Genomic DNA, 56,986 nt, shown 5'->3' with positions numbered 1-56,986 from the left:
TTCACGATCTTCTTGGCAACACGTGGGACTGGTGCTGGGATCTCTACGATCCGGCGGTCTACGGCGAGTACCGGGTGCTCAAGGGCGGCGGCTGGGCGGACGAGCACTGGAGCGTCCGGGTGTCGGTGCGTCGGCGGAGCCACCCGACGTTCCGGGTGGACGACGTCGGCTTTCGCGTCGCGCGGTCCAGTTAGGACTGCGCGGAGTCCCACCAGGACAGAATGCGGGTGCCGTACAACGTGAGCCACTTCGAAGGTTCACCGGCCGGGACGTCGACCTCGAACCACATGTCGCCGGGCAATCGGCCGTCCTGCAGCCAAGTTCCGTCTGGCTGCCGGGCGGCGCGAACCCGTTCCACGGTGTCGGCGAGGCGCGGGTCGGGCCGAATGTCGTCCACGACGGCGGCTTCGCGGAAGTATTCGAGGGCGTTGATCGCGCTGTAGTGCCACCGCGTCGGGTACGCGAAGTGGTCGACCCAGGGTGCCACCTGTTCGCCGGTCGAAAGCCGATAGAGCAGACGACGCTTCAGCAGGTACTCCTCGCCGGCGCGGCGGGCGGCGTGGGTCTCGTCGGTACCGCCGGTCGCGATGTCGTAGGCGAGCAAGCCCTTCACCGCGTTCAGCGTCGAGTGGAAGGACGAGCGCTTCGAGTCCTCGACCCATTCGCAGTTCCAGCCGCCGTCGGCCATCTGGTGCTCGGTGAACCAGCGGGCGAGCCCGGAGACGTCGACGCCGAGCCAGCCGCCGTTCGCGATCGTCCAGGCGTTGATGCAGACGTCGACCTCGCCGCCCCAGTACGGTAAATTGTCGTATTCCCACCGGGAGTTCTCCGCGAGCAATTCAGCGGTGCGATTGGCGCGCAAGACCGCCGGGTCCATTCCCCATTCCCGCAGCATGTTGAGCGACCAGGTGGTGGCTGTCCACGGCTGCCCGGTATCGGGACCGGGGGTGAATCGCGCCGGGAAGTAAGCGCCGCCCGCCCACTGACCGTCCGGGTCCTGCCGGGCGAGGAGCTGCGCGCCGAAGCCCTCGGTCGCGATCTTGTGCCGGGTGGCCGTCCAGACCTCGGGCGGCGCGTCCGCCAAGTCCCGTTCGACCTGCCAGCGCAGCGCCGGGTCGGAGTCGAGCAGCCATTTCAGCACGTCAGAAACTGTAGCCCGCCGGTCAAGCCCAGGTCACGGAAAAGTCCTGGTAGCCCCGCGCGGTCGCGGCCCGGGCCGCCTCGTCCTCGGCCGCCGCGTGGTCCGGGCGGCGGAGCGGATCGAATTCGGCGAGCGTGAAAGTCAGCCGTTTGCCGGACGCCTTCATGCGCCAAGTGCCCAGAATCTCGCCGTCGACCAAAAGCGCACCCGGGCTGCCGAGAATTTTCCACACCTCTTTCGCCCGTGCTTTGTCCGGCACGAGGACGGCTTTGTCGCGGCCCTGAGTGTACGGATCGAGCGGCGGCAACAGGCGTACTCCGGCAGGCGACGGCGGGTTCTCCAGCGCGGCCAGCCGGTCATTCGGGATGAAGGCCCGTCGACTGTCCACTTTGACCTCGGTGACCGCGGCAGGCCACGTTTCGTTGATGCACGTCTTCGCGGTGCCGACGAAACCGGCCGCGTCGCCCGGCGTCGCGGGTCCGTTGAAGCGCAAATACTGCTCAAGCACCCGCGAAACCGCCGCCGGAACCGGGCGGGTGGACATCCGTCCGCGACCCTCCAGCGGCGCCAGCGTCGCCGGACTCTGCCCGGCTTCGAGCCTCGTTCCGCCGTGGAGGGCAGCGACACGCATGAGCTGTTCGTGCACGTGAGTGGCGTTGCAGCCACGGCACCACCGGCTGAACGAGGGCGGCAACAACTGCGTGATTTCCCCGCTCACCGCCCCCTTGGTCATCGGCTTGGTGACGACCTTGCGGATCGCCCGCGCGGTGGTGAACACAATGTCCACTGGGGACTCCGCTGCCGCTTGGATGTCCTTCTTCTGCCACAACATCCGCGCCAGCGCGTCCGGATCGCCGATCGGCACCAAAGCGGCTGCCAGCTCCGGCAGATCCGCGCGCCGGTGGAAATGCGGCGCGCCCCGGTGCGACCACACCAGGGCGAGCCGCTGATCGTCCACAAGAGACTCCGGCGTGACCGGATCCGGCATCCGGGCCGCCAGCGAGAGCAAAGCGGTGTCGCGCATGCTGTCCTGCAGACCCAGGTCCAGCAGCGGCAGGTCGTACGGATCGGCGACGGAGCGGTGCAGCCCCTGCTCGGCGATCCGGTACGCCAGCGCCTGTGCGCGCGACACCTCCAGCATCCCGGCCTCCTTCAGAGCGTGTAATCGAAGGTGTACGACACCGTCGGCTCGCCCAGTACGCCGTGCACTGTCCCGGAGCCGCCGATGCCGGCCAGTTCGCCGGTGCCGGAGCCCGGCACGACCTCGAATTTCGAGCTGATGCTCTTCGGGTCGAAGCTCCACTCCTGGCGGACGACGAACGTGCCGCGGCGGCCGTCGACAGTGCCCTCGAACCGGTCGTAGCCCGGCGACGTGGTCGCGCCGCCGTCGTAGCCCTCGCCCGGGTAGTACAGCAGGTAGTCGCCCGTGGCCGCACCCTGGATCACGCCCGAGTAGTCCATCGCGGCGTGCACGTACGCGACGCGCGGGCCGCCCTCCTCGCCGCTCGCCACGTGCTCTTCCCACTTCGTCATGCCAAACGTGTTCATGCCGCATACTCAATCACCTATACCTGCCATCTTGTGTCAGGTATTTCAGTCATACTTGCCACATGCGTGCCGGCCGTTTGCTCACCGTGCTTCTCCTGCTGCAGAACCGCGGCCGGATGACCGCCGAGGAACTGGCCGCTGAGCTGGAGGTTTCGGTCCGGACCGTGTACCGGGACATCGAGGCGCTGTCAGCCTCGGGCGTGCCGGTCTACGCCGACCGCGGCCGCAGCGGCGGCTACCAGCTCGTCGACGGCTACCGGACCCGGCTGACCGGGCTCAACGAGGACGAAGCCCAGTCGCTGGCGCTGGCTGGGCTCCCGGTGGCGGCCGCAGAGCTGGGGCTCGGGACGGTGCTGGCGGCGGCGCAGCTGAAGCTGTACGCCGCGTTGCCGCACGAGCTGCGCAGCCGCGCCGGCCGCGTCGCCGAGCGCTTCTACCTCGACGTTCCCGGCTGGCATCGCGGCATCGAAAGCCTGCCGACCCTGTCCGCGGTCGCCGACGCGGTCTGGGCCGGGCGACGGGTCCGCGTCCGGTACGAACGATGGGGCCAGCGCGAGGTCGAACGGGTGCTGGAGCCGCTCGGGCTGATCCTCAAAGCAGGCAACTGGTACCTCGCCGCCCGGTGCGAGGGGACCGATCGCACCTACCGGATTTCGCGCATCCACGAGCTGACCGACCTCGGTGAGGAGTTCGAGCGACCGGCGGAATTCGACCTCGCTCGTTACTGGCAGGAGTGGTCGGAGCAGTTCGAACGCCGGATGTACCCCCGAAAGGCGACAGTCCGCCTCTCGCCGAGGGCCCAAGCTCTCGTACCGTTCTACGCGGGCAGCGTCGGTGCCCGGGCGCTGCGCGAGGCAACCGCCGCCGGAGCGGAACCGGACAGCGACGGATGGTTGACAATCGACCTGCCGGTCGAACCGGGAGAAGCCGCGATCGGCGAACTGCTGCGGTTCGGGCCGCATCTGGAGGTGCTCGCGCCGGAGGGTCTGCGGACGGAACTGGCGGCGGCGATCCGGGAGATGGGGCAGGCGTATGAGTGAGTGCGGCGGGGTTCGGCTGGCTGCCCGCCTTTGCCGGAGACAGGACGAGCGGATGAGCGAGCTGATCGGGTTTTCGCAAGAGACGGGGCAAGCGAATGGGTGAGCTGGACGGCGTGCGGATCGGCGTCACGGCCGAGCGGCGCGCGGACGACCTGATCGGCGCGTTGCTCCGGCACGGCGCGGAAGTGCGGCACGCGCCGACGATCACGATCGTCCCGTTGGCCGACGATCCGGAACTGCGTCGCGGCACCGAAGCCGTGCTCGCCGCGCCGGTCGACCTCACCGCGGTCACCACCGGGGCCGGGTTCCGCGGCTGGCTCGACGCGGCCGAGGGCTGGGGACTTCGCGAGGCGCTGCTGGACGCACTGGCCGGGTCGCGCATCTTCGCGCGCGGGCCGAAGGCGGTCGGCGCGGTGCGGGGCGTCGGCCTGCGCGAGGAGTACTCCGCGCCCGGCGAGACCAACGACGAGCTGTTCGGCGCGCTCACCGAAGCCGGTGTCGAGGGCACGCGCGTCGCGCTGCAACTGCACGGGGCACCGCTGCCGGAGTTCACCGATCCGCTCGCTGCGGCCGGCGCGTCGGTGCTCGCCGTGCAGCCTTACCGCTGGCACACCCCGCCGGATGCGGAGCCGGTGTTCTCGTTGATCCGCGAAGTGCTGTCCGGAGAACTGGCCGCGTTGGTGTTCACCAGCGCCCCGGCCGCGACGAATTTCCTGACCCTCGCCGACGAATCCGGCCACGGCGCCGAGCTGCGCGAGACCCTGCGCAGTGGCACGGTCGTCTGCGCGTGCGTCGGTCCGGTGACCGCGGCACCGTTGGAGGCAGCCGGGATCAGCACGTTACAGCCGGAGCGTCAGCGGCTTGGCGCGTTGGTGAAGCTGGTGGTCGCGAAGCTCGGTTAGGACGCTTCGGCCTGCTGTCGTCCCGCAGCTTCTTCGCTGAGACCTTGTCGCCAGTAGCCGGTGAAGCAGATGGCTGTCTTGTCGAAGCCGCGCTCGCGGACAAGGTGTCGCCGAACGAGCTTCACGACGCCTGCTTCGCCGGAGACCCACGCGTACGGCGTGCCGTTAGGCAGCTCAGCCGCGCGTACGGCGTCTACGAGCGCTTCGCCGTGCGTACGCGCACCGCGGACCACCCAGTGCACCTCGACGACACCGTTGGTCTCGAAGGTCTGTCGCTCCGCGCGGTCCGGAATCTCGACGTACACCGACGCGCGCGCCGACTGCGGCAACCGCTCGAGGATCCCGCCGATCGCCGGCAGCGCGGTTTCGTCGCCGACCAGCAGCTGCCACGTCGTCCCGTCCGGCACGTCGTACAGCCCGTGCGGCCCGAGGAACGCCACCCGGGCGCCGACCTCCGCTTGCCCGGCCCACGTCGACGCCGGGCCGCCGCTCTCCTCGTGCAGCACGAAGTCGACGTCCACCTCGCCGGTCTCCGGACGCGCCGCGCGCACCGTGTACGTCCGCATCGGCGGCCGGACGTCGTCGGGCATCGCGAGGTACCGGCGATACCAGGACAGGACGTCGTCCTCGCCCACCTCGGCCGGCGGCAGGTGCGGCTCCTCGTCGCCGGGGAGGGGGAAGAACACCTTCACGTACGCGTCCGGCGCCGCCGGACCCGCCGCCGCGAGCCCCGGGCAGTCGAAGGTGACCCGCGCCATGTGCGGAGTGACCCGTCGGACCGCGGTGACCCTGCCGGGGTGGTAAGTCAGGACGCTCATGAGGTGAGGCTAACCTAAAACGGGCGAGGCGGGCTATGGCCGGGGAGGATGGCGGACGCCACGGTTTGCCGGATTGGGTGGCGTCGGTCGGGGTGCGGTCGTGGTCAGCGGGGCCAGGGTGCGGTGAGGCCACGGCGCTTTCCGGATTGGGAGGCGGCGTCGCTCAAGGGCACCGGGTGGTCGGCACGCCGAGGTGCGGGTCGTGCGCGACGGCCCGGTCAGGTGCGGCCCGGACCAAGCGGCGGGTTTCGGCAGAGGTCCGTGAAGGACTCCTTGGGGGAATCAGAGTCCCTCGGGGAGTCCTTCACGGTCGTCAGTATCGCGGACGCCGCAGCGTCAGCAGGAAGCTAAAGCCGTCACTAGAACAAGCCGACCGGCTCGTCCTCCCCGGGCTCGTCCCCGTCCGGGCGCCAGCGGTACTTCCGCAGGTCCACCTTGCCGCCGTCCGCGAGGACGCCCTCGGCGCGCAGTCGCTCCAGCTGTTCGTGCAGCAGATGCGGCGCGGGGGTCCCGTTCGCGCGGAGGATGCGGTGCCAGGGCAGGTCGTGGCCGTCCTCGGCGAGGGCGCGGCCGACCATGCGCGGAGAGGGAGCACCGGAGAGCGCTGCGACGTCGCCGTACGTCGCGACTGTCCCCGCGGGTACGTCGGCGATGACTGCGCGTATCCGCTCGTGCAGTTCGTCGTTCATGACCCGGGGAATGATAGTCCCGCCGAGGGGTGTGCCGGTGCGCCACCCGGGTGAGCGGGCATGGTTCCATCGCTGATGTGCACGTGCGGAGAGCAGGGACTGGGCAGGCGCGGCTGGTGCGCCCGCCGGTCCCCGCCGCACCCACGTTCACCTGGGACGAGGACGCTCGACGGCTGCTGTCGGCGCCCGCGGGATTCCGCCGCGTGCTCGGCGGGCCGGGCACCGGGAAGACGGCGCTGCTCGCCACCGCTGCCGCGCGCCGGATCGCCGAGGGGGCGGATCCGGAGAGCGTGCTGCTGCTCACGACGTCCCGCCGGGCAGCCGACGCGCTGCGCGCCGACCTCACGCGGCGGCTCACGTCGGACCCGGATCAGGAGTCTCCGCTGCCGCGCACGGTGAGTGAACCGCTCGTGCGCACAGTGCATTCGTACGCGTTTTCCTTGCTGCGCTTGGAAGCTCGCGCCGAGGAACTGCCGCCGCCGCGGTTGCTGGCAGGGGCGGAGCAGGACGTCGTCGTGCGCGAACTGCTGGAGGGCGACCTGGAGGAGGGCGCGACCGGCTGGCCGGAGCAACTGCGTCCGGCGCTGACCGTGCCCGGGTTCGCCGAGGAGTTGCGGGACCTGCTGATGCGGGCGGCCGAACGCGGGCTCGGGCCGGAGGATCTGACGGAACTCGGGCATCGCCAGGACCGCGAGGAGTGGGTCGCGGCGGGGCACTTCTGGGCGCAGTACGAGGAGGTCACCCAGCTGCAGGGGGCGGGCGGCAACGCGCTCGGCCTGCCTGCCGCGCCCGCGCTGGACGCCGCGGAGCTGGTGACGTCGGCGTTGCTCGCGCTGGAGGACGACGAGGAATTGCGCGAACGCGAGCGCGGCCGCGTCCGGCATTTGTTCGTGGACGACGCGCACCACCTGGATCCGTTGCAGGTGCAGCTGATCTGCACGATCGGGCACACCGCGGAGGAGTTCGTGGTGGCCGGTGATCCGGACCAGTCGGTGTTTTCCTTCCGCGGCGCGGACCCGAAATTGTTCGCCGATTCCGACAATGACGGCGACCGAACGGTCATGTTGACCACCTCGCACCGGCTCGCTCCGACGGTCCGGGCGGCGGTCGCGAAGCTCGGTGCTACGTTGCCGGGTGCCTCGCCGCATCGGAAGTTGGTTACCCCGCAAGGGAAACGCGGCGGCAAGGTGCGGGTGCGGCTGATGCCGACTCCGGCGGCGGAGGCCAGCTGGATCGCCGACCAGCTTCGGCGGGCACATCTCGTTGACGGAGTCCCGTGGTCGGAAATGGCGGTGCTGGTCCGGTCTCCAGCGCGGACTTTCCTTGTGCTGCAACGTGCCTTGCGTGCGGCTGGGGTGCCGATCGGTTCGGCCACTGAGGAATTGCCGCTGGCGAAGCACTCCGCGGTGCGGCCGTTGCTGGCGGTGTTGCGGATCGCGGCGGAGCCGGAATTGCTGGACGTCGACATCGCGGAAATGTTGCTGTCCTCGTCGCTCGGCGGGGCGGATCCGTTGGCGTTGCGACGGTTGCGGCGCGGTCTTCGTCGGTTGGAGTTGGCTGGCGGCGGGCAGCGGTCGAGTGATGAATTGCTCGTGGAAGCGTTGCGGGGCGGAGACATTCTCGTCGGTCTCGCTGACAACGAGGCGTTGCCGGTTCGCCGGGTCGGCAAGCTGCTGAGCGTCACGCACCAGGCGGTGAGCCGCGGCGAAAGCGTCGAGCAGGTGCTGTGGGAGCTGTGGCAGGCGAGCGGGCTGCAGGAACGGTTGCTGCGTCTGGTGGATCGCGGCGGCTCGCTCGGCGCGCAGGCTGATCGCGACTTGGACGCCGTGGTGGCGTTGTTCGATGCGGCGGGCCGGTATGCCGATCGGTTGCCCAAGGCGAGCGTCGCGGCGTTCGCGGATTACCTGTCGTCGCAGAACATCGCGGGGGACACGCTCGCACCGGCGGCCATTCCGGGTGAAGGGGTTTCCCTGCTGACAGCGCACGCTTCGGCGGGTCGCGAGTGGACAGTGGTCGCGGTAGCCGGGGTGCAGGAGGGCGCGTGGCCGGATATGCGGCTGCGCGGCTCGTTGCTGGGTGTCGAGCGGCTGGTCGACCTCCTGTCCGGAGTGGACGAACACGACAAGGTGTCCGCTATCGCGCCGATCCTTGCCGAGGAGCGGCGGCTGTTCTACCTCGCGGCGAGCCGCGCGCGCCGGACGCTGCTGGTGACCGCGGTCGCCGGGGAAGACGAGCAGCCGTCCCGGTTCCTCGACGACCTCGAGGAGAACGGCGCCGACGACGGCATGCTCGACTCCCGGATGAAACCGCCGGGCCGGTCGCTCGTGCTGGCCGAATTGGTGGGCGAGCTGCGCGAGGTCGTGTGCGACGACAAGACGGATCCGGAACGCCGGAAGCGGGCGGCGAAACAGCTCGCCCGGCTGGCCGCGGCCGGGGTTCCGGGGGCGCATCCGGACACTTGGTACGGATTGATGGAAGCGTCCACTGAGGACCCGGTGCACGGGCCTGGCGACCTGATGCGGATCTCGCCGTCCACTGTGGAGATCCTGGTGAAGTGTCCGCTTCGCTGGCTGATCGAGCGGCACGGCGGCAGCGATCCGGCGCAACTGGCGGCGGTGACCGGAACTCTGGTGCACGGTTTGGCGCAGGCGATCGCGGGCGGCAGCACGGAGGAGCAGATCCAGGCCGCGCTGGACGAAGCGTGGGTGCGCGTGGACGCCGGCGCGCCGTGGTTCTCCCGGCGTGAACGGTCCCGGGTGGAGCAAATGCTGCGCAACTTCGTGTCGTGGCTGGAAAAATCGCGGCAGGAGCTGATCGAGGCCGGGGTCGAGCAGGACATCGAGGTCGAGTTGCCGATGGGCGACGAAGAGGTGCGCGTGCTGCTGCGCGGGCGCGTCGACCGGGTCGAGATGGACAAGGACGGCCGTCCGGTGATCGTGGACATCAAGACCGGCAAGGTCCCGGTGTCCGGCGCGGACGCGGAGAAGCACCCGCAGCTCGCGGCGTACCAGCTGGCGGTGCTGCTGGGCGCGGTCGAGGGCAAGACGACGCCCGGCGGCGCGAAACTCGTGTATGTCGCGAAGGGGAACAACAAAACCGGGGCCACCCAACGGGATCAGGCGCCGATGGACGAGGACAACGGGCGCGAGTGGCTGGAACTGGTGCGCTCGGCCGCGGCCGCCGCGGTCGGTCCGGACTACCAGGCGCACGAGAACGCCGACTGCGACCGGTGCCCGGCGCGCGGTTGCTGCCCGTTGCGCCCGGAAGGCCGGCAGGTGACCGGACCGTGAGCCCGGTGGTGATCGCCAATCCCGTCGGGCCCGCGGAAATCGCCGACGCACTGGGGTTGCACCGGCCGACGCCCGAGCAGGCGACCGTGATCGCGTCGCCGGTCGAGCCGTCGCTGGTCGTCGCGGGCGCGGGCGCGGGGAAGACCGAAACCATGGCCGCGCGCGTGGTGTGGTTGGTGGCTAACGGAATCGTGAGCCCGGAACGCGTGCTCGGGCTGACCTTCACCCGGAAAGCCGCGCGTCAGCTCGGGGAGCGAGTGCGGGCGCGGTTGCGGCGGCTCGCTGGTTCGGGGCTGCTGGAGCGGATCGATCCGTCGGGCGCATTGCGGGCCACTGTGGTCGCCGGTGAGCCGACGGTGCTGACCTATCACGCGTACGCCGGGCGTTTGCTTTCGGAGCACGGGTTGCGGCTTCCGGTGCAGCCTGGTGTCCGGTTGTTGTCGGAGACTTCGTCGTGGCAGCTGGCGCATCGAGTGGTGTCCACTTGGGACAATGACCTGGACACCGACCGCGTGCCGCCCACGGTCACCGCACAGCTGCTCGCTTTGGCCGGGGAACTTGGCGAGCATCTGATCTCGACGGAGAAGCTCGGCCAGTACACCGAGTGGCTGTGCGAGGTCATCGAGAATGCTCCACGGGCTAAAGGCCAGCGCGCGTCGCTGCCGGTGAAGCTGCAGGAAGTGCTGGCAGCGCAACGGTTCCGGCTGGCGCTGCTGCCGTTGGTCGAGGACTATCATCGCCGCAAACGGGCGGAAGGTGCGCTCGATTTCGCGGATCAGATGTCTCTAGCGGCGCAGCTCGCCGACGGATATCCGGCGGTGGTGGCGGGGGAGCGCGAGCGGTACGGCGCGGTGCTGCTGGACGAATACCAGGACACCGGGCACGCGCAACGAGTGTTGCTGCGGTCGTTGTTCGGCGGCGTTGAGCATTCGCCGATGCCGGTGACCGCGGTCGGCGACCCGGCGCAGGCGATTTACGGCTGGCGCGGCGCGAGCGCGGCGAACCTGCCCCGGTTCACCACGGACTTCCCGCGCCGTGGCGAGGAACGGCTCGAAACCGCGCACGAATTCGGGCTGCTCACCAGTTTCCGCAATCCGCCGGAAATCCTGGAACTGGCCAACGCGATCTCGGAACCGTTGCGGCAGCGCGGACTTGGCGTTGAACGGCTACGCGCGCGGGACGGCGCCGGTCCGGCGGACATCGCGGTCGCGCTGTTGCCGGATGTGCGCGCGGAACGCGAGTGGGTCGCTGACGCGATGGCTCAGCGTTGGCATGCGGAGAAAGAAGAATCCGGCAAGCCCCCGACCGCCGCAGTGCTGGTGCGCCGCCGGGCGGACATGGCGCCGATCGCGGCGGAAATGCGGATGCGCGGGCTGCCGGTGGAGGTCGTCGGCCTCGGCGGGTTGCTGGACGAACCTGAGGTCGCCGACCTCGTGTCCACCCTGCGGGTGCTCGCCGATCCGCTGGCCGGCAGCGCGGCCGCTCGATTGCTGACCGGTGCGCGCTGGCGGATCGCGGCGGCGGACGTCGCGGCGTTGTGGCGGCGGGCCAACGAACTCACCTCACCCGAGCCTCGGGCGAAGGAGGGTGAAGAACCGGAACTGGTCGCCGAACGCGCGGAACAGGCCGGGCTGATCGACGCCGTCGACGAACCCGGTGCGCCTGAGCGGTATTCCGCGGAGGGGTACCGGCGAATTCGCCGTCTGGGCGCGGAATTGACGGCGTTGCGCCGTCGGTTGGATCAGTCGCTGCCGGAATTGGTGGCGGACGTCGAACGCACGATGCTGCTCGACGTTGAATCGCTCGCCCGACCTGGGTCAGCGGGTCGCGCGCATTTGGACGCGTTCGCCGAAGTCGTTACTGACTACGCCGAGACAGCGCCGACAGCGACTCTTTTGTCCTTTGTGGACTACCTGAACACCGCTGCACACGCGGAAGACGGCCTCACACCTGGCGAGGTGCAGGTGGTGCCGGATCGCGTCCAGGTGCTCACTGTGCACTCAGCCAAGGGGCTGGAGTGGGAAGTGGTGGCGGTCCCGCATCTGGTCGCTGAGGTGTTCCCGGGCAAGCGTCGTTCGTCGTCGTGGTTGCGTACTTCTACCGCGCTGCCCGCGCATTTGCGCGGTGACGCGGCGGATCTGCCGAAGCTGCAGATCGCGGAAGGCTATGACCGCAAAGAAGTGCAGGAAGCGCTGGAACTGCACGAGGAAGGATTCGTCGCCCGCGAGGCCGACGAGGAACGACGGTTGTGTTACGTCGCGCTGACCCGTTCCGAGCGGGCGCTGCTCGTTTCCGGGCATTGGTGGAACGAAAGCAGTACGCGAGCCAAAGGGCCGTCGATCTTCCTCTCCGAAATCGCCGAGGTGATGAACGAGGCCGATCCGCCGCTGGGCGTGGTGGACGTCTGGGCCGAGGAACCGGAGGAGGGCGAGGAGAACCCGCTGGTCGCGGACTCTCGCACGGCGCAGTGGCCGGTGGACCCGCTGGGCGAGCGGCGGTCCGGCGTCGCCACCGGGGTGGATCTGCTGCTGGCGGAAATGGCCGTCCTGGAAGAGGAACCGGAGCGCGAACCGGAAGCCGAGCCGCTTCCGGCCGCTGACGACGACGAAATCCCGTTGCCGCCGGAACCCGAGGACGAAGAAGAATTCCTGCCGGACGACGAGTACTTCGAAGACGACGAGGACGTCATCGATCCGGAAGACCCGGACGGCTGGGCTGCCGACACCGACGTCCTCCTCGCCGAACGCGCGCGCTCGCAGTCCACTGTGGATCGCGTTGCGCTGCCCGCGCAGCTGAGCGTGAGCCAGTTGGTGGACCTGGCGTCCGATGCGGACGCTCTGGCGCAACGCCTGCGCCGTCCGCTTCCGTTGCCGCCCAATACTTTCGCTCGTCGCGGCACCGCGTTCCACAGCTGGCTGGAGCAACGGTTCTCCGGCGACCGGCTGCTGGAGATCGACGACCTCCCGGGCGCGGCCGACGTCGGCGAAGCACCGGATACCGATTTCGAATCCCTGCAAGAAGCTTTCGAGAACAGCGAATGGGCCGACCGGGTCCCGGTCGCCGTGGAGGTGCCGTTCTCCGCGGACGTCGAAGGCATTACCTTGCGCGGCCGGATGGACGCGGTGTACGCGGACCCGGACGGCGGCTGGACCGTCGTGGACTGGAAAACCGGTTCCGTCCCGTCCGAAGAACGGCTGCCGGCCTTGGCTATTCAGCTCGGTGCGTACCGATTGGCATGGGCCGCGCTGAAGAAAGTGCCGGTGGAACGGGTGCGTGCGGCCTTCCACTATGTCCGGCATGGACACACGCTGCGCCCGGCCGACCTGCTGGACGCGGAAGGCCTGCGCGCCTTGCTGCGCAACGTTCCGCAGGAATAGAAGCTAGGCCCGATCCCGGACGGTCAACGCCCAGTTCACCAACGGCCATTGCAGCGGCAACCGAAGCCACGCCACCGCGCGGTCGCGGGCCGGACGGCCGCGCCGCTGATAATCCAACGCCATTTTCACATTCCCCGGAAACACCCCGACGAACAGCAGCGCCGCCGCCAATCCGCCGAGCCGGCGCGTGCGCGGCATCGCGATCCCGGCGGCGACGGTCAGCTCGGCGACGCCCGACGCGTACGTCCAGGTGCGCCGGTCACCGGGCAATTCCTTCGGGACCAGCGCGTCGAACTGCTTCGGCCGGGCGAAGTGCAGAACGCCCGCCCCGGCGAGGACGGCGGCGAGAAGAAGCGCTGGACGTTGCGACGCGCGAGGCTCGGACATGCGGCAAGCCTGCCACAGCATGATCGCCGCGACGGGTGTGCGGGTGCTCCGATTGGGTTATCCTCCCGGCTGTGAGTGACGCCGAACGCGCGCGGGGAGCCGGTGCATGAAGGCCTTGAAACGGCTGCCCCTCAACGTCCGGTTGAACGACCGGCCCGACCACGAGCTCGTCGGCGTGATCCGGATGCCGGAGCTGACCGTCAGCCCGATGCGGTCGATCGTCAAGCGGATCATCGGGGCGATGCTGGCGCTGCTGGCGACGGTGCTGATCGTCTATCTCGACCGGGACGGCTACCGCGACGCGAACGGCGACGGCCTTTCCCTTCTCGACTCGCTTTATTACGCGACAGTTTCCCTCTCGACCACCGGCTACGGCGACATCGCTCCGGCCACCGCGTCCGCGCGGCTGGTGAACGTCATCGTGATCACGCCGCTGCGGGTGCTCTTCCTCATCGTACTCGTCGGGACCACCCTGGAAGTGCTCACCGAGCGCTCCCGGCAGGCGTTCAAAATCCAGAAGTGGAGGACGAAGGTGCGTGACCACACCGTCGTCGTCGGTTTCGGCACGAAGGGCCGCTCGGCGGTCAACGCGCTGCTCGGCGACGAGGAGGTGCAGGCCAACCGCGTCGTGGTCGTCGACACCGACCAGCAGGCGCTGGACGCGGCGAGCGCGCTCGGCCTCGTCACCGTGCACGGCTCGGCGACCAGGGCGGACGTCCTGCGCGTCGCGGGCGTGCAGCACGCACGGGCCGTAGTGGTCGCTCCGAACCGCGACGACACCGCCGTGCTGGTCACCCTCACCGCGCGCGAGCTGGCCCCGAAGGCGCACATCGTGGCGTCGGTGCGCGAGGCGGAGAACGTGCACCTGCTGAAGCAGTCCGGGGCCAACCAGGTCGTGGTGTCGAGCGAGACCGCCGGGCGGCTGCTCGGGATGGCGACATCCACTCCGCTTGTAGTGGACATGGTCGAGGACCTGCTGACCCCGGAATCCGGGCTGGCGATCGCCGAGCGAGGCATCGAACCAAGCGAGGAAGGCGGCTCGCCCCGGCACCTGGCGGACACGGTGCTCGGCGTGGTGCGCGACGGGGTGCTTTACCGGGTGGACGCTCCGCAGGCGGACGCGCTGGAGCCGGGGGACCGGCTGCTGTACGTCAAGAAGGTCACGCAGGTGGATCACATCGAGCGGTGAGGTGCGGTGGGCTCGCTGGGGTTCGGTTGGGTTCGGGGCGGGGGATGCGCCGGGTGCCGCGTTGAGTGGGCGGGGTGTGCCGAACGCCGCATCGAGGCCTTCTCGGTTGCGTGTGGCGAGATGCACCGACCGCGGCAGGGACGCTCGCCGGGACAGAGACGCAGCCCACCACCCCGAGTCAGGACAGACGCGAGGGCTGACCAGCGCCGGGTAGCGGGCAGCATCCACCGGCAGCGGCGGACGCGACCTCGCCCGGGGTCCCCCGTGCGCGGGCACCTCACTGGGTTTTGCCCCCGGCATCTGGAAGCATGGCGTCGTGCAGGTTTCCGACCCCCCGCATAAGAGCGCGGTCAAGCGGTGGCTTCAGGTGGGCATCCCGGTCGCGGTCGGGGTGCTCGTCGTGGTCCTGGTGTGGCTCGCCGGTCCGGGGATGCTCGGCATCCGCGCGAAGTCTCCTGGTGCGCCGGTGGACGCCCAGGTCACCAAGGCCGTCGACTGTTCCGTTCCTGGGGCGGCCGAATCGGTCTCGTTCCAGCTCGGCGGCAAACCGCGGCAGGGCACCCTCGACAGTTGCGGGCACGGGAAGGACGAGCATCTCCAGGTGCTGGTCCCGGACGACGCCCCGGCGGACGGGATCGTCTCCGTCACCATGCCGGACACCTCGGCGGGCGCGCAGGACCTCCGCGCGCCGATCGCGCTGGCGCTGCTGGTGTTCGCCTGCTTCTGCGGCGGGATGTACGCGTACCTGGTGATCCGCGGTCCGGGCAAGCTCGCGCTGCTCAGCTGACGCGGCCCGAAGCACGGCCGCAGCGGGAAACCACTACATCCGTAGTGCCTGGACGCGAACCACTACGGGCGCAGTGGCTGCCAGGTCAGCTGACGTCCGACGAGGAAGCGGCGAAGGTGTTGCAGTCCGCGATCCGGTTGTCCTTCGCCCCGGCGCGCCACCACTGCGCGTAGTGCGCGTTGGTGCCGTGGTCGTGGCTGCGGGAAGTGTTGTCCCCGCGGGTTTCCTGGTCGTTCCAGGCCTTGTTGTACATGTCGCGGGTGATCGTGCCGCCGCGGTCGACGTGCGCGCCCAGGAACATTCCGGAGAAGCACTGCGCTTGGAGTTCTTTGCGGCGCGACATCTCGAGGCCTTCGGGGCTGTTCTGCCCGGCCGCGTAGATCTTCTGCCACGCGGCGTCCATGATGCCCGCGACTTCCTGCACGTGGTGGCCGTACTCGTGCGCGAACAGCGCCAGGTAGACGCCGGGATTGTTGCCGTACTGGTCGGTCTGCAGTCCCTTGAACGGAACGTACAGATTGTTCTCGCAGTAGTACGCCGCGGTGGCGATGCCGACCTGGATGGTGCCGCATTCGGTGTCGAAGCTCGGGCCGGTCGGGAAGTGCAGCGCGGGCGGCGTGAACGGCAGGTTGTAGGACTCGAGGAACGGGCCCCACGCCGCGTCGAGGCATTTGCTCGCGGCGGTGAAGAAGGCTTCGGCGCCGTCCTGCGTGCTCGTCCACGGCGGGAGGTTGCAGACACGGTTCTGCAGGCCGGCGTTGGGATCCTGCAGGATCGGGTGGTCGGCCAGCTTGAGGATCTTGTGCGGGCCGGCGCTGGTCGAGGTGCTCGGGCTTTCCGACGGACTGCTCGGCGTGCTCGAAGGGGCGGACGAGCCGCTGGTCGGCGGCAATTCGTAAGCGGACGACGGCGACGGCGGCGCGGCCTGGTAGCCGGCGTTGCTCGGCCCCGACCCGCGGTTCAGCGAAACGATCGCCACGACGCCCAGCGCCAGCACCGCGACCGCGCCGAGGCATAGCCCGACGATCAGCCCGGTCGGCTTGCGCGGCGGCACCGGATAGGACGGCGGCGGCTGCTGCCACGGCGGCCCTTGCGGCGGCGGGCCCTGAAACGGCGGTTGCTGCCCCTGGTACGGACCCTGCCCGGGCTGGGCCTGGTAGCCGCCTTGCGCCTGGCCCGGGTACTGGCCCGGCGGCACCGGTCCTTGACCCGGCACCGGCGGGGGTTGAACGGTCCCGCGTGGCGGCACCTGGCCGTAGGGCGGTTGCGTCATCAGGGCAGTCCCGGTGGGTCTCGGCGCGGGCCGGGCGTCCCCCGGCTTGCCGTTCAGCATATCGGGGGACGCCCGGCCCGCCGCAGCACTTCGCCGGACTGGCTTCCCGTCCGGACGTCCCCCCAGGTCTGGCCGGGTGCGGACGGCTCTGGAAGAGTGACGGCAGCAACCGCAAGGGCCGTGCAGACGAGGGGCTCCGATGACAAATTCACCCGGTTCGCCCGGGCCGGGGGACGACACGCCTACGCCGAGCCGGGGCTTCGCCGCTCCCGATCCGGACGCGTCCGCCGCCACCCCGCCGGAGACCGGCGAAACGGACACCTCGTCCGCGCCGTCCGGCACGAGCGCCGGAATTTCGTCGTCCGCCAGCGAAAACGCCGCTTCGACCGGGACGAATCCGGCTGCCGGGACGAACCAGACCGGCGCGGATCCTTCGGCTGGCAGCGAAAATCCCGCTGGTGCGACGCCACCGTCGAGTGGCTCGAGCGGTTCGGTCGGTGGGACTTCGCCTTCGGCCGGTGAGGATCCTGCGCCATCGCAGCCGGGCTGGGTGAGCCCGGGTGGCGCGACGCCGCAGTCGAGCGGCTCGAGCCCTGCTGGCGCGACATCCCAGCCGAGCGGCGAAAGCGTGACTCCGCAGCCGGGCAGCGAAAGCCCCGCGGGCACGACGTCGCAGTCGAGCAGCGAAAGCTCCGGCGCCACCCCGCAGCCGGGCAGCGAGACCTCGGCCGGAGCGGCTTCGTCCCCCGGCGCGACCCCGTCGCAGCCCGGTGCGTTCCCGCCGCCCGGTGGGACTCCGCCTCCGGCAGGCGGCGCACAGTGGCAATCCCCGGGCCAGCAACCGCTTCCGCAGTACCCGGGCGGCGGCTACGGCCGTCCCGGCGCGGGCTGGGGCCCGAACGGGCTGGGCAAACCGGGCGTGATCGCGTTGCGTCCGTTGAACGTCGGCGACATCCTCGACGGCGCGATCACCGCGATCCGCCGGTATCCGCTGCTGATCCTCGGGGTGTCCGCGGTCGTCGCGGTGATCTCGGCGGGGCTGAACCTCGTCGCGTCGCTGTGGCTGGTTCCCGATTTCAACCGGGTCGCCCAGCTCGGCCCGGCCGCGACTCAGCAACAGCAGCTCGACGCGGCCTACAGCTTGCTCGGCTCGGCGCTCACCTCGCTGCTGCCCGTGCTCGTGATCTCCATGCTGACGCAGACTTTCCTCACCGGCTTCCTCACCGTGGTGATGGGCAAGGCGGTGCTCGGCCGTCCGGTCGACTTCGGGTCGGCGATGCGCGAAGCCGCGCCGCGTCTGCTGCCGCTGCTGGCGGTCACTGTCCTGTACACGTTGGCCACGATGGTCGCGGCGGTGTTCTGCCTGATCCCGGCCGTGCTGCCGTATGTGTTCTGGTCGCTCGCCGGTCCGGCGCTGGTGCTGGAACGCGGCACCATCGGGCAGGCGTTCACGCGGTCGCGGCAGCTCGTGGCCGGGATGTTCTGGCGGGTGTTCGGGGTGCTGCTGCTGGCGGCCGTGATCAGCTGGCTGATCTCGGCGATCATCGGCATTCCGTTCAGCCTCGGCTCGGGCGCGTTCAGCGGCATCTTCGACCCGCAGGCGACCCTGCCGACGGTGACGACCGGCGGCCTGGTGCTGCAGTCGGTCGGCAAGGTGATCGCGGAGACGATCGTCATGCCGTTCACCGCGCTGGTCACCGTGGTGCTCTACATCGACCAGCGGATGCGCCGCGAGGGCATGGACATCGAACTGGCCAGGGCGGCGGGCATCCAGCCGCCGCAGCCGCCGCGGCAGGCGTGGTGATCGGCTTCCTCGCCGACGTCCCGGTCGACATCGACCGGGACCCCGCCCGGCTGCGGGCGATCCAGGAACTCACCGATCCCGGTTACGCGGCCGCGCGGCCGGGGGTGCTCGAACGGTTCTGGCAATGGCTCGGACAGCGGATTTCCGAGCTGTTCGACGCGTTGTCCGGAGTGCCCGGCGGCCCGCTCGGCCTGCTGCTGGTGGTGGCGCTGCTGATCGTGCTGATCGTGGTCGTGCGGCTGCGGGTCGGCAAGGTCGGCCGGGCGGCGAAAACGTCCGGCGAGGTGTTCAGCGGACGGCGGCAAACGGCGGACGAGTACCGGAAAGCCGCCGAGGAAGCCGCTGCTCGCGGCGATTTCTCCGACGCGGTGCGGGATCGGTTCCGCGCGCTGGTGCGGGGAATGGAAGAACGCGCGCTGCTGGACGTCCGCTCCGGCCGGACCGCCGACGAAGCCGTCGCCGAAGCCGGGAGGTTCCTGCCGGACCTGGCTGTTGACCTCATCGCCGCCGCACGGCAGTTCGACGACGTGCACTACGGCGGACGGCCGGGCACCGAATCCGGCTACCGCACATTGTCCGAATTGGACGATCGCGTCCGGCGTGCCCGACCGGTGCTGGCGGACGCATGAGCACGGCCGTTTCGCCGGATCTGCGCCGAATTTGGCGCGGTGCCCGGGTTCCGCTCGCGCTGCTCCTGCTGATCGTGATCATCGCACTGGCCATTGTGCTCAGTCGCGGCAAACAGACCAGCGGCGAGTTCGACCCCGGTTCCTACGAACCGCGCGGAAGTCACGCGCTCGCGCATTTGCTGGAGCAGCAAGGCGTTCAGATCCGCGCCGCGCATTCGCTTGCCGAAGCGCGCGAGGCCGCCGACGGCGGAACCCTGCTGATCACCAACCCGCAGTTGGTGCCCGCGAACGGGTTGGCCGATCTGCGCCGCCGGGTCGCGCACCTCGTGCTCGTCGCGCCCGGCTCGACCGCGCTGGACATGGCCGCGCCGACTGTTTCCTCGGCGGGGGCGGGAGACATCCGTACGCTGCAACCGGATTGCACGGTCGGCGCGGCGGTGAGCGCGGGTTCGGTCACGCTCGGCGGACGCCATTACCGCACGGACGACAAGACCGCGCGTGCCTGCTATCGCGACGGCGGCGAACCGACTTTCGTGCAACTGGCCGACCGGACTGGCACCGTGACCGTGCTCGGCTCGGCGGAAGCGTTCACCAACGACCAGATCGCCAAGGAAGGCAACGCGGCGTTCGGCATGCGGCTGCTGGGCGATCACCGGCAGCTGATCTGGTACGTCCCGTCCACAGAGGACCCCGCGCTGGACAGCGAAAAGAAGCCCTTCGTCGACCTGATCCCGCCGGGCTGGCGATACGGCGCGCTGACCGTAGGGATCGCGATCGTCCTGTTCGCACTGTGGCGCGCGCGACGGCTCGGGCCGGTGGTGCGGGAACCGCTGCCGGTGGTCGTGCGGTCGGCGGAAACGGCGGAGGGCCGGGCCCGGCTGTACCGGCGGGGCGGCGCGACCGGGCACGCGGCGGAAACCTTGCGCGAGGCGGCCCGGACGCGGCTGCGGAAGAGACTGGGATTGCCGCGCGACGCCGGTCCGCCCGCGGTGGTGGAGACGGTGAGCGCGCGGACCGGCCGGGCGCCGAACGAGGTCGGGGCGGTGCTGTACGGCCCGTCGCCGTCCGACGAGGCGGCGCTGGTGCGGCTGGCGGACGAATTGGACGCGGTGGAACGAGAGGTGGAGCGTTCTTGAGTACCGAACAAATGCAGGACGCGCGGGCGGCCCTGATCGCGTTGCGCACCGAGGTCGGGAAGGCCGTGGTCGGCAACGACGCGGCCGTCACCGGGCTCATCCTCGCGTTGCTCTGCCGGGGGCATGTGCTGCTGGAAGGCGTGCCGGGCGTCGCGAAAACGTTGCTGGTACGGGCGTTGGCGGCGTCGCTGGACCTGAAGACGACGCGGGTGCAGTTCACACCGGACCTGATGCCGGGCGACGTCACCGGGTCCATTGTGTACGACGCGCACAGCGGCGAGTTTTCCTTCCGCGAGGGCCCGGTTTTCACGAATCTGCTGCTGGCCGACGAAATCAACCGGACGCCGCCGAAGACGCAGTCGTCGCTGCTGGAGGCGATGGAGGAACGGCAGGTGTCGATCGACGGCACCTCGCGTCCGCTGCCGGATCCGTTCGTCGTGGTCGCGACGCAGAACCCGGTGGAGTACGAGGGCACCTACCCGTTGCCCGAGGCGCAGTTGGACCGGTTCCTGCTGAAGCTGACCATGCCGGCTCCGTCGCGCGAGGACGAGATCGGCATTCTTTGGCGGCACGCACAGGGTTTCGACCCGCGCGACCTCGCTGCCGCGGGCGTCCGTCCGGTCGCTGGCGCGGCGGATCTCGCTGCCGCTCGGGAAGCGGTCGCGAAGGTGACCGTCGGCCCGGAAGTGATCGGCTACGTCGTCGACCTCTGCCGCGCGACGCGGGAACTTCCGGCCGTGCGCATCGGCGTTTCTCCGCGTGGCGCAACGGCTTTGCTCGCCGTGACGCGTGCGTGGGCGTGGCTGTCCGGCCGGGATTACGCGACGCCGGACGACGTCAAGGCACTCGCCCGTCCCGCGCTCCGGCACCGGCTCGACGTGCGGCCCGAAGCCGAACTCGAGGGCGTGACCGCGGACGGCGTTCTCGACCGGGTGCTGGCCTCCGTGCCGGTGCCGCGCTAAATGGCCGTCACCGGGCGGCTCGGGCTGCTGGCGCTCCTGGGGGCGCTGGCGGTCGGGCTGCTGTTCCCGTCCGGCACCGGCGTCGCGGTCGTGGTCGCGGTGCTGCTGGTGCTGGTCGTCGTGGACCTCGTTCTGGCCGGGAGTGTGCGAGCGCTGCGGTTTTCGCGCAGCGGCACCACTTCCGTCCGGCTGGGGGAGCCCGCCGAGGTCACGCTGACCGTCACGAATCCCGGCGGACGCACTGTTCGCGGCTCGCTGCGGGATGCCTGGCCGCCGAGCGCCGGTGCCGACGACCGGCACCCGCTCGCGGTTCCTTCCGGCGAACGGCGTGCTCTCGTCACCCCGCTGCTGCCGACCCGCCGCGGCGACCGTATTGCGGCCCGGGTGACCGTGCGCGCGGTGGGCCCGCTGGGGTTGGCCGCGCGGCAGGGTTCGCACGAGGTGCCGTGGACGGTTCGCGTGCTGCCGCCGTTCCACAGTCGCAAGCATCTGCCTTCGCGGCTGGCTCGGCTGCAGCAGCTGGACGGCCGCAACGCGGTGCTGATTCGGGGCCAGGGAACGGAATTTGATTCCTTGCGCGAGTACGTCATCGGCGATGATGTCCGGTCGATCGACTGGCGCGCGACGGCCCGCGCGTCGGACGTGATGGTGCGGACGTGGCGTCCGGAACGCGACCGGCAGGTCGTTCTGGTGCTGGACACTGGCCGCGTTTCGGCGGGCCGAGTCGGCGACGCGCCCCGCTTGGACGCGGCGATGGACGCGGCGCTTTTGCTGGCCGCGCTGGCTTCCCGCGCGGGGGACCGGGTCGATCTGGTGGCTTACGACCGGCGGGTGCAGGCTTCGGTGCCGAACGCTTCGACGCCGTCTTTGGTGAACGCTTTGGCGACGATCGAACCGTCACTGGTCGAGACGGACGCGCGGGGCATGGTGGCGGAAGTGCTGCGCCGGACCCGTCGGCGGGCTTTGGTGGTGCTGCTGACCGGGTTGGAACCGGCACCGTTGCAGGAGGGGCTGTTCCCGGTACTGGGGTCGTTGACCGCACGGCACGAGGTGCTGGTGGCTTCGGTGGCGGACCCGCGGGTCGCGGAGATGGCGGCTTCGCGGGGTTCCGCGGAGGCGGTTTACGACGCGGCCGCGGCCGAACGGGCGTTGGCGGACCGGGAGTCCTCGGTGGCCTGGCTGACCCGGCACGGGGTCGGGGTGGTGGACGCGGTGCCGGAGGAACTTCCGCCTGCGCTCGCCGACCGCTACCTGGCCCTGAAAGCCGCAGGCCGGTTGTAGGTCCGTGAAGGGCTCCTTGAGGGAATCTAGGTCCCTCAAGGAGCCCTTCACGGACTTCTACCCAGCCTCGGGAAGCGCGTCTCCGGCAGCCCGCCGGTCCACGTCCCCGGTTTCGCCGCCCAGCGCGGCTCGGCGTCCCAGCGTGAACACGTACGTCAGGAACAGCAGCTCCACCACCGCCCCGATGCCGATGCGCAGCCACGTCGGCCAGCCAGACGGCGTCACGAACGCCTCGATCACGCCCGACACCAGCAGCACGCACGCCAGTCCCAGCGCCATCACCACCACCGAACGGCCCTGCTCGGCCAGCGCCGCGCTACGCGACCGGCGGCCCGGATCCACCACCGTCCAGCCGAGTTTCAGTCCGGTCCCGGCCGCGATGAACACCGCCGTCAGTTCCAGCAGACCGTGCGGCAGGAGCAGGCCCAGCAGGACATCGCCGCGGCCCGCTGAGGACATCAGGCCGATCGCGACCCCGGCGTTGAGCGAGTTCATCCACAGCGCGGCGATCACCGGCAGGCCGAGCGCGACGCCCAGAAACAGGCACGTCGCCGCGACCCACGCGTTGTTCGTCCACACTTTCGCCGCGAACGACGCCGCTGGGCCGTTCGAGTAGTACGTCTCGTATTGGCCGCCGGGCGCGGTCATCGCCTTCACCTCGTCCGGCGAGACCAGCGACGCGCGCACCTGCGGGTCGCCCGCGATCCACACGCCCAGCACCGCCATCACCGCGACCGACAGCAGCGCCGCCGGGATCCACCAGCGGCGGCTCAGGTACACCGCGGCCGGGAAGCGGTGGGTGAAGAAGAGCCCGACCTCGCGCCACGCCGGGCTGTGCGAACCGGCGACCGCCGAACGGCCGCGTGCGACCAGGGCCGACAGCCTCGCCAGCAGGGCCGGGTCGGGTGCGGTCGAGCGGATCATCGACAGATGCGTCGCCGCCCGCTGATAGAGCGTGACCAGCTCGTCTGCCTCCTGACCAGTCAGCCTGCGCCGTCCGGCCAGTTCGCCGAGCCTGCTCCACTCCGCGCTGTGCGCCGCGACGAACACGTCGACGTCCACCGGCCACCTCCTCTCCCGCCAGGATAGAGGCAGGCGCTCTACGCTGGCCTCGTGCAGGAAGAGTCCGATCTCGTCACCGGTGAGGCCGTCGTCCTCGACCTGCGGGTGGCGAAGCTCGCCAGCCGCGCGGTCGCGATGCTGCTCGACGTCCTCGTCCAGGCCGCGTTGCTGCTGCTCGTGCTCGTCGCGCTGATGCTGACCGCGGGGTCGTTCGACTCGGCGCTCACCGTCGCGCTGATGCTGACCGTGTTCGTGCTGGTGGTGATCGGCTATCCGGTGCTGTTCGAAACGCTCAGCCGCGGCCGTTCGCTCGGCAAACTCGCGCTCGGCCTGCGCGTGGTGCGCCTCGACGGCGGCCCGATCAGCTTCCGGCACGCGCTGACCCGCGCGCTCGCCGGCTTCTTCGTCGACTTCTGGGCGCTCGGCTTCCTCGGCGCGGTGGCCGTCATCGTCTCGCTGACGTCGTCGAACGGCCGGCGCGTCGGCGACTATCTCGCGGGCACCCTGGTGATCCGCGAACGCGTGCCGCAGTCCGCGCAGGCGATTCTCGTGGTGCCGCCCGGTCTGGAGGCGTGGGCCGCGCACTTCGATCTCAGCGGCCTCACCGACGACCTCGCCATGGCCGCCCGCCAGTACCTCGGCCGCTACCACGAACTGCGCCCGGAAGCGGCCGCGTCGCTCGGTTTCGGCCTGGCGCAGCAGGTTTCCGCGGCGATCGGGGTGCCGATGCCGTACGGGATGCCGCCGTGGGTGTTCCTCACCGCGGTGCTGGCCGAACGCCGCAACCGCGACCACGCCCGGCTCGCGCCGATGCACTACGGCCCGCCCGCCTCCGCTCCGCCGCCGGTCCAGCCTCCGGCGCCGCCGAAGTCCGACAACCCCTTCACCCCGCCGAGCTGAGGACATGCTCGCCGACGACGTCACCGTCACCACCGCGCAGGACGGTCAGCTCACGGTCATCGAGCGCATCGTCACCGACGCCCCAGCCGTCCACCGCATCGCGGAACGCGTCCCGGTCACCGACGACGAGGACCGGCTTTACTCGATCACCGATCTGCAGGTCTCCGGTGCCGCTGCCGCCGACGGAACGACGGTCACGGTCACCGGGCCGGCGACCGTGAAGTACATAGTGGACGGTGCGGTCGCGGCTGGGCAGGTCCGGTTTCAGCTCACCGGGGGCTGGGATCGGACGGTTGATCGGGTCACGGCCGCCTTCAACGGGCCGGAAGTGTCCACTGCGGACTGTTACGCCGGTCAGCCGGGATCGTCTCGGCAATGCACGTTCTCCGAACTCCGAAGCGGGGGAGCGCATGCCGAACAGAACGGTCTGCGCCAAGGGGAACGGATCGATCTGGCAGTCCAAACCGGACCGTTGCCGGACAACGCCCGCTTTGTCCCGACTGGACCGCTGGCTGTTTTCGCGCCTGGATTTCCGACCGTCCTCAGTGGTCTCGCGTTAGTGCTCTACCTGCTCATCGGTGCCAGCGTGCTGCGTCGCCGCACCAGGCCGCGCGGCGAACTCGACCTCACCGGCACGGTCCTCGACCTCGTCGCTCGCGGTCATCTGCACATCGCCGACGGACAGGTCAGCCATGGCGAAGCCGATCCGCTCACGCCGTTCGAGCAGGCAGTCAAGACCGCCTTCCCGCCGGGTCCGCTCGCTGCCGCGCGGCCGGATCAGGATGAGCTGCGCGCCCTTCTCGGCGCCGAAGCACATCGCCAAGGCTGGCTTTCCGCGAGGCAGCCGCTCGTCCGCTGGGCCGGGCTCATCCTTGCCGCTGCGGGCATCGTGACGACCGTCGTCCTCGCCCTCACTGTCGGCGAGGCGCTGATCGGCGTCGCGCTCCTGATCGCTGGAATCGCCACCTTCGCCGCCGCTCCGCTGGTTCAACCCCGCCGTGGCCGCGCGTTGGGGACTCCGGCCGGGCGGGTCGAATCTCCGTTGGCGGCAGAGATCGGCGCGATCCAAGCCATGGCCGAACGACGCTCGGCGGTGTCCGCGCAATGAAACTCGCCGCGCTGCTGTTGATCCCGTTCCTCTCCGCGACACCCGCTGCGGCGCAAGATCAGCCGTCGCTGCCCGGTCTGCCGCAGAGTGTCGAAGTGGCCCTGAAGGTCCAGCGCGACGGCAGCCTCTCCGTCACCGAGGCAGTGTCGGTGCCGCGCGACACCTCGATGACCCGCACCATCCCGTTGCGCGCCAACGACCGCGTGCTCGGCATCCACGACATCAGCATCGAAGGCGCGGGCAACGCCGAATCCGGCAACGACCAAGTGACCTTCTATCTGCGTGGCGGAACGTCCGTGCTTCGGTACACAGTGGACGGTGCGGTCGGCACGAGCCTCGGCGTCGAGCACGTGACCTGGGACGTCGCCGGCGGCTGGGACACCCGTCTCGAACTGGTCCGCGCGACCTTCGCCGCGCCCGCCATCCCGGACGCGCTCAGCTGCCTCGCCGGTCCGCCCGGTTCGACGACCCGCTGCGGTGCCGCGCAGATCGACCACTCCGGCCTGACCCGCGTCTCGGTGCCGAAACTAGAGCCCGGCTCCCGCATACAGCTGACCGCCGAACTCCCCGGCGGCACCGTCGCCGCAACCGAGAAGCTCATCCCCAGCGGCCCCTTCGTCGCGACCGCGCCAGTGTGGTGGTCGTGGCTGGCCTTCGCCGTCCTGTCGATCGCCGGTGCCGTCGCGGTGTACGTACGCCGCCGACGCGACCAACAGCCCGGCCACGCCACCCCCGTACAGCTCCTCGACAACGGCCGCTTCTCTTCGCCCGACGGCGTGCTCCCCGGGCACGTAGGGCTGCTTCTCACCGGACGCGTCAGCTCCGTCGACCTAGCCGCGACAGTGCTGGACCTATGCGTCCGTAACTACCTATGGATCAGCGAAGAAGGCCCGCGCAACTGGGTCCTCGTACGCCGCAACCCACCCGACGAACACCTCACGGCCTTCGAGCGCGCGGTGTACACAGCCGCCGTGCCCGGCGAAGCCGCGACGCTCGCCGAAGTCCGCGAAGCGGGCGTACGCGAACTAGCCGCCGACACTGTCCGTCGCGGCTGGCGCTCCCCGAAGCGACTGTCGAAGATCGGCCCGCGGCTATGTGGGTACGGCGTTTTCCTCACCGTCCTGCTGGCCTTCACCGTCGGTTACGCACAACTCGGGTTGGTGCTTCTCGCCACCGGCATCGTGGTGACGGCAGCCGCGCGTCTCCTGCCGGAGCGGACGAAGGCCGGACTGGACCTCCGAGACCGCCTTCTCGGCCTTAACGCACAGCTGCGCACGATGGAAGCGCCGGACGACGAACTGCTCGGCTCTCGCGCGCTCCCGTACGCGTACGCGCTGGGGGAAGCAGACGCTTGGCTAGTTAACGCTTGTTCGCTGTCGGCGTACTGGTACGGCAGCTCCGGCGAGGACGCCGTGCCGTTGGCGCGGACCAGCGGATTCGTGACCGCACTGACCGTCGCGTTCGAGGGCGTGAGGGACCTCCGACCGGACGAGCCGAAGACGCCCGCGCCTGCGTAGGGTGGAGGCATGGCCGATCCCGAGCTCTTCCGTTTCACGATCGACAACGGTCTGCGCGTGGTGCTCGCTCCTGACCCGACCGCGCCGGTGGTCGGGGTCAGCGTGCACTACGACGTGGGCTTCCGTTCCGAGCCGGAGGGGTTGACCGGCTTCGCGCACCTCTTCGAGCACCTGATGTTCCAGGGCAGCGAAAGCCTGGAGAAACTGGCGCACTTCCGGCACGTGCAGTCCAGCGGCGGCACCTTCAACGGTTCCACGCACCCGGACTACACCGACTACTACGAGGTGTTGCCCGCCGCGGCGCTGGAACGCGCGCTGTTCCTCGAGGCCGACCGGATGCGCGCGCCGAAGCTGACCGCGGAGAACCTGGCGAACCAGATCGAGGTCGTCAAGGAGGAAATCCGGCTGAACGTGCGCAACCGGCCGTACGGCGGATTCCCGTGGATCCTGCTGCCGCCGGTGCTGTACTCCACCTTCGCCAACGCGCACGACGGCTACGGCGCCTTCGAAGACCTCGAGGGCGCGACGCTGGACGACTGCGCCGCCTTCTTCGACACCTTCTACTCGCCGGCCAACGCGGTGCTGACCGTCGCGGGCGACTTCGACGTGGAAGAGGCGAAGGCGCTGGTCCAGAAGCACTTCGGCGACGTCCCGCACCGGCCGGCCCCGGTCCGTCCGTCGTTCTCCGAGCCGCTGCCCACCACGCAGCTGAACGGCGAGCACACCGACCCGCACGCGCCGCTGCCCGCGCTGGCCGTCGGCTACCGGATGCCGGACCCGATCAACGACCTCGACGGCTACCTCGCGTACCTGGTGCTGGCGGGCGTGCTCACCGACGGTGACGGTTCGCGGCTGCAGCAGCGGCTGGTGCACGTCGAACCGCTGGTGGTCGACGTCGGCGCGGGCGCCGGGCTCTTCGGCCCGTTCGAGGCGCGCGATCCGGACACGTTCACCATCACCGCGATCCACCCGCCGGACGTGCCGCGCGAGCGCGTGCTGGCCGCGCTGGACGAGGAGCTGGAGAAGCTCGCGTCCACGCCGCCGGACGACCAGGAGCTGAAGAAGGTCACCGCGCGCTGGGCGGCGAGCCTGCACGCGGAGCACGACCGGCTCGTGTCGCGCACCCTGGCGCTCGGCGCGTTCGAACTGCTCTACGGCGACGCGTCGCTGGTCTACCAGCTCGCGGACCGCCTGTCCGCGGTCTCCGGCGAAGCTGTGTCGGCGGCGGCGAAGGCGCTGCGCCCGGACGCGCGCGCCGTGCTCGTCGTGAAGCCCGCAAGCACCGAAGGGACGGAACAGTGACCTCGGCTGAACAGGTCAAAGCCGCACACCGCAGCGCCGAGGAGATCGGCCGCACCGCCGCCGGACCGCGGCCGCTGCCCGCGCTGGGGCACCAGCGCGCCGCCGCCGATCTGTCCCATGTGGACACCACGCTGTCCAACGGGCTGCGCGTGCTCGCGGTGCGCAAGGCGAGCGTCCCGATGGTCGAACTGCGGCTGTGGATCCCGTTCGCGGGCGAGGACCGGATGCACGCGGCCACTGCCGAGGTGCTCGCGGAAACCGTGCTCACCGGCACCGCGCGGCGCGACCGGGTGGAAATCGACGCCGAGGTCGCGCTGATCGGCGGCGACCTCAACGCGGGCGTGGACCCGGAGCGGCTGTACTTCGGCGGCACCGCGCTGTCCGACGGTCTGCCGACGCTGCTGGACGTGCTCGGCGACGTGCTCACCGGAGCCACGTACGGCGACGCGGAGGTCGCGCGCGAGCGAGAGCGGCTGATCGAGCGCATCGCGGTGTCGCGGACGCAGCCGCGCACCATCGCGCGCGAAGCACTGCAGAAGCACCGGTACGGCGACCACCCGGCGACCCGCGAGGTCCCGCAGGCCGAGGACGTCGCCGAGGTGACTCCCGAGCAGGTGCGCGCGCTGCACAACGCTTCGGTGCTGCCGCGCGGTGCGGTGCTCGTGCTGGTCGGAGACCTTGACCCGCAAGAGATTCCGGCCGAACTGGAGCGCGCGCTCGGCGGCTGGAAGTCGGACCGTTCGGCCGTGGTGCTGCCACCGCTGCCCGCGCTGACCGGCGGCAACGTCCTGCTGGTTCCGCGTGCCGGCGCGGTGCAGTCGCAGATCCGGCTGTCCGCGCAGACGGTGCCGCGCGTCGACCCGCGGTATCCGGCGCTGCAGCTGGCGAACCTGGCGTTCGGCGGGTACTTCTCCTCGCGGCTGGTGGAAAACATCCGCGAGGACAAGGGATACACCTACGGCGCGCACTCGGGCTTCGAGTTCACCGGCGACACCGCAGTGGTCAATGTGGACGCGGACACCGCCAACGAGGTCACCGCGGCGGCGTACCTGGAAACCCGCTACGAGCTGTTCCGGCTCGGCACCGTGCCGCCGACGGCCGAAGAGGTCGAATCGGTGCGGCAGTACGCGATGGGCTCGCTCGTCACCGGCACGTCGTCGCAGGGCGGGCTCGCCGGGCAGCTGATGGCGCTGGCCTCGAACGGCCTCGGCATCGAATGGCTGCAGAGCCACCCGGAGCGGCTCGCGGCGGTCACCGCGGAGCAGGTCGCCGAAGCCGCGGCGGAGTTCTTCGCGCCGGGCCGCTTCACCGGAGTCGTGGTCGGCGACGCGGACCTGCTCGCGCCGAAGCTGGCCGCGCTCGGAGTTTCCACCAGCGAGAAGGACTGATGAGCGTTCCGTTCGAACTAGGGGCACTGCCGACCCTGTCGCGTTCCACAGTGGACCGGCAGGAAACCTTGCGCACCAACCCGGAGCGGCTCGCCGCGAAATGGTCGGAAGCCCGCGTGGTGCTGCTCGACGACACCGGCCGCACGCCGGTCCTCGAGGGCGGCTCATCGCTGGCCACCCGCAAGGCGATGGACTTCGGCACCGAACCGCCCGCCGACGCGGTGTTCCTCGGCGAGTGGGAGGACGTCGACTACTGGTCGCTGCCCGGCTCCATCGAGGGCGACGTCGACAGCGTCCGGCTGGCGGGCAGCTGGGGTGTGATCGAAGAGGTCCCGCGCGCCAACGGCGAGCTGTGGGTCGAACTGCGCGGCTACGGCGAGCAGCTGGACGACACGTCGGCCGGGCTGTTCACCACCGCGCAGGCGCTGCGGCACTGGCGGCGGCAGTCGCGCTTTTGCACCCGGGACGGCTCGCCGACGCAGCTGATCCAGTTCGGCTGGGCCAGCCGCTGCGAAGCCAAGGGACACGAGGAATACCCGCGCACCGACCCGGCAGTGATCTGCCTGGTGCACGACCTCGACGGCGTCAACGGTTCGCACGTGCTGCTCGCGCGCCAGCCGATCTGGCCGCCGGACCGGTATTCGGTGCTCGCCGGATTCGTGGAGGCGGGGGAGTCCCTGGAGGGCTGCGTCGTCCGCGAAATCCGCGAGGAGGCCGGGATCGAGGTCGGGGACGTGCGGTATCTCGGCAGCCAGCCGTGGCCGTTCCCGCGCTCGATCATGCTGGGCTTCACCGCGCGCGCGGACCGCAACGCGCCGCTCGTTCCCGCTGAGGGCGAGATCGAGGAAGCGCTGTGGGTGTCCCGTGCGGACGTCCGGGCCGCGTTCCGCAACGCCGGAACCGGGGTGCCGACGCCGATCGCCGGTGGCGCGTCGAATCTGCTGCTGCCGGGGAACTCGTCGATCGCCCGCGTGATGCTGAAAGCGTGGGCGGACGCCGAGGAGTAACTCTCACCCGCGATGCGAGTCTCTGGGCCTCGTGAGCGGCGACGCCGGTTCTAACCGGTCTAGCCACTCACGAGGCCCAGTTGCGTTGCGGCCTTCCCGCCCCGGACCACGCCCTGCCCGCGGTCCGCCTCGGCCAACCCTGCGCGTTCGCCTGGTCACCCTGCGCCTAGCGCGGACATCCCGCGGTATCAAGCCGTTACCGCGCTGTTTCCCGAGCCCATTGACGGCGTGTGGCCGCGCTCACTACAGTCCCGGAAAACCGTATGTAAAGTTTCCTAATAAAGGAGCAGCCAGGTGCGAGCCGGCAGTCCGCGAACGTTGCGCGAGATGAACGACCGCGCGGCGATCGAGGCGTTGCTGCGGAACGGGCCGCTCACGCGGGCCGAGCTGGAGGCCGCCATCGGGTTGTCCAAACCCGCTACCGCGCAGCTGCTCACCCGCCTTGAGCAGGACAATCTCGTCGGCAAAGCCGGGGAGCGCGCCGGCGGCGGACGCGGGCCCCGCGCCCAGCTGTGGGCGGTCAACGGCGCCCTCGCGCACGTCGCGGCCGTCGACCTCACCCCGCGGGTCGCGGACTTCGTGGTCGCCGACGTCGCCGGGGCCGTGCTCGCCGAGTACCGCGTGCAGCTTCCGGTGGCCGAGGACGCCGACGTCGTCGGCTCGTTCGGGCAGGCGCTGCGCCGGGTCACCAAGGCCGCGGGCATGCAGCTCGACGATCTGGCCAATGTGGTCATCGGGGCGCAGGGCGCGTTCGACCCGCGCACCGGATTGCTGTCCTCGGCGCCGCACATCCCGGGCTGGCTCGGGTTCAACGTGCCGAAGCGGCTGAGCGACGAACTCGGCGTGACGGTCAAGATCGAGAACGACGTAAACCTTGTCGCCGTTGAGGAAATGACCGTCGGCAATGCGCAGGACGTCGACGATTTCGTCCTGGTCTGGCTGTCCGAGGGCGTCGGCGGCGCGGTCGTCATCGGACGGCGGCTGCTGCGCGGCGCGACCGGTGGCGGCGGGGAGATCGACTGGATGCGCGTGCCCGATCCGGCCACTGTGGACACTGGCGACAGCTGGCCGTCGGCCGGAGCCCGGTACGGCAACCTGGTCGACTCGTCCGCGATCGTCCGGCTCGCCAAGGCGCACGGCATCTCCGCGGACAGCGGATGGGACGCCGTCACCCAGGCGCGACGCGTTGCCCACCAAGGGTTTCTGGACGATCTCGCGCGGCGCGTCGCCAGCGGGGTCGCCAGCCTCGTCGCGGTCGCCGACCCGCAGCTCATCCTGCTGTGCGGCGAGACCAGCCGCGCCGGCGGCGACGAGTTCGCCGGGATCGTCGCGGAAAAACTGCACGAACTTGTCCTGCCGCGCACGCCGGTCGGCGTCGCTTCGGTGCAGGGCAACGCGGTGCGCGCCGGTGCGTTGCAGTCCGCGCTCGCCACCGCCCGTGAGGACGTCTTCGGCGTCGTCACCCCCACGCTCCTCGGGCCGCGTCGGTCCGCCGGAGAGCAAGCCCCGTCCCCGACCGAGTAGACCCACCCGATGGACAGGAGGGTTCATGTCCGCTCCCACCCGCATCCGGGGTCTCGCGCGCAAGCGCGGATCCCTGGTGCTCAGCGCTCTCGCGGCGAGCACGCTGCTGGCGACCGCCGCGTGCGGCGCCGCCGCGCCCGCAGGCGGCGGCGACGCCGCGGCCCCGCCGAACAAGGACGACAAGCTCACCATCACCGTCTACAGCAAGTTCACCGACCGCGAGTACGGCGTGGTCACGAAGGCGCTGGACAAGCTCAAGGCGAAGTTCCCCAACATCACCATCAAGCACGAGGGGAACCAGGACGACGACAAGCTCACCCAGTCGATCCGCGGCGGCAACCCGCCGGACGTGGCGATCTCGTTCTACACCGACAACCTCGGCGCGTGGTGCTCGACCGGCAGCTTCCAGGACCTGAAGCCCTACATCGAGCGCGACAAGATCGACCTCGAGCAGATCCCGCAGGCGGTCCGCGACTACACGTCGTACCAGGGCAAGCGGTGCGCGATGCCGATGCTCGCCGACGTGTACGGATTCTTCTACAACAAGACGCAGTTCGCGGCCAAGGGCATCGCAGGCCCGCCGAAGAACACCACTGAACTGTTCGAGGACGTCAAGAAGCTCACCGAGTTCAACCCGGACGGTTCGATCAAGACCGCGGGCTTCCTGCCGTCGATGCCGTTCTACGCCAACCAGGCGCAGTACTGGGCGCCGAACTTCGGGGCCAAGTTCATGGGCCCGGACGGCAAATCGTCGCTCGCTTCCAGCCCCGGCTGGAAGGAGATGTTCCAGTTCCAGAAGAAGCTCATCGACTTCTACGGCGGGCACGAGAAGGTCGAGAAGTTCAAGGCCGGTCTCGGTGACGAATACTCGAAGGACAACGGTTTCCAGACCGGCAAGCTTTCGATGATCTACGACGGCGAATTCCGCACCGCGTTCATCAAGGACCAGGTGCCCTCGCTCGACTACGGCACCGCGCCCGCTCCGGTGCTCGACAGCCTGGCCGGCCAGTACGGCGGCGGGTTCGGCACCGGCACGATCATCGCGATCCCGAAGGGCGCGAAGAACCCCGGCGCGGCGTGGGAGCTGATCAAGCAGGCCTCGCTCGACACCGACACCCTCGTCGAGATGGCCAACGGCCTGAACAACGTGCCCAGCACGAAGGATTCGCTGAACTCGCCGAACCTGAAGATGCCGCCGCAGTTCAAGACCTTCACCGACATCTACAACAGCGGCAAGCTGGTCGCCAACCCGACGACGCCGATCGGCGACGCGTTCCTCAAGGCGGTCAACGACTTCGCCGAGAAGTGGCAGGCCGGGTCGGTGCCTGATCTGGACGCGGGCCTCAAGAAGGTCGACGCGCAGATCAACGACGAACTGGCGCAGAAGGGCGCCGGCGGATGACCACGCTGACCGCAGCGGAAACCGGAACCCCCTCCGCGCCGAACCAGGCGCGGCGGGGGTCTCCCCGGGCCAAGCGCAGGCGCACGGTGTTCTGGTTCATGGCGCCGGCGACCATCGGGTTCCTCATCTTCTTCGCCTACCCGCTCGGCGCGACGCTGTTCTACTCGTTCACCCGCTACGACCTGATCAACCCTCCGCAGTGGATCGGGTTCGACAACTACGTGCGCATGTTCACCAGCGAGCCGCTGGTGAAAACCGCCGCGTACAACACGTTGTGGCTGGTGATCATCCTGACCGTCTGCCGGGTGCTGTTCTCGCTCGGCGTCGCGTCGGTGATTTCGCGGCTGAAGTCGGGCGTCGGCATCGTCCGCACGCTCTGCTACCTGCCCGCGCTCGCCCCGCCCGCGGCCGCGACGCTCGCGTTCGTCTTCGTGTTCAACCCGGAATTCGGTCCGGTGAACCGGTTCCTGCGGTTCGTGGGCATCGACGGCGGATTGTGGTTCAACAGCCCGGAAATGTCGAAGCCCGCGCTGACCCTGCTCGCGCTGTGGGGTTCGGGCGAGCTGATGATCATCATCCTGGCCGCGTTGCTGGACGTCCCGCAGGAGCAGTACGAGGCCGCGGAACTCGACGGGGCCGGCCCGGTGCGCCGGTTCTGGCACGTGACGCTGCCGTCGATCTCTCCGGTGCTGCTGTTCGGCGTGGTCAACTCGATGATCTACGCACTGCAGTTCTTCACCCAAGCAATCGTCGCCGCGTCTGCTTCCGCGGGCACCGCGGACGTCGCGGGGAACTCGAAACTGATCGGTGCGCCGGAAAACTCGACGCTGACGTATCCGATCTGGCTGTACGTACAGGGTTTCCGGTACTTCAACATGGGTTACGCAGCCGCGATGGCCGTGCTGCTGTTCCTGGTCTCGGCCGGGTTCACGTGGATTTTGGTGCGGCAGATGCGTAAGACGCAACATCAGGAGGACGGAGCATGACGACGCTTTCGGCACCGCCGCGTCCGGCTCCTCCGGTGCATCCGCGGGAGAAGTTCAAGCGGCGCTGGGACAAGAAACTGTCCTTTGTGGCCACGCACGCGGTCGGCATCGCGCTCGGCGTGATCTTCATGCTGCCGCTGCTGTTCGTCTTCCTCACCTCGGTGATGAAGAGCGACCAGGCGATGACGTCGAGCCTGTGGCCCACCGAATGGCATTTCGAGAACTTCGTCGAGGTGTTCCGGAAGGCCCCGTTGCTGGAGTACTTCGGCAACAGCTTCCTGTATTCGGCGCTGGCGACGATCGGGGCGCTGGTCTCGGCGATCCCGGCGGCGTACGGGCTGGCGAAACTGCGGTGGCGCGGGCAGAACCTGTGCTTCATGCTCGTGGTGGTCGCGATGATGCTGCCGCCGCAGGTCACCGTCGTCCCGCTGTACGACCTGTGGGTGCGGCTCGGGTTCACCGGCACGCTGGTGCCGCTCATCGTGCCGTACTTCTTCTTCGACGCCTTCTCGATCTTCCTGCTGCGGCAGTTCTTCCTCACCATTCCGAAGGACTACCTGGAAGCGGCGAAGATCGACGGCTGCAACGAGTTCCGGGTGCTCACGCGGGTGCTGATCCCGATGGCGAAGCCGGGGATCGCGGCCACCGCGATGTTCTGCTTCCTGTTCACCTGGAACGACTATTTCGGCCCGCTGCTCTACACGGGCGAGAACAAAGACAACTGGCCGCTTTCACTGGCGATCGCGTCCTTCCGAGGCATGCACCACGTCGAATGGAACCTCACGATGGCCGCCACCGCGCTGATCATGCTGCCGGTGATCGTGCTGTTCGTGTTCGCGCAGAAGTCGTTCGTCAAGGGCATCACGTTCACGGGAGTCAAGGGATGAAACTGGCAGTGGTCGGCGGTGGGTCCACCTACACGCCGGAGCTGATCGACGGCATCGCCGGACGGCGGGCCTCGCTCGACGTCGACGAGATCGTGCTGATCGACCCGGACGCCTACCGGGTCGAGGCGGTCGGCGATTTCAGCCAGCGGCTGCTGAACCACGCGGGGCATTCGGCCCGCGTGCGCACGACGGCGAACCTGGAGGAAGGCGTCGACGGCGCGTCGGCGGTCCTCATCCAGCTGCGCGTCGGAGGTCAGAAGGCGCGCGCGTCGGACGAGACGTTCCCGCACCTGTGCGGTTGTGTCGGCCAGGAGACGACCGGCGCGGGCGGCCTCGCGAAGGCGCTGCGCACGGTGCCGGTGGTGCTCGACATCGCCGAGCGCGTGCGCAAGGTCGCCGGTGACGACACTTGGATCGTCAACTTCACCAACCCGGTCGGCATCGTCACCCGCGCGCTGTTGCAGGAAGGGCACCGTGCGGTCGGCCTGTGCAACGTCGCGATCAACCTGCAGCGCAAGTTCGCGAAGCTGCTCGGCGCTTCGACCGGCGACGTCAAGCTGGTCCACACTGGACTGAATCACCTGAGTTGGGAACGCGGCGTCCTGGTCGACGGCGTAGACCGGCTGCCGGAACTCCTTGCCCAGCACGCGGAACACCTCGGCGAGGAGGTCAGTGTTCCGGTCGAGTGGATGCAGCGGATGCAGGCCGTGCCGTCGTACTACCTCAAGTACTACTACTCGCACGACGCGCAGGTCGCGAAGCAGCAGACCGAGCGTCCGCGCGCCGAGGTGGTCAGCGATGTCGAGGAAGAACTGCTGAAGATCTACCTTGACCCGGAGCAGGTCACGAAGCCGGAATCGCTGGAGAAGCGCGGCGGTGCCTACTACTCGGAGGCAGCGGTGCAGCTCGTGCACGCGCTCACTTCGGGCGGTGCCGCCGAGGAACACGTGGTGAACGTCCGCAACAACGGCACGTTCGATTTCCTCCCGGACGACGCGGTGATCGAGGTTTCGTCCACTGTGGAATCGGCGGGCGCGACCCCGATTCCGCAGTCTCCGGTGGACCCGCGGTTCGCCGGGCTGATCGCCGGGGTCACGGCGTACGAGTACCTGGCTCTGGACGCCGCGATCAAGGGCGGCCGGGACCGGGTCGCGGACGCACTGCTCGCGCATCCGCTGGTCGGCCAGTACACCAAGGCGGACCAGCTCGCGGACGAACTCGTCGCACGCAACCGGGATTTCCTGCCCTGGGCGCGGGCATGAGCGACACCGTCGTCGCGATCGACGGGGGGAACAGCAAGACCGAGGTGCTGGTGGTTTCGCGGGACGGCGTCGTGCTCGGCGCTTCCCGCGGCCCCGGCGTTTCTCCCCAGCGGGTCGGAGTCGACGGATGCGTTGCCGCACTTGAGGAATTTGTCCAGGAAGCCCTCCGCTCCGGCGGCTTGCCCGCTGAACCGCCGTTCGCCGTGCATACCTCGGCGTACCTGGCGGGCCTCGACTTCCCTCGGGAAGAAGAGGCACTGCACAAGGCTTTGTCGGCGCGCGGGTGGAGTTCCACTTTGGACGTCGGCAACGACGTGCTCGCGCTGCTGAGAGCGGGAAGCTCCGACGGCACCGGCGTGGCAGTGGTGTGCGGTGCCGGGATCAACGGCGCCGGCTTCGCCCCGGACGGCCGGTCCTACCGATTCCCCGCGCTAGGCAAGGTTTCCGGCGACTGGGGCGGCGGCTACCGGCTAGGTGAGGAAGCCCTGTGGTGGGCTGTCCGCGCCGAGGACGGTCGTGGTCCGCGAACTGCGCTGGAATCTGCGGTCGCGGAGTATTACGGTGCCTCGACGCTGCTGGATGTGGTGCAGGGATTGCACTTCGAGGAGATTGACGCCGCCTCGATCCACGGCCTCTGCCCGCTGCTGTTCGAGGTGGCCGCGGCCGGCGACGAGGTCGCGCAGGACGTGGTGACGCGGTTCGCCGAGGAAGTGAGCCTGCTGGTGGCCGCGATCATGCGCCGCCTGGACCTCACGACGTCGGCCCCCGAGGTCATCCTCGGCGGCGGAGTGCTGACTGGCGTCGGCGCGTCCGTGATCGCGGACATCGAACGCCGCTGCCTGAAAGTGGCACCGCGGGCGCAGGTGCGCGTGGTGGAGGTGAACCCGGTGGTCGGTGCCGCGCTGTTCGGTTTGGACAAGCTCGGGGCTTCCGACGACGCGAAGGCTGCGTTGAAGGCCGCGACGCAACGGGCGTGAGTTTTGGGGTGGCTGCCCGAAAGCAGCCACCCCGCCCTCGTCTCAGGCGGTGAGGTTCTTGCCCGTCTCCAGGACGGACTTCAGGTCGGACAGCACCCACGCCCAGCCGCCGCCTGCGTTCTCGCCCGGGCCGGCGTTGATGTCTTCGTGCTGACCGGACACGAGCGCCGCTGCCTGAAGGTGGCCCCGCGGGCGCAGGTGCGGGTGGTGGAGGTGAACCCGGTGGTCGGTGCCGCGCTGTTCGGTTTGGACAAGCTCGGGGCGACCGACTCTGCGAAAGCCGCGCTGAAGGCCGCGACGCAACGCGTGTGAGAAATGGGGTGGCTGCCCGAAAGCAGCCACCCCGAACTCGCGTCAGGCCGTGAGGTTCTTCCCCGTCTCGAGCACGGACTTCAGGTCGGACAACACCCACGCCCAGCCGCCGCCTGCGTTCTCGCCCGGGCCGGCGTTGATGTCCTCGTGCTGACCGGACACGAGCGCCGCGTGGTTCGGCGCGCCGGTGACGTCGTGGGTGACGGTGAGCCGGGTGCCCGCGGTCTGGGTTTCCTCGATGTCGTAGGTGAGCGTGGTGTACGGCTCGGCCACGAGGCTCGGGTCCATCTGCAGTTTCCAGGTGATCACCAGCTTGCGCGGCGGATCGACCTCGAGCACTTCGCCGTCGAGAAGATCGTTGGTGACACCCAAATCGATGAACTCCTGAGTCGGCCTGGCGCGGTGCTTGCCGCCGCGCCTGAGGTCGAACTCGGCCAGGCCGGTGTAGCCGTACTTCGCGGTCCATTCCGGCTTGGTGACGGCGTCCCACACCGCCTGCGGGGAGGCCTTGATGTAGACGCGGTTGACCAGCACAGTCGTGGTGTCGCTCATGGTCCGGGCTCCTTCTGGGATTCTTCGGCTTCGAGCTGGGCCTTGAGGTCCAGCAGCGCCGCGGTGTGGTGTGCGGTGTACTTGTCGATCCAGCGGTCGTGGATCTGGCGGATCGGGACCGGGTTCAGGAAATGCCGCTTCTCCCGGCCCTCCTTGCGCGAGACGACCAGCTCGGCCTCCTCGAGCAGCTTGAGGTGTTTCATCACCCCGAACCGGGTCATGTCCACTTCGGACTCCAGCTCGGTGAGCGTGCGGCCGTCGCGCTCGTAGAGCAGGTCGAGCAGGAACCGGCGGGTCGGATCCGCCAGAGCCTTGAAAACCAGGTCCTCGTCGGGCACGCACCGAGAATAGGTGACCAAAAGGTCACATGTCAACCAGAAGAACGGCCGCTGGGCTTCCAACGAGGGAAACCCAGCGGCCGGAGGGGGAGCGCTAAAGCAACGCGCCCAGCGGCAGGATCAACGCGATCGCCACCACCGAGATCACCGTTTCCATCACCGACCAGCTCTTCAGCGTCTGGCCGACCGACATCCCGAAGTACTCCTTGACCAGCCAGAACCCGGCGTCGTTCAGGTGCGAGAAGAAGAGCGACCCGGCGCCGATGGCCAGCACCAGCAGTGCGTTGTGCGTCGGGTCCAGCGTCGCGGCCAGCGGGGCGACGATGCCCGCCGCGGAGACGGTCGCGACCGTGGCCGAGCCCGTCGCCAGGCGGATCGCCACCGCGACCAGCCAGCCGAGCAGCAGCGGGGACAGGTCCGCGCCCTTGGAGAGGCTGGTGATCACGTCGCCGACCCCGGCGTCCACGAGGGTCTGCTTGAACCCGCCGCCCGCGGCCACGATCAGCACGATCCCGGCGATCGGGCCGAGGGAGTCGCCGATGATCGACGAGAGACGTTCCCGGTTCAGCCGTGCCGGGCGGCCCAGCACGACCATGCCGACGAGGACCGCCAGCAGCAGCGCGACGAGCGGGTCGCCGATGAAGTCCAGGACCCGGCGCGCCGGGTTTCCCTTGTCCGCCAAGATGTCCGCCAGCGCCTTGGCCAGCATCAGGACCACCGGCAGCAGTACCGTGGCCAGCGTCGCGAAGAAGCTCGGGCGGTGCTTTTCGTCGGTGCCCTCGGATTCGGGGACCAGTCGGGCGGGCGGAGCGGCGTCGGGCACCATCTTGGCGGCGAGACGGCCGAACAGCGGGCCGGCGATGATCACCGTGGGAATGCCGACCAGCAGGCCGAGCCCCAGGGTGAGGCCGACGTTGGCGTTCAGCGATCCGGCGGCGGCCAGCGGGCCGGGGTGCGGCGGGATCAGGCCGTGCAGCACCGACAGGCCGGCCAGCGCCGGGATTCCCAGCAGCAGCACCGGTTTCCCGCTGCGCTTGGCGACCAGCAGCACCACCGGGATCAGCATCACGAGGCCGATCTCGAAGAACATCGGCAACCCGATCAGCGCGGCGACCAGCGCCATCGCCCACGGCAGCCCCGGACCGCGGACCCGGCCGAGCACGGTGTCGACGATCCGGTCCGCGCCGCCGGAGTCGGCGAGCAGTTTGCCCAGCATCGCCCCGAACGCGATCAGCACGCCGACGGACGCGACGGTGCTGCCGACACCGTTCGTGAAGCTCTTCAGCAGTTTGTCGATCGGCATCCCGGCGACCAGGCCGAGCACGCCGGAGCCCAGCGTGAGCGCGAGCAGCGGATGCAGTTTCACCTTGCTGATCAGCACCACGATCACGGCGATGGCGAGCACCGTGGCGACGATCAGGCGGGTGTCGTGGCCGGTCCAGCCGGCGGCGAGGGCGGTCATGCGCGCTCCTGGAACGCTTTCAGCGCCGACGCGACGAGGTCGGCGGGCGGGCGGCTGATGTCGAAGGTCGCTCCCGGCTCGTCCGCTTCCAGCGGTTCGAGGTCGGCGAGCTGGGAATCGAGCAGCGAGACCGGCATGAAGTGGCCGCTGCGGGTCTTCATCCGCTCGGCGAGCAGGTCGCGTGAGCCCTGCAGATGCAGGAACCACACGTCCCCGCCGCCGCGCAGCACGTCGCGGTAGCGCCGTTTCAGCGCGGACGAGCTGACCACGGCGCCGTTTTCGTGATGCTTGCCGATCCACTCCGCGATCGCGGCGAGCCACGGTGCCCGGTCCTCGTCGTTCAGCGGATGCCCGGCGGTCATCTTCTCGATGTTCGCTCGCGGGTGGAAGGTGTCTGCCTCGGCGTACACGGTCCCGAGTTCCTTCGCGAGCGCCGTGCCGACTGTCGTCTTGCCCGAGCCCGATACGCCCATCACCACGATGACCGTCATGCGCACCTCCCACGTCTTTGTGCCCTGGAGAGTCAAACTCAAAAGTACTACTTAATCAAGAAGAAGTAGTACTTAATCGAGTCAGAGGGTTAGGTTGAGCCGGTGGGGAATGATCGGCACGAGGACATGCTCGACGAGCTCGGCGCGGCCATCGCGAGCGGCGAGCTGGCTCCGGGCGCGGTGCTGCGCTCGGAGGAGCTGCAGGAGCGGTACGGGGCGTCGCGGACGGTCGCCCGCGAGGTGGTCCGGGTCCTCGAGACGATGGGGTTGACCAGCAGCCGCCGCCGCGTCGGGGTCACCGTCCGCGAGCCGGCCGAGTGGAACCACTATGACCCGAGGCTGATCCGCTGGCAGCTCGACGGAGCCGACCGGCCGACCGCGCTGCGCACGCTGACCGAGCTGCGTTCGGCCGTCGAACCGTGCGCCGCGCGGTTCGCCGCGCTCCGGGCGACCCCGGAGGAACGCGGACGGCTGCGCGCGCTGGCGGTGCATCTCCAGCGCACGGCGCGGGCCCGCGACCTGGACGCCTTCCTCGGCCACGACGTCGCTTTCCACGATCTGCTGCTGTCCGCGTCGCGGAATCCGATGTTCGCGCAGCTGTCCTCAGTGGTCGCCGAAGTGCTCGCCGGCCGCACCGGGCACGGCCTGATGCCGGACGAACCGCAGCCCGAGGCGGTCGCGCTGCACGTCGAGGTCGCCGAAGCGATCGACTTCGCCGACGCGGCTCGCGCCGAACGCGCGATGCGCGACATCGTGGAGCAGGCACGCGAGGAAATCGCCGCCGCGGTGTCGAGTAATCTCGGCGACTGAATCGTCCACGTTCGGGGGGCTACAGGTGAGCGCGGCGCGCGCGATCGGCTTGATTCTCGGTTTGGCCGCAGACGGGGCACTCGGCGACCCGCGGCGACGTCCGCCGGTCACCGCCTTCCGGCAGGTCGTCGCCGCCACGGGGGCGCGACGCGCGGCAGGCTTGGGAATCGCGGGCGCGGCAGTCGCGGCCGGAGTGCTGGTCGAGCGGACCGGCCGCCGCAGCCCGGTGCTGCAAGCGACGACCACGGCAGTGGCGACCTGGGCGGTCGTCGGCGCGGCCGGGCTGGCGACGCAGGGCACGGAGCTCGCTCGCGATCTCGAGGAAGGCCGTCTCGAACCCGCGCGCGACACACTGTCCGAACTGGACCCGCGCGTCACGGACAGCCTCAGCACGATCGGGCTTTCCCGTGCGTCGGTGGAAACTCTGGCCGAGAACACGTCCGAAGTGGTCGTCACGCCGCTGCTGTGGGGCGCGGTCGCGGGCGTGCCCGGGCTGCTCGCGGCGCGGACGATCGGCTTGCTGCGCCGGCTGCTTCCCGGGCACTGGGTCCTCGACCGGCTCGACGAACTCGTGCACCTTCTGCCGACCCGGGTGGCGGCTGCGTTGACGGTTCTCGGCGCGCCGGTCGTCGGTGGTTCGGCGGGCGGCGCGTGGCGGGCTTGGCGGCGCGACACGATCGCGCATCCGAGCCCGAACGCGGGCCGGGTGGAGGCGGCTTTCGCCGGTGCGCTGGAGATTCGCGTCGGCGGGCGGACCGAGTACCCGCAAGGGGTCGTGGAGCTGCCGGTGCTCGGGGTCGGCCGGAATCCGGACGCCGGGCACGTGACGCGCGCGGTGGAGCTGTCCCGGGTGGTCGGCTGGCTGGCCGCGGGAACGTCGGTGCTCGTGGCGGTACTGACCGGGGTGCGCCGCCGAAACCCTTGAGCTGTCAGGGTTTCAGGTGCGCGATGGCTTCCGCGTCGTTGAAACCGTCCCGTTCGGACAGCAGTGCGCCGATCCGCTGCCGGTCTTCGGATTTCTTGTTCCCGCCGTACTTGAACTTGGCCCGCACCTCGGTCACCGTCAGCTCGATGCCGCGAATCCCGGGCAGCAGCCGCCGATCCGGAGCGTCCACAGCGGACACTGGGGTGCGCTTGCCGTCCGGTTCGAAATGCGCCAGCTGGTGGTTCAGCAGCGCTGCCTTCTCCTCGGGATCGTCGATGACCCGGACGTCGCAGCCCAGCTGCACGCTGGCGTAGTACGAAGTCGGCACGCCGAGCGCGGGATCGTCGGCGGTGTTCCAGTCCGAGCGGATGTAGGTGTAGTCACCGGTCGCCGTCAGCAGCGCGCGCGGGTGTTCCTCCAGCAGCGGCCACACCGGGTTCGGCCGGGCGAGGTGCAGGCGGACGGTCGCGTCGCCGTCGAAGACGAAGTGCGTCGGCACCACTACGGGGAGATCGCGGCCGCGGCCGCCGGCGACCAATTCGCCGAAATCGTGTCCGGCGAGCCATTCCCGCCATTCGTTCTCGTCCGCGGCGTCCCAGGGGTGGATCAGCATGCCGTCAGTATCAGCGCCGCAAGTGGCCCCGACAAAGAGCCATTTTCCCGAGAAACGACCAGGCCACTTAGGCGGTCGGCGTGTACTCGTCCTCGTCTTCGGCGAGCATCTCCGCGACGGACTTGCGCCGGCCGCGCTGCGGGCGCTCGGTCGTCAGCGCGCCGCCCGGACGCAGTTCGCGGATCGTAAAATACAGCCAGCCCAGCAACGCCATCGTGCCGAACGCCAGCCACTGCAGCGCGTACGAGAAGTACGGGCCCGATTCGAGCTGCGGCAGCGGCAGCGGGCTGAGCACGCCGGGCTGGTTCTGGTCGAGCTGGAAGTACCCGGGCCGGATCGTGAGGCCGGAAGACTTCGCCACCACGCGCGAGTCGACGGTGTAGCTCTGCAGCTTCCCGTTCGTCGACGCGTCGGCGAACGCGTCGCGGTTCTTCGGGTCCGTCTCGTCGCTTCGCACGCGCGCGACGACCGTCACCTGCCCGCCCGGCGCCGCCGCGTACGGAAGCACGCCGGAGTCACTGCTGAGCCCCACGTAGCCGCGGTCGATCAGGTACACAGTGCCGTCGGTGGCGCGAAGCGGCGTGAGGACCTCGTACGCGCCTTGGCCCTGCACAGTGCGCAGCCGCGCGACAACCTCGGCCGAAGGCAGGTATGTGCCGGTGATCGTCACGAGGTGCCACTCGGTGTTCTTGTCCGGCTTCGTCCCGGGCGGCAACAGCTGCGCCGCGGGCGCCGGTTTCGCGGTGAACGACGTGGTCAGCGCGTTGTTCTGGGTGACCTGCTCGTTGTCGCGGCGGAACTGCCACGGGGCCAGCAGCGTGTAACAGCAGATGGCGAAGGTGAACACCACCACTGTCAACGCCAGCCATCCCGGCCGGAGCAGAAACCGCAACCGCACCCCTCTACGGTAGGCCGTCGCGTTCCGTGCGCGCACCCGGACCGGACGTCACGCCTGTTCGCGGACCCAGTCGAGCAGTCCCGGCACGCTCCGCTCGATCATCCCGAGCACGTCGTCGAAGCCGTCGTCGCCGCCGTAATACGGGTCCGGCACCTCGGCGCCCTCCGGGGCGGACGGGTCGAACGAACGCAGCAACCGCACCCGCGAAGGGTCCTCGACGCGCGACTGCAGGAAGCCCAGGTGGCTCTCGTCGGCGGCGAGCAGCAGATCGGCTTCGAGGTCTTCGTCGCTGACCTCGGCCGCGATGTGCTGGGTGGGGTAGCCGTGCGCCTTCAACGTGGCGCGCGCCCGCCGGTCGGCCGCCTCGCCGACGTGCCACGGACCGGTGCCCGCGCTGGACACGCGCACGGCGTCCGAGAGACCCGCGTCGGCGAGCTTCTTGCGGAAGACGAGCTCCGCCATGGGGGACCGGCAGATGTTCCCGGAGCAGACAAACACCAGCTTGGGCATGGTCCGCAGTCTTCCAGAGCGACCGTGCGAGGATCCCCGGGTGCCTGCATTAGCCGAGATCATCGCCGTCCTCGAACGCAGTTACCCGCCCCGGCTGGCGGAAAGCTGGGACGCGGTCGGGCTCGTCTGCGGAGACCCGGCCGAGGACGTCCGCCGCGTGCTCTTCTGCGTCGACCCGGTCGAGGAGACGCTTGCCGAGGCCGAGGAGATCGGCGCGCAGTTGATCGTCGCGCACCATCCGCTGCTGTTGCGCGGCGTGCACGGCGTCCCCGCCGACACCGCCAAGGGCTCGCTCGTGCACCGCATGATCCGCGGCGGCATCGCGCTCTACTGCGCGCACACCAACGCCGACTCGGCCGACCCCGGCGTGTCCGACGCGCTCGCGCAAGCCATCGGCCTCGAGGTCGACCGGCCGCTGGACCCGCACGAACCCGGCGGCGCCACCGGGATCGGCCGCATCGGGCACCTGCCCGCCGCGGAACCGTTCGCGCAGTTCGTCCAGCGGGTCGCCGACGCGTTGCCGGCCACCGTGCCCGGCGTGCTCGGCGCTGGAGATTCGGACCGGCTGATCCGCACGGTCGCGGTGTCGGGCGGCGCGGGCGACTCGTATTTGGCGAAGGCGACGGCCGAGGGTGTCGACGCGTACGTGACCGCGGATTTGCGCCACCATCCCGCCGGCGAACACCTCGCGTCCGCCGGAACCGTGCCCGCGCTGGTCGGCTTGACGCACTGGGCCAGCGAGTGGCCGTGGTGCGGACAGGCCTCGGCCCTTGTCGGCGCGGCCTTTGCGGGTACCGTCGAAGCTCACGTCTCCACGCGGTGCACCGACCCGTGGACCATCCGCGCTACCGCCCAGTAACTAAATCAGGGAGCACAGTGAAGGCCGACCCCGCCGTCCAGCGTCAGCTGCTCGAACTCGCGAAGGTGGACGCCGAGCTTTCGCGCGTCGCGCACCGCCGCCGCACTCTGCCCGAGCTCGCCGAGATCGAGGCCGGGGAGAAGACCGTCCGGGAGAAACGCGACGCGCTGGTGTCCGTCGAGACCGCGACGTCCGACCTCGACCGGGAGATCGCCCGGCAGGAGAAAGAGGTCGAATCGGTCCGGGCGCGCGAGGACCGCGACCGCAAGCTGATGGAATCCGGTTCGGTCGGGGCCAAGCAGATGACCGACATCGAGCACGAACTGCAGACGCTCGGCCGCCGCAAGGGCGCGCTCGAGGACGACCTGCTGGAGCTGATGGAGCAGCGCGAGGCGCTGGGCCTGGACGCGCAGCGCACGAGCGCCGAGGTCGACAAGGCGACGCAGGCGGTCGAGGCCGCCGCGGCCCGCCGCGACGAGGCGTTCAAGGACCTCGACACCACCGAGGCCCGGCGCAAGGAGGACCGCGCGAAGCTGCTGCCGCGGTTCCCGGAGCCGCTGCTCAAGCTGTACACCCGCGTCTACGACCACAAGGGCATCGGCGCGGCGCTGCTGCGGGCCCGCCGGTGCGGCGCCTGCCAGCTCGAACTCGACCGCAACACCATCTCCGAGATCAAGGCCGCGGCCGAGGACAGCGTCGTGCAGTGCGACAACTGCGGCGCGATCCTGGTCCGCACGCTGGAGTCGGGGCTGTGACCGAACGGGCGATCGTCGAGGCCGACGGCGGGTCCCGGGGCAACCCGGGCCCGGCGGGCTACGGCGCGGTCGTGAAGGACGCGGCGACCGGCGAGGTGCTCGCCGAACGCCACGAATACCTCGGCATCGCGACGAACAACGTCGCGGAGTACTCCGGGCTCGTCGCCGGGCTCGCCGCGGCCGCCGAACTCGGAGTGTCCATTGTGGACGTCCGGATGGATTCGAAGCTCGTGGTCGAGCAGATGTCCGGGCGCTGGAAGATCAAGCACGCCGCGCTGCAGCCGCTCGCCGCGCAGGCGCGCGAGATCGCGGCGGGTTTCGAGCGGGTCGGCTACACCTGGATCCCGCGCGCGGAGAACTCGCACGCGGACCGGCTCGCGAACGTCGCCATGGACAGCGCCGGGTCCGGCGCGACCTCGCCCGCGCCGGTCGCCGAGACGCGGCCCCGGGCGAAGGTCACCGAACCGGACCGGGTGTCCCCGGCGGGCTGGACCGGCGCCCGCGGCACGCCCACCAAACTGCTCCTGCTGCGCCACGGCCAGACCGAGATGTCGGTCGACCGCCGTTACTCCGGGCGCGGCGACGTCCCGCTCACCGAGCACGGCCGGGGCCAGGCCGCCGCGGCCGCCAAACGGCTGGCCGCGATGCCCGGTCTGATCGGCGAGGACGGCGAACCGGCACCGATCGTTTCGTCGCCGCTGATCCGCACCAAGCAGACCGCGCAGGCCGTCGTCGACGCGCTCGGCGGCCGGGTCGAAACCCACCCCGGGCTCATCGAGACCGACTTCGGCGAATGGGAGGGCCTCACCTTCGGCGAGGCCGCCCAGCGGGACCCGGAACTGCACCGCTGCTGGCTGAGCGATTCCTCCTGCCCGCCGCCCGGCGGCGAGAGCTTCGACGCGGTCCACGAGCGGGTCGGCAAGGCACGCCGCGACCTGGTCGAGCAGTACGACGGGCGCACGGTGCTCGTGGTCAGCCACGTGACGCCGATCAAGACCCTGCTGCGGATGGGGCTCGACGCCGGGCCGTCGCTGCTGTTCCGGCTGCACCTCGACCTGGCGTCGCTGTCGATCGTCGAGTTCTACCCGGACGGCAACGCCTCGGTCCGGTTGGTGAACGACATCTCGCATCTGTCCTGAACCGGACAAATGTGAGGCAGGTCACGGTCGGGGATGACGTGTGAAACGCCCCCGATGAGGTATTGGCTAGAGTGCGGTGTCGACCGCGGCGCCGCGGCGCAGGTCCCGGCCGGGACTTCAAGGGGGGCGCAGGCTCGTGCGTTTCTTCGGCAGCATCCGCAAGTGGAAACAGTGACGAGGACATGACGGCTAGCGCACTCACCGCAGTATCCGAGCCCGACCTGCCGGGGGAGAAGACGACCGACCCGCCCGCGCGGTTCAAGCTCAGCTGGCTGGCGTCGACGCTGGCGGTGCTGGCCGGCGTGGCCGCGGTCGCGTGGCACGCCACCCGCTACGGGCACTGGATCGTCGACGACGCGGCCATCACGTTCTCCTACTCGCGCAGCGTCGCCGAAGGCCTCGGCCCGGTGCTGGCCCCGGGCGCGCCGCCGGTGGAGGGCTTCTCCGACCCGACCTGGATGATCCTGCTCGCGCTGGGCAAGGTCGTCGGCCTGTTCGACAAGGGCCTGCTGTTCGGCATCCCGGACTACGTGCTGTTCCCCAAGCTGCTCGGCCTGTTCTTCGCCGCGGGCATCCTGGTGCTGTGCCACCTGGTGGCCCGCCAGGTGTTCCGCAGGCACGCGTGGGCGATCACGCTGGCTACCGGTCTCGCGCTGGCGGCGATCCCGTCGTTCGTGATCTGGGTGGTCTCCGGCCTCGAGAACTCGCTGTTCGCGTTCTTCACCACCGCGCTGGCCGCGCTGCTGTTCACCGCGCTGCGCAAGGAAAACTCGCTGTCGTTCAAGGTCGCGATCGTCGCCGGCGTGCTCGTCGCCGCGGCCGCGCTGACCCGGCCGGAAGGCCTGATCTACGCCAGCGCGTACCCGATCGTCCTGCTGTTCGGCGTGAAGCGCGAAGGATTCTGGCCCAGCTTCCGGTCCGCGCTGGTGTCCATCGCGGCCTTCGCCGTGCTGTTCGGCGGCTACGTCGTCTGGCGCTACACGGAATTCCACCGGCTGCTGGCCAACCCGTCGGTCGCCAAGAAGCAGGGCCTGCCGACGTTCGCCTCGCTCATCCGGCCGCACCAACTGGTGGAGTACGCGGGCATCGCGCTGACGCTCGTGCTGGTCGCCGTGGTCGTGTGGGCGCTGCTCAAGGCTTCGTGGCGGCGTCCGCTGATCGGGCTGGTCACGCCGCTCGTGCTCGGCGTGATCGCGTACGGCGTGATGGTCCCGGACTGGATGGCCCAGTACCGCTTCGCGACGCCGGTGTGGGTCCTTGGCGCGTTGTGCGGCGTCATGGCCTTCGCCGAGCTGCTGCGTTCCCTGCCGAAGGTGCCGCTGAAGGCGGTCGCTGCCCTCGTGCTGGTGGCCGCGGCGGTCCCGTCGGCGATCGGCTTCGTGCACCACGACGAGGAATTCGTCAAAAGCCCGACCGTGCCGGCGTGCCTGATCGCCGACCGCTTCGGCCGCGGCTTCAACACGTACGCGGACATGCTCGGCCTCCAGCACGCGTCGCTGCTGCTGCCGGACCTCGGCGGCTCGTCGATGACCAGCCGGCTCGAACTGGTCGACATGGCCGGACTCGTGAACGCCCCGATCGCGGACCTCACGCACAAGGAAGACATCGCCGGCCTGCGCGACTACGTGTTCGACACGGTCAAGCCGACCTTCATCCACTCGTGGGGCCCGTGGGCGGACGGCAACGAGATCAGCATCGACCCGCGCATCGACCGCGACTACGTCCCGATCCTCGTGTACCCCGGCCCGGGCAAACGCCAGGGCGACTTCGTCCGCAAGGACGCGGTAACCGACCCGGCGAAGCTCGCGGCGGTTCAGCACTACGCACAGGTGACGATGATGTCGGTCGAGGCACAGCGATTCGGCAACGGCCTCGAGGACTGCGGCCCGACGTTGTCGCGGGGGAGCACGATCCCGCCTCGGGGTTAGAGGACCAGCCATAGTGCGCACGTCGCCGCAGCCAACGACAGCGGCGTCGTGAGCGCGCCAAGCTTCAGGAACTCCCCCACCGGCGGATGCTCCCCGTGCCGGACCACCACCCGTCGCCACAGCAGCGTCGCCAGTGAACCGAGGTACGTCGCGTTCGGGCCGATGTTCACGCCCAGCAGCACGGCGAGCAGCACGCCCTGATTCGGGTGCGGGCCGAGCACGGACAGCAGGATCAGCGTCGCGGGCAGGTTGTTGACGACGTTCGCCAGCAAAGCCGCGACGCCCGCGGCGAGGAGCAGCTCGGGCAGCCCGGCGGTCGTCGGCAGCAGAGTGCGCAGCAGGCCGCCGAGGACGTGTTCGTCGACCGCTTCCACCACCACCGCCAGGGCGAGCACGAAGAGCACCAGCAGCGGAGACGCTTCAGCGATCACCTGCCAAGGCCGGATCTTCCGCTCCGCCAACGCTTTCGCGGCCAGGACGAGTGCGGTCAGCGCGGCGATCCAGACCGGTTCGACGTGCACCAGCTGTCCGGTGGCGAAGCCGACCAGCATGACCGCCAGCACGACCAGGGTGAAGACTGGCGCTTCCCGATGTTCGGGTTGCCGGGTGCTGGCCGGTTCGCGGAGGTCCTTGCGGAAGAACCAGGCGAACGCAGCCAACTCCACGGCGAGCGTGACCAGCCAGGGCAACGCCATCAGCGCGGTAAAACCGGCGAAGGTGAGGCCGGAAGCGGTGAAAGCGAGCAGGTTCGTCAGGTTCGAGACAGGGAACAGCGTGGACGCCGAGTTGGCCAGGTGCGCGCACGCGTAGACATGCGGTCGCGCGGTGAGTTTCAGTTCGGCCGCAGTGGCGAGGACGACCGGGGTCAGCAGGACGACGGTGGCGTCAAGGCTGAGCACGGCGGTGACGATCGCTGCCGCGGCGAAGGTGAGCAGCAGGAGCCGAGGTTGCCGGCCGCGGCAGATTTCGGCTAGTTCGGCGCCGAGCCAGGTGAAGACGCCTTCCGCCGCGGCGAGGTGGCTGACCAGCAGGATCGCTGCGAGAAAGCCCATCGTCGGCAGCATCTGGACGACCCGTTCGCCCGCTTCGTGCGGCGAAGTCAGGCCGAGCGCGAGGACGACACCGGCGGCGGGGACCGCGAAGACAGCTTCCGGCAGGCCGCGCGGACGCGCCATGGCGAACCAGAGCGTTCCGGCCAGAAGCAGCAGGGACAGGGGACCGTTCACCCCCGAACGCTAGCCGCCGCGAATCCTCAGATCCCCGCCGGTTCCGGCACTCCCGCGCCGCGGTCCAGCACCCGCTCCTTCTCCCGGATCACCGGCAGCACCTCCCGGCCGAAGTGCTCGACGTCCTCCAGATAGTGCAGGAAACCGAGCAGCAACAGGTTCGCGCCGCGCTTTTTGTACTCGATCGCCCGGTCCGCGATCTGTTCCGGCGTTCCGATCAAGCCGGTCCGGAATCCGTCGTTGTACTGCACCAGGTCGGCGAACTCCGAATCCGCCCACATGCCCTTGGTGTCCGAAGTGGACTTCCCGGCCTGCTTGACCGCCGAGCGGAATCCTTCGACGGCAGGCACGTTCGCCTTCGCCACGATCTCCCGCAGCACCTCGCGCGCCTCTGCTTCGGACTCGCGGGCGATCACGAACCCGTTGAGCCCGAACCGCACTGCGTGGTCGTTCTCCGCGGCGTATCCGCGCACCTCGTCGACCTGCTCGCTGAACCCGGCGAAATCCTTGCCATTGCTGAAATACCAGTCCGAGACGCGACCGGCCAGCTTGCGCGCCGCGGTGGAGTTGCCGCCCTGGAAGACCTCCGGATGCGGCCGGCCAGGCCCGGCGACCGGTTTGGGTTTGATGTCGAAATCGTGGATCCGGTAGAAGTCGCCGCCGAACTCGGCGTGGTCGTCGGTCCACAATTCCTTGAGCACGCGGATGAACTCCTCCGAGCGGCGGTAGCGCTCGTCGTGTTCGAGCCACGGCTGCCCGAGACCGGTGAACTCGTCTTTGAACCAGCCGCTGACCACGTTCACCGCGGCCCGGCCGCCGGAGATGACGTCCGCGCTCGCGATGAACTTCGCGAGCACGCCGGGCTGCCACAGTCCGGGATGGACGGCCGCGATGACCTTCAGCCGCTGCGTCGCGAGCAGCAGCGCCAGGCTGAAACCGGTGGATTCGTGCTGGTAGGCGGCACCGTAGCTGGCGGTGTAGCGGACCTGGGTGAGCGCGTATTCGAAGCCGTTGTTCTCGGCGAGCACGGCCAGTTCGCGGTTGTACTCGTAGCCCCAGTCGGTGCGCTGTTCGATGTCGCTGGTGACCAGGCCGCCGCTCACATTCGGGACCCAGTAAGCGAATTTCAGGGGTTCGGGTGCGGTCATGCCGGGAGTGAAACAGCGGCCGGGCGCCGGGCCAAGCGCGTCCACGCGGTGGAATGTGCCAGCCGGTGCCCGGGGCCGCACGGCCTCCCGGGTACGCTGTTTCGGCGGACGAGCTGGCAGGACGGTCGCGGCCCGGGTTCTCCCGGTCCGAGGAAAGTCCGGACTCCGCAGGGCAGGGTGGTTGCTAACGGCAACCCGGGGCGACCCGCGGGACAGTGCCACAGAAAACAGACCGCCCCCGTCCCCGGACGGGGGTAAGGGTGAAACGGTGGTGTAAGAGACCACCAGCATCCCGGGTGACCGGGATGGCTCGGTAAACCCCACCCGGAGCAAGGCCAAGAGGGAGTTCGCTCCTGCGCAGGCGATCGAGGGCGGCCCGCCCGATGCCTGCGGGTAGGCCGCTGGAGCCTGCCGGCGACGGCAGGCCGAGATGGATGACCGTCGCCCGGTCCGCCGCGAGGCTGCCCGGGAACAGGATCCGGCTTACATGCCAGCTCGTCCGCCCGATCGCTACGATCGGGCGCATGGGTCAAGCCGTCGCCGCCGCTGTCGCCTTCCGGACCACCTTCGACACTCTGCACGCCCCCGTCTACTTCGCGCCAGAGACCCAGGAGCGGCTCGCCGCCGCCGGGCTCAAACCGGGGTCGATGACCTACTTCGCCAGCCGCGCCGCGGCGATGGGCGCGGTCGGGCCGGGCACGGTCACCGCCACCTTCTACAGCTTCAGCCCCAGCCTGATCGCCCACTTCGTCCCGCGCGTCTGGACGATCGCCACCCCCGAGGCCGTGCTGGAAGCCCGGCTCGCCGCCGTCGACGACATCTACCGCCGGCTGTTCGGCGACGAGACGCTCGCGTCCGCCGAGGTCGCCGAAGCTGCCGAGCTCGCCCGGGAAGCCACCGAGGGCTGCCGTCCCGAAGGCCGTCCGCTCTACGCCGCGCACGCGGACCTGGATTGGCCCGAACAACCGCACCTCGCGCTCTGGCACGCGGTCACCTTGCTGCGCGAGCACCGCGGAGACGGGCACGTCGCGGCGCTGACCACGAATGGTCTGCCCGGCCTCGAAGCGCTGGTCACGCACAGCGCGACCACGAACGGCACCCCGCCGGACACCGCCAAGCGCACCCGCGGCTGGAGCGACGAGGAGTGGGACGCGGCCGCGGCCCGGCTGACCGCCGACGGAATCCTCGACGCCGGCGGCGCGCTCACCGAACGCGGACTCGAGCTGCGCGAACGCGTCGAGACGGCGACGAACGCGGCGGCGCGGGGCCCGTGGGAGCACCTCGGCGAGGAGAAGACGGCCCGGCTGGAGCAGCTGTGCGCTCCGCTCAGCCGCCGGGTGATCGAAGCGGGCGCGATCCCGAGCGCGGCGTTCCGGCCCTGATCCGCGAGACGGTCCGGAACTGCCCGGGATCACGCTTTGTAGTGAACAAATGCGCACATCGGACGCGATGGTGACCGTTATCGCATCGGAGAGTGATCAATTCCAGATTGTTTTCCAATCCGGTTGTCACTCACCGGACTCGCGGCGGAACGCCGATCGGGGCATGCCACACTGGTGCCTGCCCGACACGCCGGTCCGGGGCGCACCGAGAGTGAGCGCCGCACGTTTCGCGGAGCCGCACCGCCGGAAGACTGCGCAATCCGGGTGGCTTGGGTTATTCCGGAGCACCCTTGCCACGATGATGGAGGGCGAGGAATCCTGACCATCGGACCGCAATACCCGCCCATTGACCACAAGTCGACATCTACGCAGCGCGCTTTGACCATTACCCCTTGTAACGCCATGATGGTGTTCGTAGCTTCGCCGAAGCCAGAACAGCGCGGCGCCCGCCGTGCACCGGGAGTATCGCGATGACCAGCATGACCGCCCTCGAGACGTTTGTGGCCGAAGGGCTCAGCACCGGCAACGTCCGGACCTGGCTGCTCGACAACATCATCCCGCTCGTGCTCCTCGCGGTGGCGCTGCTGCTGCTGTGGCTGGGCGGCGGCAAGGGCGACAACGCGGGGGTCATGCGGCGGCTCGCCGGCGTGGTCATCGCGCTCGCGATCATCGGACTCGCGGTCAGCGGCGCGGGCGTGAACGTGGGCCAGTGGATCGCCGGCCTGTTCACCGGCTGAGGCGGAGCAGGCGTGCGGATCAGGACCGATGACGAGGTGTACCGGGTCGATGCCGTCTGGCTCGGCCCGCCGAAGGCGACTTTTCCCTGGCGAGCCCGCTACGTGGCATGGCTCGTCGGCATTCCGGTCTTCCTGGTCGTGCTCACCGTGGAGCGGTGGGTCGGCTGGAGTTTCGGGTTTTTCTCCACGGCGTGGGCGTTCGTGGCCACGATCGTGATCACCAGGCTGATCACCGCCAAGATCAGCCACGAACGCCCGTTGGGCGCGGTGATCGCGATGATGGGCCAGGAACTGCGCGCGCCGAGAGAACGGACCTCGGGCGCGGGCGGCGCGGTGAGCGCCAGCCGGGTCCGGGTGCGGGCGGAGCGCCCGCTGCCGAAGCACAAGAGAAGGCGGCAATACCAGCACCGCGACCCGCGTCGCGGTGCAGGCACGAGTGCCGGGAAACAGGGAGCACCACGAGCGCGCCGGAGCCGCCCCGCGGCTCGGGCCGGGAGGTAGTCGTTGTTCGGTCGCGGCGGAAGCCGAGGGAAGCGGGAGCAAGACGTCCCTGCCGGTGCGTGGAACACGCCCCCGCAGGGCCGTCCGCCGTCCGGCGGCAGCAAGTCCGGCGGCAAGGGCCGCAGGCTGCCCGGTGAGCAGGCGATACCGGCGTACACGCCGTCGATCGCCGCGCGCAGCATCGACGGGCATCTGCTGCGCACCGGGTACGAGGTGTACGCCTGGTACCGGCTCGCGCCGCAGCGCTGGTCGTTCCGTTCCGATTCGCAGCGCCGCGACCTGATCGCGGCCATCGCGGGCCAGTACGCCGAACTGCAGGGCCGCTGGCTGCACCTGCGCGTCACCAACCGGCCGTACCCGATCCGGATGTGGGCCGAGGCGCACGTGCACAACGCGGTCGGCAGGCCGAACGACGTGCCGGGCGCGCTGTCGTTCGACGACTACCTGATCGGCGAGCAGCAGCAGCTGATGGGCCGCTCGATGGCGGAAAAAGAGGTCTACCTCGGCGTTCAGGTGCAGACCCGGCGCATGGTGGACCGCGCGGTCGAACGCGCCGCGCCGGTGCTGCGCCGGATCCTTCCGGAGGCGGTCGACGCCGAACTGGCCGCGCTCGACTCCGAGATCGAGCACCTCGACCAGGTCATCGGCAGCGCCGGGCTGGAAGGCCGTCCGGTGCACGCCGAGGAGATGTCCTGGCTGATGCACCGCTCGTGCTCGCTCGGCCTGCCCGCGCCGCGGAACATGCCCGCGGTGCCGGGCGCGGCGTGGGAGCCCGAAGACCTCGCCAGCTTCACCGACGCGGCTGATTTCCACGCCGACCCGTACGCGCCCACGGTCACCGTGCGCGGCCGTACCGGGTCCAACGCCGGCGTGTCGCGGCATCTCGCGGTGCTCACCGTCGGACAGATGCACGGGCTGCAGATCCCCGAGGTCGACGACCCGTGGATCCAGCACGCGGACCGGCTGCCCGCGGCGGTCGAGGTGTCCGCGCGGATCTACGTGCGGCGTCCGGAAGAGGTGTCCGGCGAACTGCAGCGGCAGATGAACAAGGTCCGCTCGCAGGTCAAGCACTACACCGACGAGCACGAGCTGGAGCCGCCGCAGTCGCTGGCCCGGCAAGCGGGCCGGGTGCTGGAGATCGACGACGAGATGACGTCGGGCTTCACCGCGCTGGCCACGCGCGTGCGGTCGTGGTGGCGCCTGGCGGTGTCCGGTCTGACCGAGCGCGACGCGCTGCGGCTGGCCCAGCAGCTGCTCGACCTGTACAAGCCGAAGATCGCCATCGAACACCCGGAAGCGCAGTACGCGATGGCCCGGGAGTTCATCCCGGGCGAGCCGCTGGCCTCGGGCGCGTACATGCGCCGCGGTTCGGTCGTGTGGACGGCTTCGGCGGTGCCCACCGCGACCGCGGAGGTCGGCGACCGGCGCGGCATCCTGCTCGGCGAAACCGTCACCGCGACGCGGCGGCCGGTGGCCTGGGACCCGTGGATGGCGCAGGAAATCCGCGACGGATCGGGCCTCACCGCGATGGTCGCCGGCCTGGGCGGCGGCAAGTCGTTCCTCGGCGGCGGCATCGTCTACAAGACGCTGCGGGCCGGGGCGCACTGGACGATCCTCGACCCGTCCGGCCCGCTGTCGCGGCTGTGCGACCTGCCGGAGATCCGGCCGTACGCGCGGCCGATCAATCTGCTCAACGCCCAGCCGGGCATCCTCAACCCGTACCGGGTGGTCGCCGATCCGCTGATCGAGCACTTCATGGACGAGGAGGATCCGGAGCGTTCGTGGCGGCGCGAGAAGGCGCTGGCCGGAGCGACCCGGCGGCGGCTGGTGCTCGACGTGCTCACCGGCGTGCTGCCGTACGAGGTGTCGCGGATGGCGCAGACCCGGATCGTGCTCCTGCGCGCGGTGCGCGCGGTCGGCGGCCGGTTCGACGCGGACCCGGGCCAGGTCATCGACGCGCTGCGGCGGGATTCGAGCGAGCACCACGAGCACGCGGTCGTGGTCGCGGACTTCCTGGACGAAATGCGCGAGCGGATGGCGCTGCTGATCCCGGAAACCGACGCGGACCCGTACGCCGAGACCCGCGACGACCGGATGACCGTGCTGACCATGGCGGGGCTGACCCTGCCGAAGGACGGCGTGCCGCGCGAGTACTGGACCGACGCCGAATCGCTCGGCGTGGAAATGCTGAACCTCGCGGCCTGGCTGACCCAGCGGTCGGTGTACGAGAAGCCGAAGGAACTGCGCAAGGGCGTCTGGATCGACGAGGCGTTCTTCCTGTCCGAGGTGCCGACCGGGCGCGTGCTGATGAACCGGTTCGCGCGCGACTCGCGGAAGTGGAACGTCCGGGTGCTGCTGTCGTCGCAGATCCCGGCGGACTTCCTGAAGATCCAGGGTTTCGTGGCGCTGCTGGACTCGGTGTTCGTCGGTCGCCTCGACGACGACGATGCCCAGGCGGACGCGCTGCGGCTGCTGAAGGTGCCGGTCGGCGTGGGTTACGAGCAGGTCGTCGCCGCGCTCGGCCGCCGCCCCGGAGCCCAGCGCGGGCTCGAACGCGACATGGAGCCCCGGCAGTTCATCTTCGGCGACGGCGCCGGCGGCGTGGAGCGCATCCGCGTCGACTTCTCCGGCCCGCATCTCGACCCGTTGCGCGCGGTCATGGACACCACCCCGGGCTCGCCCGACGCGCGCAGCAAACCCGGCAGCGAACTCGTGGTACCCCACGAGGACGAGGCCAAGCCGTACGTCCCCGCCCCACCGGAGGACGACGAGCTGGAACACGACTTCGAACTCCAAGCGGAACTCGAGGTCGGTCTCGCCGACGA

Annotated in this window: 52 protein-coding genes and 1 other RNA gene (2 of these 53 only partly in view); 36 read left to right on the top strand and 17 right to left on the bottom strand. The window is 69.9% G+C overall.

The annotated features are described in order from the left end of the window. Positions 1-194 carry the final stretch of an SUMF1/EgtB/PvdO family nonheme iron enzyme gene (locus FKO37_RS44480; protein WP_238608493.1) on the top strand. 421 nt of this gene lie to the left of the window's left edge, so the window shows 194 of its 615 coding nt (coding positions 422-615); its start codon lies off the left edge, out of view; its stop codon occupies positions 192-194. On the opposite strand, the gene FKO37_RS44475 is transcribed toward FKO37_RS44480, so the two are convergent. Genes FKO37_RS44475 through FKO37_RS44465 form a run of 3 tightly spaced genes read right to left on the bottom strand, consistent with a single transcriptional unit; the run spans position 191 to position 2,689 of the window. Next, the gene (locus FKO37_RS44475; RefSeq protein ID WP_238608492.1) at positions 191-1,141 is read right to left on the bottom strand and encodes a squalene cyclase; all 951 of its coding nucleotides are present in this window, start codon (positions 1,139-1,141) and stop codon (positions 191-193) included. The two genes, FKO37_RS44480 and FKO37_RS44475, sit on opposite strands and share 4 nt — an antisense overlap. A 22-nt stretch (positions 1,142-1,163) precedes the next feature. Next, positions 1,164-2,282: a winged helix DNA-binding domain-containing protein gene (locus FKO37_RS44470; RefSeq protein WP_107051105.1), complete on the bottom strand. Its 1,119-nt coding sequence runs from the start codon at positions 2,280-2,282 to the stop codon at positions 1,164-1,166. 11 nt (positions 2,283-2,293) lie between these two features. Further along, positions 2,294-2,689 carry a DUF3224 domain-containing protein gene (locus FKO37_RS44465; RefSeq protein WP_037815834.1) on the bottom strand — a complete coding sequence of 132 codons (396 nt, stop codon included), beginning with the start codon at positions 2,687-2,689 and terminating at the stop codon, positions 2,294-2,296. Between the two features lie 62 nt (positions 2,690-2,751). Between FKO37_RS44465 and FKO37_RS44460 the strand changes: the two genes are divergently transcribed. Then, positions 2,752-3,729 carry a YafY family protein gene (locus tag FKO37_RS44460; protein WP_037815832.1) on the top strand — a complete coding sequence of 326 codons (978 nt, stop codon included), beginning with the start codon at positions 2,752-2,754 and terminating at the stop codon, positions 3,727-3,729. Between the two features lie 95 nt (positions 3,730-3,824). Beyond that, entirely contained in the window at positions 3,825-4,631 is an 807-nt protein-coding gene (locus FKO37_RS44455) for a uroporphyrinogen-III synthase (RefSeq protein WP_037815831.1), read from the top strand. On the opposite strand, the gene FKO37_RS44450 is transcribed toward FKO37_RS44455, so the two are convergent. Both FKO37_RS44450 and FKO37_RS44445 read right to left on the bottom strand, forming a co-directional pair. After that, positions 4,628-5,449: a siderophore-interacting protein gene (locus FKO37_RS44450; protein ID WP_051729132.1), complete on the bottom strand. Its 822-nt coding sequence runs from the start codon at positions 5,447-5,449 to the stop codon at positions 4,628-4,630. The two genes, FKO37_RS44455 and FKO37_RS44450, sit on opposite strands and share 4 nt — an antisense overlap. A 359-nt stretch (positions 5,450-5,808) precedes the next feature. Beyond that, entirely contained in the window at positions 5,809-6,138 is a 330-nt protein-coding gene (locus FKO37_RS44445; RefSeq protein ID WP_037815828.1) for an MGMT family protein, read from the bottom strand. A gap of 116 nt (positions 6,139-6,254) precedes the next feature. On the opposite strand from FKO37_RS44445, the gene FKO37_RS44440 reads away from it, so the two are divergent. Further along, entirely contained in the window at positions 6,255-9,428 is a 3,174-nt protein-coding gene (locus tag FKO37_RS44440) for an ATP-dependent DNA helicase (RefSeq protein ID WP_238608661.1), read from the top strand. Beyond that, complete coding sequence (locus tag FKO37_RS44435; protein WP_037816381.1) at positions 9,425-12,805, top strand: ATP-dependent DNA helicase; 3,381 nt, start codon at positions 9,425-9,427, stop codon at positions 12,803-12,805. The genes FKO37_RS44440 and FKO37_RS44435 overlap by 4 nt, the downstream gene beginning before the upstream one ends. Positions 12,806-12,808: 3 nt before the next feature. Here the strand turns inward: FKO37_RS44435 and FKO37_RS44430 are convergent, their stop codons facing one another. Then, positions 12,809-13,192, bottom strand: a complete 384-nt coding sequence (locus tag FKO37_RS44430) for a DoxX family protein (RefSeq protein WP_134668906.1) — start codon at positions 13,190-13,192, stop codon at positions 12,809-12,811. 106 nt (positions 13,193-13,298) lie between these two features. Between FKO37_RS44430 and FKO37_RS44425 the strand changes: the two genes are divergently transcribed. Together FKO37_RS44425 and FKO37_RS44420 are read left to right on the top strand one after the other, a co-directional pair. Next, the gene (locus FKO37_RS44425; RefSeq protein ID WP_043836897.1) at positions 13,299-14,381 is read left to right on the top strand and encodes a TrkA family potassium uptake protein; all 1,083 of its coding nucleotides are present in this window, start codon (positions 13,299-13,301) and stop codon (positions 14,379-14,381) included. Between the two features lie 316 nt (positions 14,382-14,697). Further along, positions 14,698-15,168, top strand: a complete 471-nt coding sequence (locus tag FKO37_RS44420) for a hypothetical protein (RefSeq protein WP_308196595.1) — start codon at positions 14,698-14,700, stop codon at positions 15,166-15,168. A gap of 85 nt (positions 15,169-15,253) precedes the next feature. On the opposite strand, the gene FKO37_RS44415 is transcribed toward FKO37_RS44420, so the two are convergent. Continuing rightward, positions 15,254-16,441, bottom strand: a complete 1,188-nt coding sequence (locus FKO37_RS44415; RefSeq protein ID WP_238608491.1) for a neutral zinc metallopeptidase — start codon at positions 16,439-16,441, stop codon at positions 15,254-15,256. Between the two features lie 628 nt (positions 16,442-17,069). Here FKO37_RS44415 and FKO37_RS44410 point away from each other — a divergent pair. Genes FKO37_RS44410 through FKO37_RS44390 form a run of 5 tightly spaced genes read left to right on the top strand, consistent with a single transcriptional unit; the run spans position 17,070 to position 22,253 of the window. Continuing rightward, complete coding sequence (locus FKO37_RS44410) at positions 17,070-18,245, top strand: hypothetical protein (RefSeq protein ID WP_238608490.1); 1,176 nt, start codon at positions 17,070-17,072, stop codon at positions 18,243-18,245. Further along, positions 18,239-18,874 (top strand): DUF4129 domain-containing protein, encoded by a 636-nt coding sequence (locus tag FKO37_RS44405; protein ID WP_238608489.1) that lies wholly within the window; start codon positions 18,239-18,241, stop codon positions 18,872-18,874. The genes FKO37_RS44410 and FKO37_RS44405 overlap by 7 nt, the downstream gene beginning before the upstream one ends. Continuing rightward, complete coding sequence (locus FKO37_RS44400) at positions 18,871-20,010, top strand: DUF4350 domain-containing protein (protein ID WP_134734149.1); 1,140 nt, start codon at positions 18,871-18,873, stop codon at positions 20,008-20,010. Before FKO37_RS44405 ends, FKO37_RS44400 begins: the two co-directional genes overlap by 4 nt. An 11-nt stretch (positions 20,011-20,021) precedes the next feature. Then, positions 20,022-20,972, top strand: a complete 951-nt coding sequence (locus tag FKO37_RS44395) for a MoxR family ATPase (protein WP_106961395.1) — start codon at positions 20,022-20,024, stop codon at positions 20,970-20,972. Further along, positions 20,973-22,253, top strand: a complete 1,281-nt coding sequence (locus FKO37_RS44390; RefSeq protein ID WP_238608488.1) for a DUF58 domain-containing protein — start codon at positions 20,973-20,975, stop codon at positions 22,251-22,253. It begins immediately after the preceding gene. A gap of 57 nt (positions 22,254-22,310) precedes the next feature. Here the strand turns inward: FKO37_RS44390 and FKO37_RS44385 are convergent, their stop codons facing one another. Beyond that, entirely contained in the window at positions 22,311-23,315 is a 1,005-nt protein-coding gene (locus FKO37_RS44385) for a stage II sporulation protein M (RefSeq protein WP_037815808.1), read from the bottom strand. 51 nt (positions 23,316-23,366) lie between these two features. Between FKO37_RS44385 and FKO37_RS44380 the strand changes: the two genes are divergently transcribed. From FKO37_RS44380 to FKO37_RS44320, 13 genes are all read left to right on the top strand, one after another. Then, positions 23,367-24,215: an RDD family protein gene (locus FKO37_RS44380; RefSeq protein WP_238608487.1), complete on the top strand. Its 849-nt coding sequence runs from the start codon at positions 23,367-23,369 to the stop codon at positions 24,213-24,215. A 4-nt stretch (positions 24,216-24,219) separates the two neighbouring features. After that, on the top strand, positions 24,220-25,323 hold the full coding sequence (locus FKO37_RS44375; protein WP_238608486.1) for a DUF2207 domain-containing protein: 1,104 nt from the start codon (positions 24,220-24,222) through the stop codon (positions 25,321-25,323). Then, positions 25,320-26,840: a DUF2207 domain-containing protein gene (locus FKO37_RS44370; RefSeq protein WP_238608485.1), complete on the top strand. Its 1,521-nt coding sequence runs from the start codon at positions 25,320-25,322 to the stop codon at positions 26,838-26,840. The genes FKO37_RS44375 and FKO37_RS44370 overlap by 4 nt, the downstream gene beginning before the upstream one ends. Positions 26,841-26,849: 9 nt before the next feature. Beyond that, positions 26,850-28,142, top strand: coding sequence for a pitrilysin family protein (locus FKO37_RS44365; protein ID WP_238608484.1), 1,293 nt, complete (start codon positions 26,850-26,852; stop codon positions 28,140-28,142). Continuing rightward, positions 28,139-29,530, top strand: coding sequence for a pitrilysin family protein (locus tag FKO37_RS44360; RefSeq protein ID WP_238608483.1), 1,392 nt, complete (start codon positions 28,139-28,141; stop codon positions 29,528-29,530). The genes FKO37_RS44365 and FKO37_RS44360 overlap by 4 nt, the downstream gene beginning before the upstream one ends. After that, complete coding sequence (nudC, locus tag FKO37_RS44355; protein WP_238608482.1) at positions 29,530-30,537, top strand: NAD(+) diphosphatase; 1,008 nt, start codon at positions 29,530-29,532, stop codon at positions 30,535-30,537. The genes FKO37_RS44360 and nudC overlap by 1 nt, the downstream gene beginning before the upstream one ends. Positions 30,538-30,864: 327 nt before the next feature. Next, positions 30,865-32,061, top strand: a complete 1,197-nt coding sequence (locus FKO37_RS44350; protein WP_037816374.1) for an ROK family transcriptional regulator — start codon at positions 30,865-30,867, stop codon at positions 32,059-32,061. A 25-nt stretch (positions 32,062-32,086) separates the two neighbouring features. After that, positions 32,087-33,463, top strand: coding sequence for an extracellular solute-binding protein (locus tag FKO37_RS44345; RefSeq protein WP_043834947.1), 1,377 nt, complete (start codon positions 32,087-32,089; stop codon positions 33,461-33,463). Then, on the top strand, positions 33,460-34,449 hold the full coding sequence (locus FKO37_RS44340) for a carbohydrate ABC transporter permease (RefSeq protein WP_037815791.1): 990 nt from the start codon (positions 33,460-33,462) through the stop codon (positions 34,447-34,449). Before FKO37_RS44345 ends, FKO37_RS44340 begins: the two co-directional genes overlap by 4 nt. Next, entirely contained in the window at positions 34,446-35,336 is an 891-nt protein-coding gene (locus FKO37_RS44335) for a carbohydrate ABC transporter permease (protein WP_037815788.1), read from the top strand. The genes FKO37_RS44340 and FKO37_RS44335 overlap by 4 nt, the downstream gene beginning before the upstream one ends. Beyond that, positions 35,333-36,598, top strand: coding sequence for a 6-phospho-beta-glucosidase (locus FKO37_RS44330; RefSeq protein WP_238608481.1), 1,266 nt, complete (start codon positions 35,333-35,335; stop codon positions 36,596-36,598). Before FKO37_RS44335 ends, FKO37_RS44330 begins: the two co-directional genes overlap by 4 nt. After that, on the top strand, positions 36,595-37,575 hold the full coding sequence (locus tag FKO37_RS44325) for an N-acetylglucosamine kinase (RefSeq protein WP_238608480.1): 981 nt from the start codon (positions 36,595-36,597) through the stop codon (positions 37,573-37,575). The genes FKO37_RS44330 and FKO37_RS44325 overlap by 4 nt, the downstream gene beginning before the upstream one ends. Positions 37,576-37,722: 147 nt before the next feature. Next, the gene (locus FKO37_RS44320) at positions 37,723-37,887 is read left to right on the top strand and encodes a hypothetical protein (protein WP_304512235.1); all 165 of its coding nucleotides are present in this window, start codon (positions 37,723-37,725) and stop codon (positions 37,885-37,887) included. 42 nt (positions 37,888-37,929) lie between these two features. Here FKO37_RS44320 and FKO37_RS44315 read toward each other — a convergent pair whose 3' ends face one another. The 4 genes from FKO37_RS44315 to FKO37_RS44300 form a co-directional block, all read right to left on the bottom strand. Further along, a complete protein-coding gene (locus FKO37_RS44315; RefSeq protein ID WP_238608479.1) occupies positions 37,930-38,439 on the bottom strand; it encodes an SRPBCC domain-containing protein in 510 nt (169 codons plus the stop codon). After that, positions 38,436-38,777, bottom strand: coding sequence for a helix-turn-helix transcriptional regulator (locus tag FKO37_RS44310; protein ID WP_037816373.1), 342 nt, complete (start codon positions 38,775-38,777; stop codon positions 38,436-38,438). Before FKO37_RS44310 ends, FKO37_RS44315 begins: the two co-directional genes overlap by 4 nt. Before the next feature lie 94 nt (positions 38,778-38,871). After that, positions 38,872-40,239, bottom strand: a complete 1,368-nt coding sequence (locus FKO37_RS44305; RefSeq protein WP_037815783.1) for a gluconate:H+ symporter — start codon at positions 40,237-40,239, stop codon at positions 38,872-38,874. Next, a complete protein-coding gene (locus FKO37_RS44300) occupies positions 40,236-40,730 on the bottom strand; it encodes a gluconokinase (protein WP_037815782.1) in 495 nt (164 codons plus the stop codon). The genes FKO37_RS44305 and FKO37_RS44300 overlap by 4 nt, the downstream gene beginning before the upstream one ends. Before the next feature lie 126 nt (positions 40,731-40,856). Here FKO37_RS44300 and FKO37_RS44295 point away from each other — a divergent pair, with 126 nt between their 5' ends. Together FKO37_RS44295 and FKO37_RS44290 are read left to right on the top strand one after the other, a co-directional pair. After that, a complete protein-coding gene (locus FKO37_RS44295; RefSeq protein WP_238608660.1) occupies positions 40,857-41,540 on the top strand; it encodes a FadR/GntR family transcriptional regulator in 684 nt (227 codons plus the stop codon). 25 nt (positions 41,541-41,565) lie between these two features. Beyond that, a complete protein-coding gene (locus tag FKO37_RS44290; protein WP_134669391.1) occupies positions 41,566-42,465 on the top strand; it encodes a cobalamin biosynthesis protein in 900 nt (299 codons plus the stop codon). A 4-nt stretch (positions 42,466-42,469) separates the two neighbouring features. Here the strand turns inward: FKO37_RS44290 and FKO37_RS44285 are convergent, their stop codons facing one another. From FKO37_RS44285 to FKO37_RS44275, 3 genes are all read right to left on the bottom strand, one after another. Continuing rightward, positions 42,470-43,078 (bottom strand): FMN-binding negative transcriptional regulator, encoded by a 609-nt coding sequence (locus FKO37_RS44285; RefSeq protein ID WP_238608478.1) that lies wholly within the window; start codon positions 43,076-43,078, stop codon positions 42,470-42,472. 67 nt (positions 43,079-43,145) lie between these two features. Beyond that, entirely contained in the window at positions 43,146-43,976 is an 831-nt protein-coding gene (locus FKO37_RS44280; protein ID WP_037815776.1) for an SURF1 family protein, read from the bottom strand. A gap of 48 nt (positions 43,977-44,024) precedes the next feature. Then, positions 44,025-44,486, bottom strand: coding sequence for a low molecular weight protein-tyrosine-phosphatase (locus FKO37_RS44275; protein ID WP_238608477.1), 462 nt, complete (start codon positions 44,484-44,486; stop codon positions 44,025-44,027). 40 nt (positions 44,487-44,526) lie between these two features. Between FKO37_RS44275 and FKO37_RS44270 the strand changes: the two genes are divergently transcribed. The 4 genes from FKO37_RS44270 to FKO37_RS44255 all read left to right on the top strand — a co-directional run bounded on the left by FKO37_RS44270 (position 44,527) and on the right by FKO37_RS44255 (position 49,167). Then, positions 44,527-45,345: a Nif3-like dinuclear metal center hexameric protein gene (locus FKO37_RS44270; protein WP_037815773.1), complete on the top strand. Its 819-nt coding sequence runs from the start codon at positions 44,527-44,529 to the stop codon at positions 45,343-45,345. Between the two features lie 17 nt (positions 45,346-45,362). After that, positions 45,363-46,100 (top strand): zinc ribbon domain-containing protein, encoded by a 738-nt coding sequence (locus FKO37_RS44265; protein ID WP_037815771.1) that lies wholly within the window; start codon positions 45,363-45,365, stop codon positions 46,098-46,100. After that, on the top strand, positions 46,097-47,239 hold the full coding sequence (locus FKO37_RS44260) for a bifunctional RNase H/acid phosphatase (protein ID WP_037815768.1): 1,143 nt from the start codon (positions 46,097-46,099) through the stop codon (positions 47,237-47,239). The genes FKO37_RS44265 and FKO37_RS44260 overlap by 4 nt, the downstream gene beginning before the upstream one ends. Before the next feature lie 182 nt (positions 47,240-47,421). After that, entirely contained in the window at positions 47,422-49,167 is a 1,746-nt protein-coding gene (locus FKO37_RS44255) for a hypothetical protein (RefSeq protein ID WP_134669393.1), read from the top strand. On the opposite strand, the gene FKO37_RS44250 is transcribed toward FKO37_RS44255, so the two are convergent. Both FKO37_RS44250 and sfnG read right to left on the bottom strand, forming a co-directional pair. Then, positions 49,164-50,342, bottom strand: coding sequence for an SLC13 family permease (locus tag FKO37_RS44250; protein WP_238608659.1), 1,179 nt, complete (start codon positions 50,340-50,342; stop codon positions 49,164-49,166). The genes FKO37_RS44255 and FKO37_RS44250 overlap by 4 nt on opposite strands. A gap of 77 nt (positions 50,343-50,419) precedes the next feature. Further along, entirely contained in the window at positions 50,420-51,541 is a 1,122-nt protein-coding gene (sfnG, locus tag FKO37_RS44245; protein ID WP_238608476.1) for a dimethylsulfone monooxygenase SfnG, read from the bottom strand. 109 nt (positions 51,542-51,650) lie between these two features. On the opposite strand from sfnG, the gene rnpB reads away from it, so the two are divergent. The 5 genes from rnpB to FKO37_RS44220 form a co-directional block, all read left to right on the top strand. After that, an RNA gene (rnpB, locus tag FKO37_RS44240) (RNase P RNA component class A) lies at positions 51,651-52,043 on the top strand. Between the two features lie 22 nt (positions 52,044-52,065). After that, positions 52,066-52,923, top strand: coding sequence for a hypothetical protein (locus tag FKO37_RS44235; protein WP_238608475.1), 858 nt, complete (start codon positions 52,066-52,068; stop codon positions 52,921-52,923). A gap of 470 nt (positions 52,924-53,393) precedes the next feature. Continuing rightward, entirely contained in the window at positions 53,394-53,660 is a 267-nt protein-coding gene (locus FKO37_RS44230; protein WP_037815757.1) for a hypothetical protein, read from the top strand. Between the two features lie 12 nt (positions 53,661-53,672). Beyond that, positions 53,673-54,161 (top strand): hypothetical protein, encoded by a 489-nt coding sequence (locus FKO37_RS44225; protein ID WP_037815755.1) that lies wholly within the window; start codon positions 53,673-53,675, stop codon positions 54,159-54,161. A 3-nt stretch (positions 54,162-54,164) separates the two neighbouring features. Next, positions 54,165-56,986 carry the 5' portion of an ATP-binding protein gene (locus FKO37_RS44220; protein WP_238608474.1) on the top strand. 136 nt of this gene lie beyond the right edge of the window, so only the first 2,822 of its 2,958 coding nucleotides appear in the window; the start codon lies at positions 54,165-54,167; its stop codon lies beyond the right edge, outside the window.

The sequence above is a fragment of the Amycolatopsis sp. Poz14 genome (genome assembly GCF_006704225.1).
GTDB lineage: Bacteria > Actinomycetota > Actinomycetes > Mycobacteriales > Pseudonocardiaceae > Amycolatopsis > Amycolatopsis nivea.
The sequence above is the reverse complement of the archived record's forward strand: the minus strand, read 5'-3'. Positions and strand labels throughout refer to the sequence as shown.

What these genes read in the sequence shown, in the direction of transcription:
- FKO37_RS44470 (WP_107051105.1), bottom strand. Translation starts at nt 2,282, where the DNA reads ATGCTGGAGGTGTCGCGCGCACAGGCGCTGGCGTACCGGATCGCCGAG.
- FKO37_RS44465 (WP_037815834.1), bottom strand. Translation starts at nt 2,689, where the DNA reads ATGAACACGTTTGGCATGACGAAGTGGGAAGAGCACGTGGCGAGCGGC.
- FKO37_RS44460 (WP_037815832.1), top strand. Translation starts at nt 2,752, where the DNA reads ATGCGTGCCGGCCGTTTGCTCACCGTGCTTCTCCTGCTGCAGAACCGC.
- FKO37_RS44455 (WP_037815831.1), top strand. Translation starts at nt 3,825, where the DNA reads ATGGGTGAGCTGGACGGCGTGCGGATCGGCGTCACGGCCGAGCGGCGC.
- FKO37_RS44450 (WP_051729132.1), bottom strand. Translation starts at nt 5,449, where the DNA reads ATGAGCGTCCTGACTTACCACCCCGGCAGGGTCACCGCGGTCCGACGG.
- FKO37_RS44445 (WP_037815828.1), bottom strand. Translation starts at nt 6,138, where the DNA reads ATGAACGACGAACTGCACGAGCGGATACGCGCAGTCATCGCCGACGTA.
- FKO37_RS44430 (WP_134668906.1), bottom strand. Translation starts at nt 13,192, where the DNA reads ATGTCCGAGCCTCGCGCGTCGCAACGTCCAGCGCTTCTTCTCGCCGCC.
- FKO37_RS44425 (WP_043836897.1), top strand. Translation starts at nt 13,299, where the DNA reads ATGAAGGCCTTGAAACGGCTGCCCCTCAACGTCCGGTTGAACGACCGG.
- FKO37_RS44415 (WP_238608491.1), bottom strand. Translation starts at nt 16,441, where the DNA reads ATGACGCAACCGCCCTACGGCCAGGTGCCGCCACGCGGGACCGTTCAA.
- FKO37_RS44400 (WP_134734149.1), top strand. Translation starts at nt 18,871, where the DNA reads ATGAGCACGGCCGTTTCGCCGGATCTGCGCCGAATTTGGCGCGGTGCC.
- FKO37_RS44395 (WP_106961395.1), top strand. Translation starts at nt 20,022, where the DNA reads ATGCAGGACGCGCGGGCGGCCCTGATCGCGTTGCGCACCGAGGTCGGG.
- FKO37_RS44390 (WP_238608488.1), top strand. Translation starts at nt 20,973, where the DNA reads ATGGCCGTCACCGGGCGGCTCGGGCTGCTGGCGCTCCTGGGGGCGCTG.
- FKO37_RS44375 (WP_238608486.1), top strand. Translation starts at nt 24,220, where the DNA reads ATGCTCGCCGACGACGTCACCGTCACCACCGCGCAGGACGGTCAGCTC.
- FKO37_RS44370 (WP_238608485.1), top strand. Translation starts at nt 25,320, where the DNA reads ATGAAACTCGCCGCGCTGCTGTTGATCCCGTTCCTCTCCGCGACACCC.
- FKO37_RS44365 (WP_238608484.1), top strand. Translation starts at nt 26,850, where the DNA reads ATGGCCGATCCCGAGCTCTTCCGTTTCACGATCGACAACGGTCTGCGC.
- nudC (WP_238608482.1), top strand. Translation starts at nt 29,530, where the DNA reads ATGAGCGTTCCGTTCGAACTAGGGGCACTGCCGACCCTGTCGCGTTCC.
- FKO37_RS44350 (WP_037816374.1), top strand. Translation starts at nt 30,865, where the DNA reads ATGAACGACCGCGCGGCGATCGAGGCGTTGCTGCGGAACGGGCCGCTC.
- FKO37_RS44345 (WP_043834947.1), top strand. Translation starts at nt 32,087, where the DNA reads ATGTCCGCTCCCACCCGCATCCGGGGTCTCGCGCGCAAGCGCGGATCC.
- FKO37_RS44340 (WP_037815791.1), top strand. Translation starts at nt 33,460, where the DNA reads ATGACCACGCTGACCGCAGCGGAAACCGGAACCCCCTCCGCGCCGAAC.
- FKO37_RS44335 (WP_037815788.1), top strand. Translation starts at nt 34,446, where the DNA reads ATGACGACGCTTTCGGCACCGCCGCGTCCGGCTCCTCCGGTGCATCCG.
- FKO37_RS44330 (WP_238608481.1), top strand. Translation starts at nt 35,333, where the DNA reads ATGAAACTGGCAGTGGTCGGCGGTGGGTCCACCTACACGCCGGAGCTG.
- FKO37_RS44325 (WP_238608480.1), top strand. Translation starts at nt 36,595, where the DNA reads ATGAGCGACACCGTCGTCGCGATCGACGGGGGGAACAGCAAGACCGAG.
- FKO37_RS44315 (WP_238608479.1), bottom strand. Translation starts at nt 38,439, where the DNA reads ATGAGCGACACCACGACTGTGCTGGTCAACCGCGTCTACATCAAGGCC.
- FKO37_RS44305 (WP_037815783.1), bottom strand. Translation starts at nt 40,239, where the DNA reads ATGACCGCCCTCGCCGCCGGCTGGACCGGCCACGACACCCGCCTGATC.
- FKO37_RS44300 (WP_037815782.1), bottom strand. Translation starts at nt 40,730, where the DNA reads ATGACGGTCATCGTGGTGATGGGCGTATCGGGCTCGGGCAAGACGACA.
- FKO37_RS44295 (WP_238608660.1), top strand. Translation starts at nt 40,857, where the DNA reads ATGCTCGACGAGCTCGGCGCGGCCATCGCGAGCGGCGAGCTGGCTCCG.
- FKO37_RS44285 (WP_238608478.1), bottom strand. Translation starts at nt 43,078, where the DNA reads ATGCTGATCCACCCCTGGGACGCCGCGGACGAGAACGAATGGCGGGAA.
- FKO37_RS44275 (WP_238608477.1), bottom strand. Translation starts at nt 44,486, where the DNA reads ATGCCCAAGCTGGTGTTTGTCTGCTCCGGGAACATCTGCCGGTCCCCC.
- FKO37_RS44255 (WP_134669393.1), top strand. Translation starts at nt 47,422, where the DNA reads ATGACGGCTAGCGCACTCACCGCAGTATCCGAGCCCGACCTGCCGGGG.
- FKO37_RS44250 (WP_238608659.1), bottom strand. Translation starts at nt 50,342, where the DNA reads ATGGCGCGTCCGCGCGGCCTGCCGGAAGCTGTCTTCGCGGTCCCCGCC.
- sfnG (WP_238608476.1), bottom strand. Translation starts at nt 51,541, where the DNA reads ATGACCGCACCCGAACCCCTGAAATTCGCTTACTGGGTCCCGAATGTG.
- FKO37_RS44235 (WP_238608475.1), top strand. Translation starts at nt 52,066, where the DNA reads ATGGGTCAAGCCGTCGCCGCCGCTGTCGCCTTCCGGACCACCTTCGAC.
- FKO37_RS44230 (WP_037815757.1), top strand. Translation starts at nt 53,394, where the DNA reads ATGACCAGCATGACCGCCCTCGAGACGTTTGTGGCCGAAGGGCTCAGC.